This window comes from [Leptolyngbya] sp. PCC 7376 (assembly GCF_000316605.1).
Lineage (GTDB): Bacteria > Cyanobacteriota > Cyanobacteriia > Cyanobacteriales > MRBY01 > MRBY01.
This window is the reverse complement of sequence record NC_019683.1, coordinates 1,384,117-1,441,787: the sequence shown is the minus strand read 5'-3', so window position 1 is coordinate 1,441,787 and position 57,671 is coordinate 1,384,117. Positions and strand designations below refer to the sequence as shown.

At 43.1% G+C, this 57,671-nt stretch carries 47 protein-coding genes and 1 tRNA gene (2 of these 48 only partly in view); 28 read left to right on the top strand and 20 right to left on the bottom strand.

Annotated features, from left to right (window positions below):
* The 8 genes from LEPTO7376_RS06480 to LEPTO7376_RS06445 form a co-directional block, all read right to left on the bottom strand.
* Positions 1-4,306, bottom strand: partial view of an Hsp70 family protein gene (locus LEPTO7376_RS06480; RefSeq protein ID WP_015133413.1) — the 5' portion only. 356 nt of this gene lie to the left of the window's left edge; 4,306 of the gene's 4,662 nt are visible here — the first part of the coding sequence; the start codon lies at positions 4,304-4,306; the stop codon falls past the left edge of the window.
* 319 nt (positions 4,307-4,625) lie between these two features.
* Positions 4,626-5,162 (bottom strand): hypothetical protein, encoded by a 537-nt coding sequence (locus LEPTO7376_RS06475; protein WP_015133412.1) that lies wholly within the window; start codon positions 5,160-5,162, stop codon positions 4,626-4,628.
* Positions 5,163-5,272: 110 nt separating this feature from the next.
* A complete protein-coding gene (locus LEPTO7376_RS06470; protein WP_225901181.1) occupies positions 5,273-6,370 on the bottom strand; it encodes an AraC family transcriptional regulator in 1,098 nt (365 codons plus the stop codon).
* Positions 6,301-7,074, bottom strand: coding sequence for an SDR family oxidoreductase (locus LEPTO7376_RS06465; protein WP_015133410.1), 774 nt, complete (start codon positions 7,072-7,074; stop codon positions 6,301-6,303). Before LEPTO7376_RS06465 ends, LEPTO7376_RS06470 begins: the two co-directional genes overlap by 70 nt.
* Positions 7,075-7,173: 99 nt before the next feature.
* A complete protein-coding gene (locus LEPTO7376_RS06460; RefSeq protein WP_015133409.1) occupies positions 7,174-7,989 on the bottom strand; it encodes an SDR family oxidoreductase in 816 nt (271 codons plus the stop codon).
* A gap of 303 nt (positions 7,990-8,292) precedes the next feature.
* The gene (locus LEPTO7376_RS06455; RefSeq protein WP_015133407.1) at positions 8,293-10,170 is read right to left on the bottom strand and encodes an NACHT domain-containing NTPase; all 1,878 of its coding nucleotides are present in this window, start codon (positions 10,168-10,170) and stop codon (positions 8,293-8,295) included.
* Positions 10,171-10,231: 61 nt separating this feature from the next.
* Complete coding sequence (locus tag LEPTO7376_RS06450; protein WP_015133406.1) at positions 10,232-10,795, bottom strand: Uma2 family endonuclease; 564 nt, start codon at positions 10,793-10,795, stop codon at positions 10,232-10,234.
* A gap of 62 nt (positions 10,796-10,857) precedes the next feature.
* Positions 10,858-11,220 (bottom strand): helix-turn-helix domain-containing protein, encoded by a 363-nt coding sequence (locus tag LEPTO7376_RS06445; protein ID WP_015133405.1) that lies wholly within the window; start codon positions 11,218-11,220, stop codon positions 10,858-10,860.
* Between the two features lie 153 nt (positions 11,221-11,373).
* Here LEPTO7376_RS06445 and LEPTO7376_RS06440 point away from each other — a divergent pair, with 153 nt between their 5' ends.
* Positions 11,374-12,078 carry a glutathione S-transferase family protein gene (locus LEPTO7376_RS06440; protein WP_015133404.1) on the top strand — a complete coding sequence of 235 codons (705 nt, stop codon included), beginning with the start codon at positions 11,374-11,376 and terminating at the stop codon, positions 12,076-12,078.
* Positions 12,079-12,182: 104 nt separating this feature from the next.
* Here LEPTO7376_RS06440 and LEPTO7376_RS06435 read toward each other — a convergent pair whose 3' ends face one another.
* Complete coding sequence (locus tag LEPTO7376_RS06435; protein ID WP_015133403.1) at positions 12,183-12,560, bottom strand: DUF1499 domain-containing protein; 378 nt, start codon at positions 12,558-12,560, stop codon at positions 12,183-12,185.
* Between the two features lie 203 nt (positions 12,561-12,763).
* Between LEPTO7376_RS06435 and LEPTO7376_RS06430 the strand changes: the two genes are divergently transcribed.
* The 11 genes from LEPTO7376_RS06430 to LEPTO7376_RS06380 all read left to right on the top strand — a co-directional run bounded on the left by LEPTO7376_RS06430 (position 12,764) and on the right by LEPTO7376_RS06380 (position 24,253).
* Positions 12,764-13,261: an LptA/OstA family protein gene (locus LEPTO7376_RS06430; RefSeq protein ID WP_015133402.1), complete on the top strand. Its 498-nt coding sequence runs from the start codon at positions 12,764-12,766 to the stop codon at positions 13,259-13,261.
* 61 nt (positions 13,262-13,322) lie between these two features.
* Complete coding sequence (gene lptB, locus LEPTO7376_RS06425; protein WP_015133401.1) at positions 13,323-14,066, top strand: LPS export ABC transporter ATP-binding protein; 744 nt, start codon at positions 13,323-13,325, stop codon at positions 14,064-14,066.
* Between the two features lie 181 nt (positions 14,067-14,247).
* Positions 14,248-14,811 carry a thioredoxin family protein gene (locus LEPTO7376_RS06420; protein WP_015133400.1) on the top strand — a complete coding sequence of 188 codons (564 nt, stop codon included), beginning with the start codon at positions 14,248-14,250 and terminating at the stop codon, positions 14,809-14,811.
* 138 nt (positions 14,812-14,949) lie between these two features.
* Entirely contained in the window at positions 14,950-15,450 is a 501-nt protein-coding gene (locus LEPTO7376_RS06415; RefSeq protein ID WP_015133399.1) for a hypothetical protein, read from the top strand.
* Positions 15,451-15,667: 217 nt separating this feature from the next.
* Entirely contained in the window at positions 15,668-17,899 is a 2,232-nt protein-coding gene (amt, locus tag LEPTO7376_RS06410) for an ammonium transporter (protein ID WP_015133398.1), read from the top strand.
* 206 nt (positions 17,900-18,105) lie between these two features.
* Positions 18,106-19,530, top strand: a complete 1,425-nt coding sequence (locus LEPTO7376_RS06405; protein ID WP_015133397.1) for a glycosyltransferase family 2 protein — start codon at positions 18,106-18,108, stop codon at positions 19,528-19,530.
* A 252-nt stretch (positions 19,531-19,782) separates the two neighbouring features.
* The gene (locus tag LEPTO7376_RS06400; RefSeq protein ID WP_015133396.1) at positions 19,783-20,997 is read left to right on the top strand and encodes an ATP-grasp domain-containing protein; all 1,215 of its coding nucleotides are present in this window, start codon (positions 19,783-19,785) and stop codon (positions 20,995-20,997) included.
* A gap of 21 nt (positions 20,998-21,018) precedes the next feature.
* Entirely contained in the window at positions 21,019-21,954 is a 936-nt protein-coding gene (locus LEPTO7376_RS06395) for a succinate--CoA ligase (protein WP_015133395.1), read from the top strand.
* 87 nt (positions 21,955-22,041) lie between these two features.
* Positions 22,042-22,911 (top strand): bifunctional methylenetetrahydrofolate dehydrogenase/methenyltetrahydrofolate cyclohydrolase FolD, encoded by an 870-nt coding sequence (gene folD / locus LEPTO7376_RS06390; RefSeq protein WP_015133394.1) that lies wholly within the window; start codon positions 22,042-22,044, stop codon positions 22,909-22,911.
* 264 nt (positions 22,912-23,175) lie between these two features.
* Positions 23,176-23,895, top strand: coding sequence for an SPOR domain-containing protein (locus LEPTO7376_RS06385; RefSeq protein ID WP_015133393.1), 720 nt, complete (start codon positions 23,176-23,178; stop codon positions 23,893-23,895).
* 70 nt (positions 23,896-23,965) lie between these two features.
* Positions 23,966-24,253, top strand: coding sequence for a cupin domain-containing protein (locus tag LEPTO7376_RS06380; RefSeq protein WP_015133392.1), 288 nt, complete (start codon positions 23,966-23,968; stop codon positions 24,251-24,253).
* Here LEPTO7376_RS06380 and rsmA read toward each other — a convergent pair.
* From rsmA to LEPTO7376_RS25630, 3 genes are all read right to left on the bottom strand, one after another.
* Entirely contained in the window at positions 24,250-25,068 is an 819-nt protein-coding gene (gene rsmA / locus LEPTO7376_RS06375) for a 16S rRNA (adenine(1518)-N(6)/adenine(1519)-N(6))-dimethyltransferase RsmA (protein WP_015133391.1), read from the bottom strand. The two genes, LEPTO7376_RS06380 and rsmA, sit on opposite strands and share 4 nt — an antisense overlap.
* Before the next feature lie 81 nt (positions 25,069-25,149).
* The gene (locus LEPTO7376_RS06370) at positions 25,150-25,749 is read right to left on the bottom strand and encodes a Uma2 family endonuclease (RefSeq protein WP_015133390.1); all 600 of its coding nucleotides are present in this window, start codon (positions 25,747-25,749) and stop codon (positions 25,150-25,152) included.
* Positions 25,750-25,815: 66 nt separating this feature from the next.
* Positions 25,816-26,031: a tetratricopeptide repeat protein gene (locus tag LEPTO7376_RS25630; RefSeq protein WP_225901254.1), complete on the bottom strand. Its 216-nt coding sequence runs from the start codon at positions 26,029-26,031 to the stop codon at positions 25,816-25,818.
* Between the two features lie 23 nt (positions 26,032-26,054).
* Between LEPTO7376_RS25630 and LEPTO7376_RS06365 the strand changes: the two genes are divergently transcribed.
* Positions 26,055-27,119 carry an MATE family efflux transporter gene (locus tag LEPTO7376_RS06365; RefSeq protein ID WP_051188731.1) on the top strand — a complete coding sequence of 355 codons (1,065 nt, stop codon included), beginning with the start codon at positions 26,055-26,057 and terminating at the stop codon, positions 27,117-27,119.
* Positions 27,120-27,227: 108 nt separating this feature from the next.
* Here the strand turns inward: LEPTO7376_RS06365 and LEPTO7376_RS06360 are convergent, their stop codons facing one another.
* The gene (locus tag LEPTO7376_RS06360; protein WP_015133389.1) at positions 27,228-28,028 is read right to left on the bottom strand and encodes an inositol monophosphatase family protein; all 801 of its coding nucleotides are present in this window, start codon (positions 28,026-28,028) and stop codon (positions 27,228-27,230) included.
* 169 nt (positions 28,029-28,197) lie between these two features.
* Here LEPTO7376_RS06360 and htpG point away from each other — a divergent pair, with 169 nt between their 5' ends.
* Complete coding sequence (gene htpG / locus LEPTO7376_RS06355; protein ID WP_015133388.1) at positions 28,198-30,168, top strand: molecular chaperone HtpG; 1,971 nt, start codon at positions 28,198-28,200, stop codon at positions 30,166-30,168.
* 127 nt (positions 30,169-30,295) lie between these two features.
* Here the strand turns inward: htpG and LEPTO7376_RS06350 are convergent, their stop codons facing one another.
* On the bottom strand, positions 30,296-31,792 hold the full coding sequence (locus LEPTO7376_RS06350) for an ATP-binding protein (RefSeq protein ID WP_015133387.1): 1,497 nt from the start codon (positions 31,790-31,792) through the stop codon (positions 30,296-30,298).
* A gap of 513 nt (positions 31,793-32,305) precedes the next feature.
* On the opposite strand from LEPTO7376_RS06350, the gene LEPTO7376_RS06345 reads away from it, so the two are divergent.
* Positions 32,306-33,061, top strand: a complete 756-nt coding sequence (locus LEPTO7376_RS06345) for an LOG family protein (protein ID WP_015133385.1) — start codon at positions 32,306-32,308, stop codon at positions 33,059-33,061.
* Here LEPTO7376_RS06345 and LEPTO7376_RS06340 read toward each other — a convergent pair.
* Positions 33,058-33,462: a DUF4359 domain-containing protein gene (locus tag LEPTO7376_RS06340; RefSeq protein ID WP_015133384.1), complete on the bottom strand. Its 405-nt coding sequence runs from the start codon at positions 33,460-33,462 to the stop codon at positions 33,058-33,060. The genes LEPTO7376_RS06345 and LEPTO7376_RS06340 overlap by 4 nt on opposite strands.
* A gap of 58 nt (positions 33,463-33,520) precedes the next feature.
* On the opposite strand from LEPTO7376_RS06340, the gene LEPTO7376_RS06335 reads away from it, so the two are divergent.
* Positions 33,521-33,593: transfer RNA gene (locus LEPTO7376_RS06335), tRNA-His, on the top strand.
* A gap of 211 nt (positions 33,594-33,804) precedes the next feature.
* Here the strand turns inward: LEPTO7376_RS06335 and LEPTO7376_RS06330 are convergent.
* Positions 33,805-34,827 (bottom strand): hypothetical protein, encoded by a 1,023-nt coding sequence (locus tag LEPTO7376_RS06330; RefSeq protein ID WP_015133383.1) that lies wholly within the window; start codon positions 34,825-34,827, stop codon positions 33,805-33,807.
* A gap of 198 nt (positions 34,828-35,025) precedes the next feature.
* Between LEPTO7376_RS06330 and LEPTO7376_RS06325 the strand changes: the two genes are divergently transcribed.
* Positions 35,026-35,946 carry a hypothetical protein gene (locus LEPTO7376_RS06325; RefSeq protein WP_015133382.1) on the top strand — a complete coding sequence of 307 codons (921 nt, stop codon included), beginning with the start codon at positions 35,026-35,028 and terminating at the stop codon, positions 35,944-35,946.
* A gap of 98 nt (positions 35,947-36,044) precedes the next feature.
* Here the strand turns inward: LEPTO7376_RS06325 and LEPTO7376_RS06320 are convergent, their stop codons facing one another.
* Positions 36,045-37,808, bottom strand: coding sequence for a vanadium-dependent haloperoxidase (locus LEPTO7376_RS06320; RefSeq protein ID WP_225901180.1), 1,764 nt, complete (start codon positions 37,806-37,808; stop codon positions 36,045-36,047).
* Between the two features lie 342 nt (positions 37,809-38,150).
* Here LEPTO7376_RS06320 and ylqF point away from each other — a divergent pair, with 342 nt between their 5' ends.
* Together ylqF and LEPTO7376_RS06310 are read left to right on the top strand one after the other, a co-directional pair.
* Positions 38,151-38,987: a ribosome biogenesis GTPase YlqF gene (gene ylqF / locus LEPTO7376_RS06315; RefSeq protein ID WP_015133380.1), complete on the top strand. Its 837-nt coding sequence runs from the start codon at positions 38,151-38,153 to the stop codon at positions 38,985-38,987.
* A 67-nt stretch (positions 38,988-39,054) separates the two neighbouring features.
* Positions 39,055-39,312 carry a TIGR03643 family protein gene (locus LEPTO7376_RS06310; RefSeq protein ID WP_015133379.1) on the top strand — a complete coding sequence of 86 codons (258 nt, stop codon included), beginning with the start codon at positions 39,055-39,057 and terminating at the stop codon, positions 39,310-39,312.
* 274 nt (positions 39,313-39,586) lie between these two features.
* Here the strand turns inward: LEPTO7376_RS06310 and LEPTO7376_RS06305 are convergent, their stop codons facing one another.
* Positions 39,587-41,395 (bottom strand): iron uptake porin, encoded by a 1,809-nt coding sequence (locus tag LEPTO7376_RS06305; protein WP_015133378.1) that lies wholly within the window; start codon positions 41,393-41,395, stop codon positions 39,587-39,589.
* Between the two features lie 271 nt (positions 41,396-41,666).
* Here LEPTO7376_RS06305 and LEPTO7376_RS06300 point away from each other — a divergent pair, with 271 nt between their 5' ends.
* The 9 genes from LEPTO7376_RS06300 to lpxB all read left to right on the top strand — a co-directional run bounded on the left by LEPTO7376_RS06300 (position 41,667) and on the right by lpxB (position 54,219).
* Positions 41,667-44,945, top strand: a complete 3,279-nt coding sequence (locus LEPTO7376_RS06300; protein WP_160148394.1) for a type 2 lanthipeptide synthetase LanM family protein — start codon at positions 41,667-41,669, stop codon at positions 44,943-44,945.
* Positions 44,942-47,086 (top strand): peptidase domain-containing ABC transporter, encoded by a 2,145-nt coding sequence (locus tag LEPTO7376_RS06295; RefSeq protein ID WP_015133376.1) that lies wholly within the window; start codon positions 44,942-44,944, stop codon positions 47,084-47,086. Before LEPTO7376_RS06300 ends, LEPTO7376_RS06295 begins: the two co-directional genes overlap by 4 nt.
* A 128-nt stretch (positions 47,087-47,214) precedes the next feature.
* Positions 47,215-47,457, top strand: coding sequence for a mersacidin/lichenicidin family type 2 lantibiotic (locus LEPTO7376_RS06290; protein ID WP_015133375.1), 243 nt, complete (start codon positions 47,215-47,217; stop codon positions 47,455-47,457).
* A gap of 111 nt (positions 47,458-47,568) precedes the next feature.
* The gene (locus LEPTO7376_RS06285) at positions 47,569-49,002 is read left to right on the top strand and encodes an HlyD family secretion protein (protein ID WP_015133374.1); all 1,434 of its coding nucleotides are present in this window, start codon (positions 47,569-47,571) and stop codon (positions 49,000-49,002) included.
* A gap of 383 nt (positions 49,003-49,385) precedes the next feature.
* Positions 49,386-50,417 (top strand): DUF928 domain-containing protein, encoded by a 1,032-nt coding sequence (locus tag LEPTO7376_RS06280; RefSeq protein ID WP_015133373.1) that lies wholly within the window; start codon positions 49,386-49,388, stop codon positions 50,415-50,417.
* A 45-nt stretch (positions 50,418-50,462) separates the two neighbouring features.
* Positions 50,463-51,548, top strand: coding sequence for a DUF928 domain-containing protein (locus LEPTO7376_RS06275; RefSeq protein WP_015133372.1), 1,086 nt, complete (start codon positions 50,463-50,465; stop codon positions 51,546-51,548).
* 146 nt (positions 51,549-51,694) lie between these two features.
* Positions 51,695-52,162 (top strand): 3-hydroxyacyl-ACP dehydratase FabZ, encoded by a 468-nt coding sequence (fabZ, locus tag LEPTO7376_RS06270; protein WP_015133371.1) that lies wholly within the window; start codon positions 51,695-51,697, stop codon positions 52,160-52,162.
* A gap of 50 nt (positions 52,163-52,212) precedes the next feature.
* Complete coding sequence (lpxA, locus tag LEPTO7376_RS06265) at positions 52,213-53,010, top strand: acyl-ACP--UDP-N-acetylglucosamine O-acyltransferase (RefSeq protein ID WP_015133370.1); 798 nt, start codon at positions 52,213-52,215, stop codon at positions 53,008-53,010.
* Positions 53,011-53,013: 3 nt separating this feature from the next.
* The gene (lpxB, locus tag LEPTO7376_RS06260; protein ID WP_015133369.1) at positions 53,014-54,219 is read left to right on the top strand and encodes a lipid-A-disaccharide synthase; all 1,206 of its coding nucleotides are present in this window, start codon (positions 53,014-53,016) and stop codon (positions 54,217-54,219) included.
* Positions 54,220-54,257: 38 nt separating this feature from the next.
* Here the strand turns inward: lpxB and LEPTO7376_RS06255 are convergent, their stop codons facing one another.
* Both LEPTO7376_RS06255 and LEPTO7376_RS06250 read right to left on the bottom strand, forming a co-directional pair.
* Entirely contained in the window at positions 54,258-56,789 is a 2,532-nt protein-coding gene (locus LEPTO7376_RS06255) for a GAF domain-containing protein (protein WP_015133368.1), read from the bottom strand.
* A gap of 223 nt (positions 56,790-57,012) precedes the next feature.
* Positions 57,013-57,671, bottom strand: partial view of an MFS transporter gene (locus LEPTO7376_RS06250; RefSeq protein ID WP_015133367.1) — the 3' portion only. Its footprint extends 523 nt past the window's final position; 659 of the gene's 1,182 nt are visible here — the last part of the coding sequence; its start codon lies off the right edge, out of view; the stop codon is at positions 57,013-57,015.

Below are 57,671 nucleotides of genomic sequence, written 5' to 3'. Positions count from 1 at the left end.
TTAGCGGCGTAGAGTTTGATTGGATTCGTAAAATGACGACATCATCCATTCCCCAGCTAGGCTCATGAATCGATATCACACTTAAAATCTCTTCTTTGGCGATCGCCGTTATCTTTTCTGGTGGGACACAACTGCCAGTTTTTTTATCGATGAGTACATGGCGGTTCGTCGCGATGTGCTGAGAGTCAATGGCGAAACCACTCCCATGAAATGTTTGACCGTCTATATCCACTTTCAGCCAAACGATTGATGAAGAATGGGTTCGGACAGTGTGATTTAGATTTTTAAAGTCTGGGCGATGAATTCCAAGGGTTTCGGTGTGCTCAGATAGCAACTCAAAGTAAGCATCTCGTTGGCGAGTATGAGCGAAAAGTTCTAGACCCAGTTCAATGTGATTAGGTAGCAGCGGTGGTGTTAGCCGTTGAAATTGAGTTAGCGCTTCCGGATAACGTTGCAGGCGCAAAAAATGTTGGGCTAAATCTTCGGGATTGCCCTGTGGATTAATGGGTAAGTTTTCAAGGGTATTCAACCATTTTTGGTAATTAGCCACGATTCTATTTATGTCTGTCTTGGTATCTTGAGTGCGTTGTCGTAGCTGCTTACCCGTTGCAAGTTCATGTTGTACTTGAACCTCAATATCTGTAGACCGCCAATCCATTGAGTCATACTGATCTAGCCAAAGTTGTATACTCCGGCTCAATGTTCCCCATTGATCGAGCAATAGTCTGGTCTTGTCTTCTAATTGGAGGCGATCGCCATAGATGTTGAGAAGAATATTGTTATCCGTTACTGTTGGAGAATAGCGCTCTTGATATTGCTCATAGGTCTGAATGCGATCTTGAAAACGCGCAGATATGTCTGCAAGATTTGCCTTGTCTACTTCATTCAGAATTGCTTTTAGGTCTGCTGCAAGTGTTTCGAGATCAGCCAAAGATTCTTGATAAAGCTGTGATTGCCGGAATCGAGTTTGTAGCGTCGTCGCCTGAGCAGGAGTCAATAGGTGAGAGTCAGTAATGCTAATGCTCTGTTGATTACCAGTCGAGGCATCGCGGGCGGTCACAGTGAGTAAGCAACTGACATCGATATCAAATTTCACATCGATTTGGGGCACACTTGCTTTGGCGATGGGGATGCCTCGCAAGATAAATTCGCCAATCTTGAAGTTCTCGTCGGGAACTGATGATTCCCCTTGAAAAATTTCGATTACAACTCGCGTTTGATCATCTTCAACCGTGCTGTAGCGCTTAGTTTTACAGGTTGGAATAGTTGTGTGTTTAGCAATGACCGAATCAAATCTAAACTCACCTGATGTTTCTTGGCATTTAATACCTAAACTGAATGGCACAGCATCCAATAATATTTTTTCCTGCACATCGCCCATGAGCAATGCGGCCTGCAATGCTGCTCCACGGGCAACCAAGGTTAACGGATCGTAGGCAGAGTTTGGTTCTTGGTTAAAGAGCTCTCGAATACTGCGGTGAACGGCAGGCATTAAGGCACCACCGCCAATGAGCAATATTTTGTTAGGTCGATGTTGAATTCTCTTGCAGGTGCTCTGAATTCGTTTTAACCAGTCAGATGCTAGATGCTCTAATTCTTCTCTCGTTAAGGCTAACTGAATCGTGCGATCGCCGATCAGATAGGGTAGGTCGATTGTCCATTCTGGTTGGGAAGATAGTTCAATTTTCAGCTCTTCGCAAGCCTGACGTAAACGAGTAGCAGCCTGACTATTCCGAGGAATTTCTTGTCCGGTTTCAGATTGAATTTGATTATTAAAGTAGGAGTAGATTAGGTCATCTAAATCCGTACTGCCAAGCGTACTATCGCCCTCAATTTCCAGGACTTCAAAGAAGCCATCGCCTGCCTGGATGATCGAAAGGTCGAAGGTTCCTGCGCCCATATCGGCCACGAGGATGGTCTCAGATTTATTTTCTTGGATACGCTTAGCCAAACAACCCGCTGTTGGTTCATGAATGAGTCTCAAAACATGAACATTCGCCAAAATGCCAGCGGTTTTTGTGGCTTGTTTCTGAGCCTCATTAAAGTATGCAGGTACCGTAATCACGATGTTGTTTAGGGGAATATTCGGGGGATGTTTGCGTAAAAATTCATTTACCCAATCCGTCGGCGGTATCGAACCTATTTCTTTAGCTGCAATGCCTGAGATTTTCGCTGCGATCTTTTGCTGAAGAAATTCCCTGGCAAACTGACGAGCGGTATTGATAATGCGAGCTGAAATTTCTTCTGGACGATAATCTTTTCCGCCGACCCGGAATTTTCTACTCGTGCCCATCTCCCGTTTAGCTTTCGTGATAATGGCACGGGGTGACTTACTCAAAAGTTCTGGGATAGGTATACCCACTAATTCTCGTCCTGTCTGGTCAATCGCGAAAATCGATGGAATTTGTCGTTTTCTTTGCCGCTCAACAACTTCTGGTTTTCCTTGCTGCTTATTGAAGAGACACACCACACTGTTGCTCGTGCCCAGATCTAGTCCAATCGCGTCCGTATAATTGGCCATGACTTGCTGAGTTGCTTTTGGCAACCATGACACAGCTTGCTGCTCAAATCGGTGACGAGTTTCTTCCTCAATTAGAGGTAGTTCCGTCACAATCAAATCTCGCCACTTTTCTCCCAGTAAACCTTGTTCGGTGAGATTTTTGATTCGTCGCCATAAGCGTGTTTTTTGCTCGGCGGATTGTTCTGGCCTGGAGGCTTGGGTTGCACACAGTTCAGCGAGTTTCTCTGTTTGACCAGCTTTAGTGAGTAACTCTTGCCAGCGTTGATCAAATGGGGCTGTCTCTTCGCTGAGTTGATGACGTTGTAATTCTGCTGCCCGCGAAAATTCCGCTGCTCTCTCATAAAGGGCGATCGCCTGATCGATTTCACCCAAGCTTTCATAGAGCGACGCAGCCATAAAAAAGTCACCACCTTGTTCTAGCAACTGCGCTTTTTTCCGAGAATCAACAGCTTCAGGCTCGGCGGATTTTAAAGCGACTAATGCCTGTCCAAATGCTTTCGCTTTCTCAAACAGAATAGAAGCCGCAAAATAGTCTTCAGCTTGTTCGGCTTTCTGTCCAGCTTCGAGATAATTTCCAGCCGCTTCTTCTAATAGACTCCAGCGTTTTAGAAGCTCTTTTGTTGTCTGTCCATCAGATGCGTCTAACTCGTGCTCAAAAGCGGAGCGAGCTGCCCTGACTGCCCCAGATAGAAGATGCTTTATTCGTTCGGCCTCAGCTGTTTGAGATCTGTCTTGCCACGCCTCTTCTATCGATTTTAAGGAGCGAACAGCTGTTAAAAATTCCTGTTGCTCAATCTCGTCTCTGACTTGATTTTCTAGTGTTGTGCGAATTTCCTGAATCCATTCTGGACTGATGTCAGGACGGCATCGAATAGCAGCTTCTAATTCGCCAAGTTGCTGGTGACAATCGCTGCTACGTTGGCGATCGCTTGATTTTTGAAAGTGTTCCAGAGCCTTGGCATAATTTCCTTCTTGCCAGAACTCTCCTGCTACTTTGTGATGTGCTTTAGCAATTTCACTTTCATCACCTAAACGGTTTGCCAATTCCAGGTTATGTAAGGCAATATCCTGACCCGGAAGAGGCATAAGGTAATCAATCGCACTGTGATAATCTCTAGCCGTTTCAGCTAATTTCGCGGCTTCGGCATAGCGATCAAGAACGGCATAAACCTGATGAATTTGTGGTAGTTCATCTGGCCGAAATGGTTTGAAAAAAGCTTTCCATGAATCAGTAAATTGGAATGTATGATTCTCTAGAAAGCGATAGATAATTTGTGATAAAGCTGTTGTGGAGAGAGAGCCTTGATTACGTCGTTCAAGCAATCTGCCTAACAACAAATTACTATCTCCAATTTGCGCGATTTGTAGACAGATTTGTTGTTGGACTTCCAGTATTGAGGCGTTTTTCCCTAATCGTTGAGAGAGTTGCCATGCTGCTTCCAGGTATGGGGTTGTTTGAGGGCGTGCATCTATCAGAAATGAAATTGCCTGACCAACCACCAAACCATCTTGGGCATTTTGTTTAGCTACCAGTGAGTCAAATTGGAGAATGACTTTGGTGAGTTCATCACAGTTACATTTTCTGGCCAGCGATAAAGCTTGAGTATAGGTTTGCCCAATTTTTTCTGGTGTCTGTTGGGTATCTAGTTGTCGTTGGAGCTTGTCGCAAGTCCTATCCAATTGGCGATAGACATTCCCGAATGCTTTTAGCTTGCCGAGAAGCTTGAGCAGTGGACTGCATAAAGCCTGTAATACTTTCCCAATTTTCAAGCGCCATTTTGACATTTGCTTACGGCTCGTTCATATGATGAACCCTCTATCCGTAAATTCTAGAACATGTTTTTTGACGCGAAACTTTAACCTTTATCGCTCTAGATGGATCTGGAGATAGTAGGGCGATCGATTTAAAATAAGGCTACTAGATAGTACGGTGAGCGCTACATTAGGAAAATTATCTCCAGTCATGATTTATCTAAAAAAACTCTCTCAAATCATATTCCAATCAGCTTTGCTCTCAAACAATTGCACTGATTTATTTTACGAAAACTTATGCTTTTAATATCTTTAATTATATTTACTTAGGTGGAATAGATTCATAAATGACCTAGTTATCTTTGTCAGTATCAGATGCTGCTTGTAGTTCATAGAAGAGTTCTTCAATGATTTTATGGAAAGTCAAAAGGTCATCAGTAGTTAATCTGATTCTTCGTTTAGAAATTATAGAAGATTCTACTTTTAAGAGTTTGGCTGCTTTATCTACTTTTTTGATCCATCTGGTCTCTATTAAGCCACCATAGCTATGAATAAGAGCGTTGCGCAGGTCATAAATATGCTTGAAGCTACTCCATCGAGATATTTTGCCAAAATCTATTCTCTTAGCCTGTGATAAATAATCTTGGTGGCGTTTAAGACCATTGCCATTAGATGGGTTGGACGGATTTTTCTTTTCTTCTTCGTTTACTAGTTCCAAAAGAAAAGCTTCGATTAATGCACAAAGACCAATCACAACACAATTGCCTCGATTACTAATACTTAAGCAATGATGAGTCAAGTTTTTGATCTCTTTTATAGGCTTATGCTCTTCTTTTAAATTGATAATTTCAGTTTTGTAAGCATTTAATTCATGCTCGAAAATATTCATGTTGCTAATTCAAAAAAGATTTTCTATTTGAGTTTTTTGATTTATTTAGATTGGGAATTATCTGCTATCAACATATCTCTTAAGATACATTCTATATCTCACTGAGTAGTCTAAGCACGTGACATTTCTCTAACGAGATCGGGAGTTTTGCCAGTCCAGATATTGAATGCTCTAAAGAATGAACTGGGATCGCTGTAACCAAGTAAAAATGAAATTTCAGAGCTGGAATAGGTTGTCGTAACGAGATAATGGTTAGCAAGTTCTGCTCGTAAATCACTTAATTCTTGTTTGAAGCTGCTGTTTTCTGCTTTGAGTCGGCGTTGTAGAGTTCTGGGGCTAACGGCTAATCTCTTTGCCACGTCTGCCATTGAGCATTGTCCACTCGCTAAAATTTCGGCTAAGCAAGCTCGCACGCGATCGCTAAATAAATCATGTTGTTGCAGTTCATGGAGGCGCTGGTTGAGGACAGGTTCAAATATTGACCACATCCCAGCATTGGACGTGAGAAAGGGTTTGGCTACATCGATCGCCGAAAAAATTACGCCATCAGTTTGACCTTTTGTGACGGGGATACCAAAGAATGCTTCGTATTGTTCAAGGGCTGGAATATCGACTGTTGTGTGAACTTGAAGGGGAATCAGGCGATCGCGCGTCGCCATTCTCGCTAAATGGACAAAAAATGCTAATTCCATCGCAATGAGGGATGGAGGCAAGGGGAGTTGGCCAGGAAATTCCCCAAATGAGACTGCTGTGTGACGATCATTTGTTTCGACGACTAAACGCCATGGCCCCACCAATGGTTTATATTGCGCTAATCTTTGCAGGGCGATCGCCAAATTATCGCTACAGATGCAGGCAAACATTGCTGGGCTAAAAAATTCCACCGAGATGGACTGGGCAACGCGCAACGGAAAAGCTGGATCATCCGAGAGTAAACTGGCCAAACTATCCCACAACCGAAAATATTCTGGTGTGCTGAGCATGGGCTTTGCTTGGCTGAATAAGTCGAGGGGTAAATTCGCCTGTCGCAATAAATCCTGTGGGATGATTTTTAAATCATTCAGGAAAACTTGCCAGCCCTGATCCAACAAAAACTTTCTCTGGCTTGTATTCATAGCTGAAAATTCGGCAGGTTGAATTAATGTTTTTCCATAGATTGTTGGGACAATTTGAGCACCATTTTGCGGGGGAGGAATGGAATCACCCATTTCAACAAAAAGGCTAAACGGCCTTCGTTGATTTTCAAGAGATCGCCTCGCATCATTGCGTCATAACCACATTGCGCCACAGATTTTGCAGTTGCTGCGTTGTCCCAAGTTGTTGTGCCTTCAAGGTCTCCCGCTGCCACAAATTCCGTCGCCACCGCCCCCGGACATAATGCCGTCGAAGTGACATTTGTATCAGATAATTCTTGGGCGATCGCCTGGGAGAAAGAATTCACAAAGGCTTTGGTGGCGTAATAAACCGCTTGTAATGGCCCTGGAATAAAGCCCGCTGTGGAAGCCACATGGAGAATTTTGCCGGAGTTGCGTTGCACCATGCCCTGTAGATAAAGATGCGTCAGATTTACGAGGGACACCATATTCACTTGCATCATGGCTTGATCCTTGGCGAGATCCCGTTCATGAAATTTGCCGTGACCCCCAAAACCCGCATTATTAATCAAAATATCGATTTGAATACCTGCTGCTTCCGTCGCTTGGAAAATGTTGTTCGCAGAGTCCGGTTCCGATAAATCGGCGGTAATGACCGTTGCAGTGATGCCATAGGCCTGTTCAAGTTCGGCTTTAAGTTCATTGAGGGCTTGTTCCCGGCGGGCTACTAAAACCACATCTCCTTTTTTCGAGGCATGGATTTTCGCGAGTTCTTTGCCAATACCGCTCGATGCGCCTGTAATTAATGCTGTATTCATGGTGTTTGGTGGAGAGTAAAGGATGGAGAAATAGACGAACCTAGGGCGATCGCCGACCCTCCATCACAACAATTGTAGTGAGATAAATCTCGCTTAAATTTACAAACCAAATTGCTCTTTCAAGCCATTAATAAAGGTTTCATCATCGAGAGCTTTGCGGTTCGCCATAAAGACTTTGGCATCTTCTCCGGCGGTGTAGCGGAGGGTTTTCGTGCCATCAGTGACTGCTGTCCAAATCACTTCTGCAACGACACTGGCAGGGGATGATTGACTGCCAATGGTTTCAAAAGCCCCCAATAATTTATTGGTAATGTCTTGATATTCCGAGAGGGATTCATCGTTAACGAAATCAAAAGATCGTCCCGCAAACTCTGTGGCGATCGCTCCCGGTTCGATAATTTTCACTTTGATGCCGATGGGTTCCAGCTCATAATGCAACGATTCTGAAATGCCTTCCACAGCAAATTTTGTACCGTGGTAAAGACTGAATAACGGAAAAGTCATCTTGCCGCCAACGGACGAAACATTAACGATGGTGCCGGATTTCTGTTGACGAAAATGAGGCAGAACCGCTTGGGTCGTTTCCAGTAAACCAATGACATTCGTATCAAATTGACGACGAATTTTATCTATCGGAAAACCTTCGAGGGCACCAAAAGCGCCGTAACCCGCATTATTTACCAGTGCATCAATTTTGCCGAATTTTTCTAGCCCAGCTTTGATTGCCGACTCGATAGATTCTGAATCTGTCACATCAAGGCGCGTTACCAACACATTCTCTAATTCTGTAAGCTCGGTTTCTTTTTGGGGCGATCGCATGGTTGCAATCACATTCCAGCCTTTTTCCTGAAAATATTTAGCCGTTGCCTTGCCGATGCCACTGCTGGAGCCAGTGATTAAAACTGTATTAGCCATGATGTTTAGTCTGTGATTGTGGAAGGAACATTTGTGATTAACCACATCCTAAAAAACAGAATTAGCTTTGGGTATTACAATTCACGCCAACTTAATTGCATTTCATGCCAACAAATTAAAGTTGATTTTCCTCGACCCAATTTTTTTTTTAAGCCCAGTGCAGTTTTTCCAACTTCCGTAATCTCATACGTCATCGCAATGGGGTGGTAAATGTTCCTTTGGGGAAATGATTATCATTAGTGTCTATTTAAAATTGATATGATTGAAAGATACTCAGAATTCACTCGTTCTTACCTGCTGCAATTATTTAAAAGTTCCACCATCTTGAAGAATAAATTCTGTGATATCTTTTTCTTGTTGATTATGTTTCTCCTCTAGTGATGTCAGTAAACTTCGGAAAAATTTGATAGAGCTATCATAATATCGAAGTAAATTGGCTTCTTCAATAAGTTCTTGAATCTCCGGTGATATTGATTCGAATAATAATGGATGAAAGTTCAACTCAATACTAGATAATAGTTTTTGTTTTGCATCTTTTTCCTGCGTTGAATATGAATATGTCATTTCGCCACAAAAAGAATTCATCTCTTGCTTATATAAATCTTCAAAAAGCATATAGCAATCAGCTATCTTTGAAGGACTTTTGTATGTGAGTCCGATATCAGGAGATGCCTCTGAAATATCAATGTTTTTCATATCAGCCATATCTGAAGCAGAAAAATATTGTAATCCACTAAAAACCAATGAAATATTGTTTAATGTGTTTTCGAATGAAGCATTCTTCGATGAAAATTGTTCAAGAAACCATTTTAATTTTGGTATTATCCATTCTTTCTCTACTAACTCTTGATTTATCTCAAGCGAAATCATAATTACGCTATCAGAACGGTTCGTAAAAGCAACCTTTTCAAAAAGCTCATATTTCTGGCAGCTATTAAAGTTAGTCAGAAAAAGTGCAGTAAAATATTCTTGAAATGAACGATGAGTAAATGTATATTTCAAACCATCTTTTTGTAGTATGCATACACTAAATAACAAATCATTTAATATATTCTCTTCTTCTGCTATTATCTTTGATATTTTTTTTGATGCTTTCAGTAATTCGATCAATTCATCTCTTGAAAAACTATACTTCTCCTGAGAGTAACTTAATAGAGAAAATGTCGATAGTAATTTAGCAAAATCGTCAATAGATAAACCAGTATATGTTTTCCTTCTATATGAGCTTTTGAAGGCATCATGCTTATGAAAAAGTGTTGAAAATGCTTCGTGATAAAATAAGTGGATTTTTTCTGGTATTTCTGCTATCTGCTCGTAAGTTAATAGCATCATAGTTAGCAGTAGTGGGTTACTTGCAAAACTTTTATGCTTATCATATAAGTTTGCATCAAGAGCCTTGATAAAGTTGGATTTTATAGTTGCATCAAACCTCATTTTTCTGATTAAGTTTAATGCTTTAACTTTATCTAAAGGGAGTACTTGATAAGTATGAAATTCTTCCCATGAGATAAATCTGTCATCGGGTCGCGTAGAACAAACTAAAAGAACATTCTCATAGTGTCCAGCAATTTCAATAATTTCTCTCTCTACAACTTCTTTCCTATCTCTATTGACTTCATCAAAACCATCTAGAATCAGGATTATCTTACCTTTCTTCAACGCATAATCAAGTTGATCACCGGCAAAACTCGACTTAAACTTTTTTAATTCATTAATGAGATACTCTAAAATACTTAATTCTTTCTCAGAGTTAAGCTGTCTCAATTCTAAAAATAGAGGTATGATTTCATTGTGAGTTTCAATCAAGTCTAGAAAAATACTTTTACAGAATGTCGATTTTCCAGATCCTGCTGTTCCTGAAATAATTATTCTTTGTTCACTTTTGATGATATCTAGAAACTCATTTTCTGTAATTGTCTGCCCTAAAAAATGACCTTTTCTCTGTAAGTCAGTTCTTACATAAAAGTCTTTGAGATTTACTGGCTGATCTCTATATAGGATTGTTTTAGTCTTAGAACATTTATTGAAATTTCTTTTTAGATATTCAGTAAAACAAAAGTTGAAGTCTACCTCTAATTGTCCAACTTTCTTGAGACCTTGATTTTGTAAAGATTTAAAAACAGGCTTTGAAACCCCACTGACAATTTTAGGGATTACAGAAAAGATCTCTGATTCTTGCATTTTTCAGTTATCGACATGGATTTTATTTATTTTAACTGTCCCATAAGAAATGCAGCTCTAATTATGGATTCATATTTAGCCAACTAAATACTTGATTAGCAGTGAGCTTTAACTCTATTTTTGGAAGACTTGTTACTACTTGTTCCCCTTCAAATAAGGTTGGTTGCTGTGATGGCGATAAACACAAAATACTGAGGTCATCGGGATCAATAAACCAGCCGAGATGGCTACCATTTTCGAGACAATAAAGGATATTTCCCAAGACTTTGTTGGGCCGTTGTTCAGGGGAAAGAATTTCGATTGTCCAGTCTGGCGCTAATGGAAAATTGTCTGGGACATCACCTTCTGACGTAAAAGGAATACGCTCCCATGTAAAAACAGCGAGATCTGGAACTACAGAGCGATCGCCAAAACTACAGCGCAATTCTGGAAAGGCATAGGCTATTTTTGATTCTTCAGCGACTTGGTTGATTGCACTACAGAGCTTTCCTTGTAAACGACTATGCCGTCCTTTTGGCATGGGCTTTTGAATGACTTCTCCATTAATAAACTCACTAGCTGGCTTTGTTTCTGGCAGTAGCAAAAAATCTTGTAGCGTTAGGATTTTGGGGACAGCTTGCACCATGTTTAGTGACCTAAAACTCTGTGAGCATATTGCCATTCTAAAGCAATCAAATCGAGAAGAAACTAGAGCTGATTACTTTCCACCCAATTTTTGACTTCCTCTAAAAAGCCCAGCGCAGTTCTCCCAAATTCTGTAATCTCATAAGTCACCGCAATAGGGCGATCGCAGAGAACTTTGCGTTCCACCAAATTAGCTTCTTCCATTTCCCGTAGCCTTTGACTCACCATCTTTTTACTGGCTCCACCTAATTGACGCGCCAAATCATTGAAACGTACTGGCCCATCCTTCAGGTGCCAAAGAATTGACCCCTTCCATTTGCCGCCCAAAATCCTCATACCCCGTTCGATAGGACAAGGCTCTAAACAAGGGGCGATCGCCTCTTTTTGACCATTGGCGTTAGTGACTATTTCTACAGAATCGCTCATACATCCCACTAGGTTACTAAAAGTATACTGATTGATTCTAGTGACCAGTCTGACTATCTTGAATCGTAACTACCCATAGCGCAATTTATTTCTTCATCTTTAGAAGAGCTGAATCGCACAGCAACAGACAGATTGATAGTCAGGAATTTTGTTATGACAACCCCAGATATCCATCTCTATACCGCCTCCACGATGAACGGTTGGAAACCCGTCATTTTCTTAGAAGAAGCAGAGATCGAGTACGAGCTAACTTACATAGACTTTGGGAAGAAAGAGCAAAAATCTGATTGGTATATGAAGCTCAATCCCAATGGCCGTATCCCCACAATTGTTGATCGTAGCAACAATGATTTTGCGGTCTTTGAATCCGGCGCAATCCTTTGGTATCTCGCGGAGAAATACAACAAGTTTTTGCCTGCTGGCGAAAAAGCACGATCAGAAGCGTTGCAATGGATGATGTTTCAGATGAGTGGCATTGGCCCAATGATGGGGCAGGCGATGTTTTTCCAACGGATTGCCGCACCAAAAGGTATTGAAGATCAATATGCCATTGATCGCTATGTAGCAGAATCCAGAAGACTTTTAGAAGTACTAGACCGACAGCTAGAAGGAAAGGAGTATTTGTTAGGAAAAGAATTCACTATCGTCGATATGGCGATGTATCCTTGGGCGCGTTCTTACCCTTGGGCAAAGGTCTCTATCGATGGATTAGAGAATTTGCAAACATGGTTTGACCGTATCGATGCTCGCCCGAAAACCCAAAAGGCTCTTACGATTCCAAAACCATTCCCTGCGTTTTTCGGGAAAGGTGAGATTGCTAGTTCCGAGTCAGAGAATGCATCTCGGTTTGATGCGTAAGATCAAAGATGAAGAATCGACATAAATTAATGATCGCCTTCTCCTCGTGATAGGAAAAGGCGATCGCCGCTAACTAATTTTTAATAGTTGGGAAAGGTAGAGACTTACATGAACTGGATTGCAGAGCGAATCATCTCAACTCGCTCACGATTCGCACCAAGATCGGATTTCCCGAGGCGAGAAGCAGAACGCACTTGAATCGCCTGACCATCATGGAAAAATTCCACATCGTCAACAAAGCCCATCAACTTACTCTTAAACTCTGCGTAGAGATAATTGTCAGTTTGTTTGATGATCGTTGTCCGTTCTAAACCTTCAATCACTTGGCGTAACTGATCGAGAGAAACCGCAGGTAAAGCCTCGATTTTTTCTTGGGGGCGATCGCTCTGACTACAGACACAGTTAGGCGTACCCGGACAAGCATTTAATTTGCCGTCTGTCACACCGAGATTTTCGGGACGCTTACCAGAAAAATTAAACATAATGCACACACTCCTCGCACCAACCCCAACCGAGATTGGCTTAAAACACTGTTACATTGGTCATGATATCCGGATTTTCTTGAGAAAGCGCAGCGATGATCTGAATCTAAGCTTTGATCATGGGACAATGCTTAGCAACTCAGCGCATGATTTTGCGTCACATAAACTATCGTAGGATTTTTTGACTTATTAGGTTAAACAGTATGGCTCCAAGGTTTCAGGGCTTCGGTAAACACATTTCTCTCTTTTCTGGTGGTCTGTTGGCGGCGATCGCCAGCACAGCTCTACTAACCCTGACCAACCCAGTCCAAGCCCCAGTCCAAGCCCAGAATGCTGGTGCTCTCACCGTTCAATCTGATATCCAAGAAGCCAACACTGAAACAGGCGTAATCACTGCACGGGGTAATGTTCGGATTAATTATCCTGCCCGTAATATTCAAGGCACAGCTGCCCAAGCCCAATACTTTTCTACCGAGCGTACCCTTGTTCTGAGCGGTAACGTTTATGTACTTCAAGATGGCAATAGTATGCGCGCTGAACGGATGACCTATAACATTGACGAAGGTCGGTTTGTCGCAACCCCAGCTCCCAGCGAACAAGTTGAAGCCATTTATCTTGTCCCTGAAGAAGAAACTGCCCCCGCTGACTCTAATACAGCGCCAGCCCAACCCGACCCTGAACCGACGATTAACCTACCGTAAAAAAGTTTTCAGCAGATCAACTGCCGCAAATTTTTTTCTCTGACTCTTTATCCGCAGCATTGTGACTATCCTCCTCGACAACATCCGCAAAGTTTACGGCAAACGTGTCATCGTTAATCGCGTTAATCTCAAGGTCAATCGTGGCGAAATTGTCGGGTTACTCGGCCCGAATGGTGCAGGGAAGACCACGACTTTTTACATCACCACTGGGTTGATTAAACCGAACGAAGGTCAAGTTTGGATGAATCAAAGAGATGTTACTTCGCTAAGTATCGACCAGCGCGCAAAACTTGGAATTGGCTATCTGACGCAACAGCCCAGCATTTTTCGGAATTTATCAGTTAAAGAAAATATTCAGTTAGTTTTAGAGCAATCTCCCCTTTCGCCACGACAACAGCGCCAACGGTTGCAGGGACTCCTTGAAGAATTTCGCCTGACCAAAATCATGAATACGAAAGGCAAATTAATCTCAGGTGGAGAACGTCGCCGAACAGAGTTAGCCCGTGCCCTTGCAGTAGAAGGAAGAGGCCCTAAATTTCTCTTACTTGATGAGCCGTTTGCTGGAGTTGACCCGATTGCTGTGGCAGAAATTCAAGCGATTGTCGCGCAGCTTCGTGAACGGGATATGGGGATTCTAATCACCGACCATAATGTTCGAGAAACGTTGGCTATTACTGACCGAGCCTACATTATGCGAGAAGGTGAAATTTTAGCGGCAGGCACACCGGAAGAACTTTATAACAATCCTTTAGTGCGAGAATATTATCTCGGTGAAAACTTTGAGCGGGGTGTTAATTACCCTTAAAGTTGCACTCAAAAAATGACTCTTACAATTCGGATTTAGGACTTGAATTTCGGAATACTGATGACTGCGTGAAAATGTTTCGTTTCGCAGGGATTTTGCTGTTAATAAAGAAATCCGATGATATCTATGCTTACAATGCTTTTTACGGTTTAGATTTTTAGTTAAGCATAAGGTTTAGGTCATGAGTGAAACACAGACACCAAGCAACAATCAGGGAAAATGGCAGCGATTAATTGTTGGTTTTGTGGCGATCGCCCTAGGGGTTGCCCTTGCTATGGGAATAAAAACTCAACCACCTGCCGTTACTTTAGAAGCTCAAGCTGAGGCTGCGGTTTCTTTGGATGTAGCGTTAGCTAATGAAAAACCGACCCTTGTGGAGTTTTATGCGGACTGGTGTACGAGTTGTCAGGCAATGGCAGAGGATTTGCGCCAGATCAAAGGGAATTATGATGATCGCCTCAATTTTGTAATGCTCAATGTCGATAACGGCAAATGGTTACCCGAGGTGCTGAAATATCGCGTTGATGGTATTCCTCACTTCGTATTTTTGGATGAAACCAGTGAGGCGATCGCCGAAACGATTGGTGAACAACCCCGCACTGTTTTAGAAGCAGATCTCGATGCGTTAATTGCCCATACTGATTTGCCCTACACCTATAAGCAAGGCCAAATCTCTAAGCTTAAAGATGCTCCGAAAACGACCCAAAGCGATCCCCGTAGCCACGGTGCTCAAGTCGAAACATAGAAGGTTGCCACACCGTCAATCCGAAAAAATTCATTCAGTATAATGTGTAAGCATTAATTGAGGCGATCGCCAGACGTGGAGCCTCTCTGCATGAATTTTGCTTTCCCACTTCTTTGACCTCTATCCACTCCTATCACCATGACTATCAAACAAGCCGTACTCTTTGCCTTCACTCCTCTCAGTCTGATGGTCGGCGCGAAAGTTGCCACCGCCCACGCTATCCAAACTGATTACCAACTGCACTTTGATGCCCTCGAAATTCAAGCAACCTTTGGCGATGGCGAAAGTTTTCCCGGTGCTCCTGTCATGATTTACTCTCCCGAAAATCCTGACGAGCCTGTTCTGATGGGACGTACTGACAGCGAAGGTAAGTTTAGCTTCCAGCCAGATCAAGCTGTTCAAGGAGAATGGGCAGTCGAAATTGGTGATGCAGAAAGTAGCCACTGGGATTACCTTGTTGTGCCTGTGAATGAAGCTGGTGTCGAACTAGAAGCCATTAGCCAGAGTCTTCCTGCCGAAACCCAAGAGCCCCATCGCCATGATGTCTTTGCCTATTCTTTTGCACTCATTTTGATTACCCTTGGTGCCATTGCAGGACTTCGTTTTTTAAGCACTTCCTCCACTAAATCGGTACTGTAAATCGCAAATATTTATCTAAATTGCTCTACTAAGCATGGGACAGATTAGTAGGTGGTCAGCTACAGGTAGTTGGCTAATGGTTACTGCCGTCTACTCGCAAGGCGATCGCCCATCCTGGTTTGTCCATTGTTTTTTCATGATCACTCTAATTCTAAAATTCAGAAAAACATCCTTAATAGACGATCTAATCATCTATTAAAAAGGTCGTGCCTTTCATATGGACTCCAGCCTAAATATCCTCTGGGTAATCTTTTGCGCAATACTGGTCAGCACAATGCAGGCGGGATTTTGTTGCCTAGAGAGTGGGTTAGTCCGAGCAAAAAATAGCATTAACGTCGCTATTAAAAATCTCGTTGATTTCTGTGTGGCGTCCCTACTTTTTTCGATGATCGGTTGCGCCCTTATGTTTGGCGAGAGTCACTATGGCTTGGTCGGTGGAAGCATTCCACCAGTTTCCGAATGGACAGGCGAAGACTACAGCTTATTTCTTTTTTTTGTCACATTTTGTGGCACAGCTACAACCATTGTTTCTGGTGCTGTCGCAGAACGCATGAGTTTTTTCGGCTACTTCATTGTGGCCGTAATTCTTTCTACTTTGGTTTATCCAGTCACTGGCCATTGGGTTTGGGGTGGGCAGCTATTTCAGCCCACAGATGGCTGGCTGGGTCGTTTGCAATTTCATGATTTTGCTGGGTCTACAGTCGTGCATTCGGTGGGAGGCTGGATGGCACTCGCCGCAATCTTGATTATTGGTCCTCGGATTGGACGCTTTACACCGAAGCTGAAAAATATTGACGGCGATAATTTACCAACAGCAGTACTCGGTGTGTTTCTGTTGTGGTTTGGGTGGTTTGGCTTTAATGGTGGCAGTACTTTGGCATTTACTGGTCTAGTGCCACAGATTTTGGTAAATACGGCACAAGGGGGAGCTGCGGGTGGACTAACAGCTCTTTTTACCACTTGGTATTTTGATCGCAAACCAAAGGTGCCTCTCGTTATGAATGGAGTGGTTGCTGGTTTAGTGTCTGTAACAGCGGGCTGTGATGTGATGTCGTTGTTGGGGGCGATTTGTGCAGGAGCCATCGGCGGAGTGCTCTGTACTATTGCTGCACGGGTTTTGGTTTGGTATCGCCTGGATGATCCGGTGGGGGTTGTATCTGCCCATTTGATTTGTGGGATATGGGGGACACTGGCTGTGCCATTATTCCGAGATCCGACTCTATGGGATGTGGAATATAGTTTGTGGCGATTGCTTGGGATCCAAATTCTTGGTGTGATAACGGTTGCTTTTTATTCATTTAGCGTCAGTTATCTACTGTTGAAACTGATCAATCATTTTGTGCCGTTACGGGTAACTGCCAACGAGGAAAGAATGGGCCTTAATGTTGCTGAGCATGGTGCAGGGACAGCTACCCAAGATTTGATCAAGGGTATGAATGAGCATTTGTTATTGGAGAATTTTACGCAGCCGATTTTTATGGAGCCAGAAACAGATATGGCTCTTATTGCCAGTCATTACAATCGTGTTTTGGCAAAGATGAATCAAATTCGCTCAGAACTTAATGCCAGCCATGATCAGCTTTTAAGGGTTTTAAATTCACCAGCATTTCCCGTCGTTATTAGCGATCGCACGACGAGTGTCATTTTATTCATTAACCAGCAGGCCGCTGAATTATTTGGGTTCTCATTGCAGGAAGTTGGGCGATATCACGAATTAGATTTTTGGTATACATCGAGCGAGCGCCGCGATTTTCTGAACCAAATCCAACAAGACGGACAGATTGAAAGTTTTGAGGCGAGATTTTGTCGTGTTAATCAGGAGACGTTTTGGTCACTGATTTCAGGTTTAGAAATTATTTACGATGGCTACCAATGTGTACTGTTTTCGTTTAGTGATATTTCTGTACACATTCAGCGGGAACGGCAATTACATTTCCTTGCGATGCGGGATGAACTGACCGGACTTTATAACCGTCGTGCTTTTTTTGAGGAAGCCAAAGAGGCGATCGCCCATGACCAAATCGAATCAGGATCCTCCGCTTTGATGATGTTGGACGTGGATTATTTCAAACGTGTTAACGACCAGTTTGGCCATGGCATGGGAGATCTTGTGCTGAAGGAGATTGCCCAGCAGTGCCGTCGTTTAGTTGAACAGAATGGTTTTATGGGTCGGCTAGAGGGTGAAGAATTTGCGATTATGTTGCTGCAAGCTCCCTTAGAAGAAGCTTTGGCGATCGCCGAAGAACTGCGCCAAACAGTCGAAAATAGCAGAATTCCAGGGAATAACGAGACGATTTCTGTGACGATTAGTATTGGTCTCACCATGGTTCAAGAAGCTGTGCCTCTCGATACTTTACTAATGAGAGCGGACAAAGCCCTTTATCGAGCTAAAACTGGAGGCCGGAATCGTGTTGAACAATATTTTTCTATCCATAATGAACCTATCTAAACGCGACAGAATTCTAAAGAAATACATTTGTTAGATCAATGATTGGAGTGTTCGGACAGTCTTTTTATTGCGGTGTCCGCACAATTGCTCTGCTTAGGGGATGACATTAACAGCAAAGTTGTCTAGGTAATCGACTATCATAAATGTCAAGCTTCGTAACAATATTGACGAACCGTTGGTGTTTGGCACAGGAGAGTAAATCGACGATGGCAAATCAGCCTTGGCAAGAAGAAGACAACATTGATCCCTTTGAAACGCTCCTCAATGAGTTTACCGATCCCGAGGAGGCAGAAGAGGAGTTTCGAGAAGACTTTTTCCAAGGCCTGGGGGGACGGCGCAAAAAATCGGCGTTTATGTTGACCTGTATTTGGGCGATCGCCTTTGTGTTGCACATCATGAGCTGGGGATCGACTGCAGTTATTGGCGCTACAGGTTTGTTGTTTATTCAAGCTATTCGTCTCGTCAGTCAAAAACCTGACGAATCACCCATTCCTCTCACCGACGATCAGCTTGCAGATGTACCCACTGTTTCATTAGTTGTGTCAGCAAAAAATGAAGAAGCAGTAATTTCCCGCCTCGTCAAAAATCTTTGTCAGCTCGATTACCCTGTCGATAAATATGATGTGTGGCTAATTGATGATGCGAGCACTGATAAAACAGGACAAATCTTAGATCAGTTAGCAACAGAGTTTTCACAATTAAAAGTCGTGCACCGTCCTCCCAATGCTGGTGGCGGTAAGTCTGGCGCTCTTAATCAAGTTTTAGCGGATACCCAAGGCGATCTTGTGGCAGTTTTTGATGCTGATGCTGTGGCACCAAAGGATTTGCTACGCCATGTGGTGCCAATGTTTAACGATCAAAAGATGGGCGCTATTCAAGTTCGGAAGGCGATCGCCAATGAATCCCTCAATTTTTGGACAAGGGGGCAGGCGACTGAAATGATCCTTGATGGCTATTTTCAGCAACAACGTATTGCCCTTGGTGGTATTGGTGAGCTGCGCGGAAATGGCCAATTTGTGCGACGGACAGCCTTGGATCAATGTGGTGGCTGGAATGAAGAAACTATTACCGATGATCTCGATCTAACAATCCGGTTACATCTCGACGATTGGAAGATTGGATTTTTATTAGAGCCCGCTGTACAAGAAGAAGGCGTCACTAAAGCTGTTTCCCTGTGGCACCAACGCAGTCGCTGGGCTGAAGGCGGTTACCAACGTTACTTAGATTATTGGCGTTATTTCTCTAATCAACGACTCGGTTTTGGGAAGAAAATCGATCTGTTTTCATTCATTTTGATGCAGTATTTGTTGCCCACAGCGGCGATCCCAGATTTTGTCTTTGCGATCGCCACCGGGCATTTACCGATTCTATTCCCGATGACTATCCTCGCCACTGTGCTCACTTCTTGGGCGATGCTCGAAGGAACGTTGCGGGTCTACAAACATGAACCTTGGTCTTGGCAAAAACTGAAAAAGATTACTGGCAATTGCTTAGTGACGTCGGTATATATGTTGCATTGGCTAGTGGTGATGCCCATTACCACGGCAAGAATGTCTGTCCGTCGGAAACGCCTCAAATGGGTTAAAACGGTGCACCAAGGCGAACAAGAAACCCTTGTTTCTCAGTCTTAAACATTGGTACTAGACTCAATCAATAATCCAATTAAATTGATGTTAGGTAGAGGTTTGGTTAATCAGGCCTCTACCTTTTTTAATGTCGTGAAATATTTATAGTAATGACGACTCAGACAACCTAACTTAAATGCTAAGATCGCCACCTTCGCCACAATGAAATGAGTTGCAATTCGCTATATTGTGGACAATGAAGGTGAAGACACTAAATCGCTACATTTCTATTTGTCTGCATAGGTTATATCTACTGTTATGGAATTGCTCGAATATCAAGCAAAACAACTCTTTCGTCAGGTGGGTATTCCGACGCTACCGTCACAGGTGATTTCCGATGCGCGCGAGTTGAAACAGTTGCAAATTCCCTATCCTGTTGTGTTAAAGTCTCAGGTTTCTAGTGGGGGACGGGGCAAGGTTGGTGGCATTAAATCAGTGCAGAATACGATTGATGCGATCGCCGCGGCCCGCAATATTTTTAATTTGGCGATCGCTGGACAATACCCTGAGGTGATTTTAGCTGAAGCCCAATATCGAAGCGAACAGGAAATCTTTTTAGCGGTGGTGTTGGACTATGAATTGCAACGACCAGTCTTAATTGGCTCTGCCTTTGGCGATACAAATGTCGATGTCAATACTCTTCTGGCAAATTTACATCAGGTGGTCATCGAAGGATCATTTTCACCCTTTTATGCCCGTCATCTCCTCCATAAAATGGGCGTATCGGGAGAACTGGTGATCAGCCTGAGTCAGATTATTCAGAAAATGTATGAGCTATTGCTCGCGAAAGATCTCGAACTGATTGAAATTAATCCCCTCGGCATTGGTCAAAATGGTGAACTGATGGCCCTCGGCGGCAAGGTTCTCGCCCACAATACAGCCTTGCGTAAACATGCAGACATTGCGAAGTTTGGCGATCGCTCAATGTCTGATAGCCCTCGCAAAATGACCGCAACAGGCCCCTTATTTTGGAAACACGATGTCACCGGTGGAAAAATTGGCATTATTTGTGTGGGGGTGGGTGCGGCAGCACTTATCTGGGACACGATCCATGATCAAAAAGGTCACCCCGCTTGTTGCTGGATTTTAGGCCCCTATGATCAAAGTTCAATGTTCGTACCCCAAGAGCTCGAAACACAGATGATGGCAATTTTAGAGCAAGTAAAATCGTTGCCGCAGGTGGATGTTTTATTGCTAAATTTGGTTGCTGATGATGAGATAAATCAACAAATTTTGCAACATCTGGCGACCTACATAAAGCAACCGAGTCCTGTGATTAATCGGGCACCTATGGGACATCAGACGACCGTTACAATACCCACTGTGTCAGAATCGACATTTCCAGAAGTGGTGGTGCGATGTTTACCTACCATTGAAAATACCTTTGATAGTTCGCTCTATTGGGAAACTGAGCTCAGCGATGCTATTAGTCGGGCGATCGCCTTGAGTAAACAAAGAAATGTTCGTGCGTAGGTTGGGATCATTAGAGCATCTATGATTAATTGGGAAACAAACAAAAATATTTTGGTGCAGGGGATCGACACGCCGCTGGCCCAATATTATGTGCCACGGATGTTGGCCTATGGCACGCAGATTGTTGCGGGGGTTAGTGCGGGACGCGGCGGCAAAACTATTGATAATATTCCTGTTTTTGACCTCGTGACCACGGCGAATAGTGAACTGGGTAAGATGACCACAAGCTTGATTTTTGTGGATACTTTTGAGGTTTTAGATGCGGCTTCTGAGGCGATCGCCGCGGGGATCAAACAATTGGTCATTGTCTCTGAAGATGTACCGCCATTGGATATGGTGCGTCTATTCCGTAAAGCAAAAAAATACGATGTGCGTATTCTCGGCCCTGGTAGTAGTGGCTTTGTTTTACCGGGAGCATTATGGTTGGGAACAGGTTTTGTAGATCATTTTATGGCGGGGGAAGTGGCTCTACTGAGTCGATTTCATAGCTTGGCTCAAGAGGCAGCCATTGCGTTAAATAAAGCTGGGTTCGGGCAGTCTTGTGTAATCGATGTGGGTAATGCTGAGTTGCCAGGTTCGACTCTGACGCAATGGCTGAATATCCTTGATGCCGACCCGAAAACTAAGGCGATCGCCCTACTGGGACGGTATGGTTCTCGTGAGGAAGTGCAGGCTATTCCTTTCATCCGTGAACAACTTTCAACTCCTGTGGTGACTTACCTTTGTGGTAGTCATGCTCCCCTCGACCGCAGTTGTCATAATGCAGGCACAATCATTGCGAATCAACTGTCTTATTGCCTCAGTGAAAACTACAGTGAAACTGAAATGGCAGCTCTCTTTAAGCGAGAAAAATTATCCTTTGCCCGTTCGCTCAGCGATTTACCAAAATTGATTCAGAAGGCGATCGCCTCACCAAAATCCCATCGTCAACGTAAATCGAAAAGTTCAGCAAAATAGGATAACGTTAAGCCTGATTACTATTTATCTCTGCACAGAATAGGCGTCGCCCACTACATTTTTTATTCCAGAACCGAGGTCACATCAATGGCTCAAATCCTTGACGGCAAAGGCTTTGCCAAGAAAATCAAAGCTACTCTCAAAGAAAAAGTTGCCCAACTTGAACCGCAGATGGGTCGTCCACCAGGGTTGGCTGTGTTGATGGTGGGAGATAATCCCGCAAGTGCCGCTTATGTGCGTAATAAAGAACGTTCCTGTGAGCGAGTAGGCATTGCTTCTTTCGGTAAACATTTTCCAACCGATGTCACCCAAGCTGAACTAGAAGCCGTGATCCAAGAGCTAAACGCTGATGACCGTGTCGATGGCATCCTTGTGCAATTGCCGTTACCTGATCACCTTGATTCTGTTGGTTTGCTATTAACCATTGACCCAGAAAAAGACGCCGATGGCCTTCACCCGCTCAATTTGGGACATTTGGTTCGGTCTGAACCAGGTTTACGAAGCTGTACACCCTATGGCGTGATGGAATTGCTGAAGGAATATGATATTCCCATCGCCGGAAAAAAAGCCGTTGTCGTGGGTCGCAGTATTCTCGTTGGGAAACCGATTGCTCTGATGTTGCTCGAAGCTAATGCCACAGTGACGATTGCCCATTCCCGCACTGAGGATTTGGCGGCAGTTACTCGTGAGGCCGATATTCTCGTGGCGGCTGTGGGGCGATCAGAATTTATTACAGCTGACATGATTAAGCCTGGGGCGATCGCCATTGATGTTGGTATTAACCGGGTCGAAAATCCTGAAACTGGTAAAGCTCGATTGGTCGGAGATATCGCGTTTGAGGCTGCCGAAAAAGTGGCATCTTATATTACCCCTGTGCCCGGCGGCATCGGCCCGATGACGGTGGCGATGCTCTTACAAAATACGTTTAATAGCTATGAAGCAAAGGCAAAAACCTAATTCGATAGCGATATTAGAGGGGATAGACACCGATACTTTGGTGATTTTTAGATGTTTGTGGGTATATTTTGGATGCAAAATCCGCTGATTTTGCTTTTACAGTGATTAATAAATCCAATGAATTTTAAAATTTATCGTTAATTTGTCGTGAAAAATTAACAGATGTGAGTTAATTTTAAGCGTGAGATTATCTATCTCTAGGGATTTTGGCCTATCGCAATCTGCTTTATGGGTGAATCGCAGGATATGTTCTGGAGAGACGCAATGCAACAAACAACAAAACGTCATGTGGTCAAAGCTTTTGCCGGCTTTGGGCTATTAGGTTACCTCTCCATAGGGGCGATCGCCACAGCACAGGTTACGGTATTTCAAGGTTTGCCGCCTGTACCACCGGATATTCCCTCATTGCGGGAAACCCCTGAAGATGAGGATGTGAGAGAAGTTGTCCCCATTGCGCAGCCCCCTGCTCTTAGCGAATTTAACTTTGAAGCACCAAAGGCTACTACTAGCCCAAGGACTATCACGAACTTTACAGATGGTTACCGCGTCGAAGTCCCAAAAAATGATGCTTTAACCCTCGCTGCGGTTCAGCGGGTTCAGCCCGATGCCTTTTTGAGAGGCGATCGCATTCAGGCAGGCCTCTTTTCTGAGAAAGACAATGCCCGTAACTTACAGGCTGATTTACGGGAGCAAGGCATCTCCGCAAAAGTCGTCAAAGTGGACGAAGATGATATCGTTGCTGTTGGGTCTAGTGTTGATAATGCGGGCTATTTTGTCGCAATTCCGACCCGTGGTGATTCTTTCAGTACAATCCAAAGTCGCTTATTGAGTGCTGGAATTAGTTCTGGCTTGATGCAAGAAAAAGATTCTCCCCGTGGCGACCATATCGCCATTGGCCCTTTCCTGAGCCGCCAGGAAGCCGAAGTGGTGAATACCCAAGTTCGTGCCGAATCTTTGGATAGTCGCTTATATTTCCGAGACTAGTAATCTTTTCTGAGCCTGATTTTCGGTGTGGAGCCGCTATAAATTTAGGTAGATTTTTTTAATTGCAACAATGACTAATACAACCGCAACAATCTCCGTCGATCACAACCCTAGCCCAAACAAACTAAAAGAGTTAGGAGTTTTTGAGTGGAGCATCTGGACAAAGGAAGCGTCAACTTTTCCTTGGGAATATGACATCAGAGAGACGTGTTATTTTCTTGAAGGGGAAGTGATTGTGACGCCCGATGGCGGTGAACCTGTCTCCATGGGTAAGGGAGATTTAGTCACCTTTGCCTCTGGCTTAAGCTGCACTTGGGAAATTAAGCAGGACGTGAAAAAGCATTATTTTTTCGGTTAATCGTCTAGGGCATTGAGGCGATCACTGAGGGCTATCCATTGCATTAGATCAACTTCTTCGCCCCGAGCTTTTTGGCTAATATCTAGCTCTGCAAAAATTGGATCAAGGATCTCTGTTTTGTACAGTCCCTTGAGATTATTGCGGAGCATTTTTCGTTTGCTCATAAACCCAACTTTTATGAGGGTTTCAAGGAGTTTCGGATTTTGGGCAGGTTTCCCAAGTGGACGCGGTTTAAGGCGAACAACCACAGAATCGACCTTGGGCTTCGGACGGAATGATTTTGGTGGCACAAGGCAAATGGTTTCGCATTCTGCCAAATACTGCACCCGCAAGGTTAACGCGCCAAATGCTCTGGTGTGGGGCACGGCAATGAGGCGATCGCCCACTTCTTTTTGGATGAGCAGCACGATAGACTCAAAAGGGTTGGGATTTGGGTTGGCGATACGTCCGAGGAGTTTTTCGATGATCGGGCCAGTGATGTTGTAGGGAATATTCGCGACCACTTTGCGGGGGTTCTGAAACTTCGGGAAATCGTTTAAAAATTCGTCGATATTGCTCTTAAGATAATCGGCTTCAAGCAACAAAAAGTTATCGCGATCGCCGTAGTTTTGCACCATATATTTGCAGAGATCTCGGTCAATTTCTACAGAAAGTAACGCCTCTGCATTGGGTAACAGTCGTCGCGTTAATGCCCCTTTCCCCGGTCCAATCTCTAGGAGGCGATCGCCCTGTTGTAAGTCTGCTGCTGCCACAATCTGGTCGAGGATACTATCGTCAGTGAGCCAATGTTGACCAAATTGTTTTCGGGCGCGCATAGTTTTTTGTGCTAATGAAAGGAATCTCTTATTCTACAAGCCTAAGTGTGCTCATCATGGGCAGACTCTAAGAGCATTTTTCTAGCGAGTCGAACGTTTTAGCCAGCCAAATAAATCTTTTGCGTAAAGTTGCCAATCCTCTAAACCATCGAGCATGGGTAGGGCAAGATCCTGGGTGTCGGGCAATGGTGTACTCAAATGTAATGTGGGTGCTTGATCTTTTTTGAAAACGGTCACGCTTTCGACATAGGGATCAATCAACCAACCGAGCATCGTCCCATGCTGGAGACAGAATAGAATTTTTTCCATCACAAGATGTTGGGGTTGTTGGGGTGAGAGGATTTCGATTACCCAGTCGGGACATTGCTCAAAACGATCACCAATGGTCTCATCTTCGTCCCACGGTAAGTTTTCCCAACGGATAACGGCAATATCTGGCACCAGTGAACGTCCACCGAAGGTACAGCGTAACTCTGTGAGGGCTAAGGCGATCTCAGACTCTTCTGTTCTCTGATCTATTTCTCGCGCAAGACGACTTTGCAGACGGCTATGTTTTCCTGTAGGCATTGGTTTCTGCGTCAGATTGCCATAAAAAAATTCGGTGGCAGGTTTTGTCTCTTGTTGCTGGAGAAATTCTTCGAGGGATAAAGTTTGTGGCTGTTGATCGGTCGTAGTCACCATCGGCACACAGGCTCACTGAATCACTATCGTTATTGTAATCGGGTAATCATGAAGTTGTTAAAAGTTTTAGTCTTCTAATACAGCTTGCTGAACTAGATCGAGCCATTCTTGTGTTGTTTGGGTGAGGGGATGGTCATCGCCTAAAATTTTCTGGCGAATTTCTAACCCATGGGATGATAACTTTTTTGCTTCGGTCAATTTGTCCTGCTGATAGTACATTGACCCCAGATTATTGAGGTTATAGGCAACAGAGGGATAGTCTGCCTCTAACTGTTTTTCGATAATGGAGGGCGATCGCCGGGGTGATGTTGCTATTCCAATATCCGATCCATAAATTTGGATTTGCGCTGCTGTCTGGCTCCTCGGAGATGGAGATGGCTGGGCTGGATTATTTTAATGTCCGCATTTGGGGTGCACCTGCCGTCCTCCTAAATTTTGTGGTGATTGGCTGGTTCCTTGGCCGCGAGATGAATTGGATTGTGTTGCTCATTTCTTTTATTGGCAATGGCAGTAATGTGCTCTTTGACTACTGGATAATTTTGCAGTGGGGCTGGGAAAGTACCGGAGCAGGTCTAGCCACTGCAATTAGTCAATATTTAGCGTTGTTTGTCGGTTTGGTGGCGATCACCTTCACCGCGAAATGGCAATTTCTCCGAGACGCTTGGTCACGGATGTTGAAAGGGGCAGATTTATCCCAAACCCTCTCGCTAAAAGGGAATATGCTCGTCCGGTACTTCAGTTGGATTTCTGCCTATTCGATTTTTACCAATCTCAGCGCCACCTTTGGTACAGAGCTATTGGCAGAGAATGGTTTGCTATTGCAGATTGCCCTCCTCAGCCAATTTACGGTACAAGGAGTCGGCATGACTTCCCAGACGCTCATCGGTAATTTTAAAGGGCAAAAACAAACACAGAAAATTCTATCTGTCCTAAAAGTTGCACTCTTTACTGGCTTGGCGATCGCCCTCAGTTTTGCGTTAGTAACTGTCTTTTTCCCACAGACTATCTTCAAAATTTTGACTAACCATGCTGATGTCACCGAAATGATTCAACGCTCGGCGATGTGGCTTATCCCTTTACTTGGCTTGAATGCGATCGCCTTTATGTTGGAGAGCTACTTTAGCGGCATTAAAGACGGTGTCACTCTCCGCAATAGTGCCTTGTTCGGGTTTGTGTTTGGCTTTAGTCCATTCGTGTTGCTCGCCACCCATTTCCAGAGCGAAAACTTATTATGGGCAGCCTTAACGAGCTACATGGGAACGGTTTGTCTATACCTCGCCTATCGTCTCCTACGCGTCTATAAATTCCCGATTTTGATGATGGGTCAAGGAGAAACCGAGGTTGTCAAAAAAGTCCAAATCTCAGCATAAACGCCTCCAATTATCAATGGTAGGATGTGTGAAGACGGCAAATAATTATGACATCACCGCAAACCTCACATCCGTCATAACGCATCTTTTTCGGGCGATCTGGAATGATTAGTTAATCAGCAAATAGCCCCGATAGACCTCTTTTACAACGAGTTTATTCGCACTTGCAACATAGCGAAAATTGTAGGTACGTAGTCGATCTAATCCACCTAAAATCTCAAAGATATCAACACATTCAGTGAAATCTGTCCCTGTCCCATCGATCAAAGCACCACCTTTTTGTCTCAGAAAGGCGATCGCCCCGCACACATCCCAAAGCGACCCTTTACCCATCAAAGCAAAATCGAGTCGCGCCCGTTGACGGTTTTGAGAATCGCAACACCACAGAAGAATTGGAACAGCAGCACCCAACTGACGACGCTTGAGCACTAGCCCGTCAAACTGAACATTTTCAAAAGTACTATCGATGCCATAAAACTGAGCTTCAGATAGTTTTTTTAGTGGCTTCGCTAAAGGCTCAACATCGCCGCTATAAAAAACTTCTGCCGTATAAGGCAAAGCAATAAGACCTTCTTCGATCACACCATCTTTAATAAACCCAATCGAAATCGCCCATAACGGTATTCCAGCTTTGAAATTTGCCGTACCGTCTAAAGGATCAACAGCAAACCAAGTGCCATCTTTGGAAAGCTTATCTTCACCAACTTCTTCCGCCACAATGCCTGATTGAGGAAAATATTGCTCGATTGCTTGAAGAATTTTCTTTTGAGATCGTTTATCGACTTCAGAAACAAAGTCAAATTTATCGGCTTTCGTTTGGAAAGTAACATTGCGATCGCCAAATGCCTGCCTTTGATATTCGGCAACTTCCTCAATAGTTGGAATCAAGACATCAATCATATTGGGCATGTTGGTTTCATTTATCTCGATAAACGTTTACTGACGATTCAGATCTTGATCGAGATTGCCATTAGGTAGGGTAATCCACATCCAATTATGACGGCGATCGCCTCCTTTCGTTGAGTCAAGATTCCGGCAAAATGGTTAACACACTTAGCGCATATGTAATTTAAGACCTATGGCTGTCCTCGAAAAAGGCAACATTTCGATCCATACCGAGAATATTTTTCCGATTATCAAAAAATCTCTCTACACGGACCATGAGATCTTTTTGCGGGAGCTAATCTCCAACGCAGTCGATGCCATTAGTAAAAGAAAAATGGCAAAGCTCTCTGGCGAAAGTAGTGTTGAAGTGCCCGATGGCAAAATCATTCTCAGTGTCGATAAAGAGGCAAAAACCCTCTCTCTTACCGATAACGGCATTGGCATGACTGCCGAGGAAGTGAAAAAGTACATTAACCAAGTGGCTTTTTCCAGCGCCGAAGAATTTATCGAGAAATACGGCAGCGATGCAGATGCCCTCATTGGTCACTTCGGTTTAGGTTTCTACTCCGCATTTATGGTGGCAACCAAAGTCGAAATCGAAACTCTTTCGTGCAAGGATGGCTCCGAGGCAGTGCATTGGTCTTGCGACGGCTCCCCCGAATTTGAACTGAGTGCCAGCGAAAAAGACACCATTGGTACAACCATTACTCTCACCGTGATGGATGATGAGACTGAGTACCTTGAAGACGAGCGAATTAAGCAACTCGTCAAAACTTATTCGGACTTTATGCCCGTTTCGATCAAGTTCAATGATGAACAGATCAACAAACAACGCGCTATCTGGAAAGAATCTCCTCAAAATCTCACGGATGAAGATTACCTAGAGTTTTATCGCTATCTTTACCCCTTCCAAGAAGAGCCACTTCTCTGGGTACACCTCAACACTGACTATCCATTCATGTTGAATGGCATTTTGTATTTCCCTAAACTTCGTCCCGATGTGGACGTGACTAAGGGTCAAATCAAACTATTCTGTAACCAAGTTTTCGTGAGTGATCACTGTGAAGAGGTTATCCCCGAATTCTTGATGCCATTACGCGGCGTTGTGGATAGCACTGATATTCCTCTCAACGTTTCCCGTAGTGCTTTAACCAATCACCGTACCGTTCGTCGCATTTCTGATTACATCGCGAAGAAAGTGGGCGATCGCCTCAAGACTTTGTATCGTGACGACTATGCAGCATATGTGAAAGGCTGGGAAGACATCGGCACTTTCGTGAAATATGGCAGTATCCGCGACGAGAAATTCAAGAAGCAAGTCGAAGATATCCTCATCTATCGCACCACTTTCGAGGCAGATGATGCAAAACCCGAAGAGCCAAAGGTTGAAGTCCAGAGCGGCGACAGTGATGTTTGGGATGATGTGAATAAGGATGGCAAACTTTCCACCGAACCTCATACAACCCTTAAGGATTACCTCGAACGCAATAAAGAAAAGCACGAAAATCGCGTCTTCTATTGCACCGAGGTCAGTACCCAAGCCACTTACATCGAGCTTTATAAGAACCAAGGTGTAGAAGTTCTTTATATGGACTCCTTCATCGATACCAACTACTTCATTCCGTTTCTAGAGCGTGAATTTAGTGACGTAAAATTCTCTCGTGTTGACTCCGAGCTTGATGACAGCCTTGTCGATAACGACAAAGCGAGCGAGATTGTTGATCCTAGCACCAACAAAACCCGCGCTGATGTGATTAAAGAGGTATTTGAGAAGGCGATCGCCAAAGAAAAAGTTAACATCAAAACCCAATCTCTCAAAGGAGCTGAGAGTCAAGCGACACCGCCCGCAATGATTCTTCTCCCCGAAGCGATGCGTCGTTTACAGGAAATGACCGCGATGATGCAACAAAGTATCATGCAGTTCCCAGAAGAGCATGTTTTGATGATCAACACCGCTCACCCACTTATCGAAAATATCTATAACCTCAGCCAAGGCTCAATCATTCAAGCTGATGGCACATCTTCCAATCAAGCCACCGTCGATATGCTCTGTCAGCATGTTTACGACCTCGCATTGATTGCACAAAAAGGTTTCGATGCAGATGGCATGAAATCCTTTGTTGAGCGCTCTAACCAAGTCCTCACCAAACTCAGTGAAAAATAAAACCTAGCCAAAACCCTTGGCATAAACTTTATTGGTTCAGATAAATTCGAGGACGACAATCTTTTGAATTTATCTGAATCGTTTTTTATTTGTGGCTATGCAGCGTCAAATTTTTCATGCCAACAACCTACACATTAACTGGTAGATCCACAATAATATGAGCCCCTTCATTCGGTTGAGACAGACATCGCAAATCGCCTTGATGACTATCCACAATAATTTGACGACTAATCGACAATCCTAAACCTGTACCATCTCCCGGCATCTTTGTTGTGAAAAAAGGCTCAAACATATGTTGCATCGTCTCTTGGGTGATCCCCATACCATTATCCCCAACGGTTACTCGAACAAACGCTGGACGGGATTGAGAAGCGATGAGTTGGGTGCTAATGGTAATTTGGCCAGTCCGCTCAGTTTTGTGAATGGCATCGATCGCGTTATTTAAAATATTTAGAAAAACCTGATTAATTTGGCTAGTATGGCAAGGAATTTTTTGGAGTGCAGCATCATAGCGCTTAATCACTTGAATGGGCTGTTGCTCATGCAATCGATGTTGCAAAATAACAAGACTGCTATCTAAAGTTGCGTGGAGATCAGAGAAAACTTTTTTGTCTGGATCCTGGCGTGCCAACTTCTGCAAGTCGATTACAAGATCACGGATCCGCTCAGAACCATGCAACATCGATTCCATCACTTGCGGCAAGTCTTGACGAAGATAGTCCAGTTCGAGGGTTTCGCTTACAGCAGTAATTTTTGGATCTAGCTCGATTGTTTTTAAGACATCGAGAAAGGCCATTAAATCTTCGACATGTTCTTTGGCATGGGCAATATTCCCATAGATAAAGTTAAGAGGATTATTAATTTCATGGGCAAGACCAGCACTGAGATAACCAAGGGTTGAAAGTTTTTCAGACTGGACTAATTGTTTTTGGGTGCTCTTCAGCTTTTTCACAGTACGTTTCAGTTCTTGCGCTCGTTCTTCGGCGATCGCCTGGGCATCGAGACTAGATTGATAGAGCTGAGCTTGATAAATATCAATTGCAAAATCAGCATTTTCTTTTTCTTTTTGATACTGACTAACCGCCGCATCTAAAGCACTTAATAAAGGTTCAGACGCTGCATTGAGAATACGTTGAAGATAAACATTTTCTGTCGTTAATTCTGATGTCGAACAAGCTAATAACATTCGCCCGGCTTCGATATAATCACAAACCTGTTGATCAAGTTGGTACGGCGACTGGTAGTAAATCTTAGAAATTTCAGCAGATTGAGAACACGCCAATTTAAGGTGAGTATCCCCATGCAATAGACCTTGATGGGACTTTGCCATCAAATCCAAAATTTCTGACAATTGCTGACGTAATTCCTCCTGCAATTCTGGCGGCGCAACGACTAATCGCATACTGTACAAAGCAACCTTTTGCGACAGCATCCGTTGACGACCACTGATATTAATAACCGCAGCATTAGTTTCCCGCATTTGCTCCAATTCACCACTATAGGCGTGGTAAATCGATGCCACAGCCAAATTAACGAGGAGAGAGAGGCGAGGTTTCAGCATGTCAGCACGCGGATCATGCAAAGGATATAACAGCGGTATTTTTAGCTGAGATAGAGCAAACATGGACGTATTTTATAGGGCAGACATTTTGTAAAGGTAGATACAAAAACTGGCTTGTCTATCAAAAGAACAACATCAATCATCAAATGATTTTAAAGTATCCAACCAATACATTGAAGTATCAGAGAATACGAAAGTAATAGAGCTATGTTATGGACGCATTATTTAAATATTTTTCATTGTAATCAAGAAATTTTAATCGATAGTCAATATTATTTTCACACAAAAAAAACATCAATACTTTTCTGTGCTTTTCATCATTTTTGATATCAAAAATCAAGATAACGGTAGATTCAAAAAAATCCCAAAAATCAGTCATCAAAAAACAGATTTTAGACCTATTTTCTAACGATAGAGAAGTCAAATAGAGGCGATCGCCTCTTTCGTTTTTTTATCACTCTCTAACAAGCCAACATAATCACAAATCAATAAACTCAAATGTTATGATTTAGCAACAAGTCAAAGTTTGGCTAATTTTTATCTAGTCAAGCGATAAGCCTGACTTATTTGGCGAACATGCAAAATAATTTCCGTAATAATGCTGTTAATCCATCTGCAAACCTCAACCAACAGCAGATGAGCTACGAAATCGTTCAAGAAGCAGTGCTCTCCCTCTGGCAAGTTGTTAATGGTCTAAGTAGTATTCAGCCACCGCAACGAGACCGTTACCGCGTCACAATTTTTGGCTCTGCGAGACTGACAAAAGACGAAGCAATTTATCAGGATGTCAAACGTCTTGCGAGTGAACTGACCGACCTCGGTTGTGACATTGTTACGGGAGGTGGCCCTGGCTTAATGGAAGCGGCCAATGAAGGAAGTGTGGTCGCTGATGAAAATAATCAAACGCAATCAATCGGAATTCATATCGATTTAGAGTTTGAACAAGACATCAATCCTTTTGTGGAAGAAGTGTTTCGGCACCGTACTTTTTTCTCGCGACTGCATCATTTCGCCTTGGTCTCTGATGCGTTTGTAGTAGTACCCGGTGGCATTGGTACAACCCTTGAAGCATTTATGATTTGGCAACTGCTCCAAGTTCGTTCAATTCATTCTGTGCCCTTCATTATGGTCGGGGAGATGTGGCAAGAGCTCATTAGTTGGGCGGAGCATTCAATGGTGCCCCATATGGTTGATGCTGAAGATATCAATATTCCGGTTTGTGTCCCGACAGTGGATGAGGCGATCGCCCTCTTGAAAAATGCCCATCATACTTGGCAAAGCAATAATCACAATGGCAATAATGCTGCAATCAAAACAGAAAGAGGGACTTAGCTTTTTTCGGCGCGGTAGGTCAAAAAATGATTAAATACCCCAATTGTCTCAAAAGAGTAATGGGGAAACGGCTCTGGTAAATCAATTTCAGTTTGATAAATTCCGAAGAAAAAATAATTTTGGTAGCTTGTTTGTTTGCCGATCAGTTCTCCGAGTTGGGGCTGACTCGCATCAACGAGAGTTTTGCAATAATTTTTTAGAGCTTGGCTACTAAAGCGCCCCAAGTCAATCGGTAAATTTTCACTGGAATTTTGGCAGACATTATCTTTCAGATACTCTGCAATTTGTTCACCTGAATAGGTTTCATAGCGGGTCGGTGAAGGATTACTAAAAAAGGCGATCGCCCCCAAACCGATAACAGAGGCACCGCTGACCATCCCCAGAATTTGTGAAATTTTCATGGATTACTAGACAAAAATAAAATCTGTGGTTAACATAGATAACTGTGTCAAGGACATGGCGAGCGTAGCCAAGTGGTTAAGGCAGCGGTTTGTGGTACCGCCATTCGGGGGTTCAAGTCCCCTCGTTCGCCCTCTAATTTAATAAAATCAAAAGCAAGTTTCGCTCAGCAAAATATCCGTTTCTATTCCGGGATCAGCGGGGTTCTTTTTTGGTATTCATGCGAGATTTACACCCTAGAGAGTTAGCAATTAGTTAGCCTCTAAGATAACGAAAAAAGAATATTTGTTCCTGTATCTTTTGTTTTTATTTAAACTAGCTTTAAATAGCTGAAATAGAGATTTTCAGGCTAGTTCTCCTTCATGCCAACTGGAACGCCATGCTGCTTCTGCCTCGGCAATCGTCAAATCTTTTTTCGTCTTTTTATAATATTTTTTTAGCTGTTTCACCTTAGCCAACTGTTCTCGAATCCGGCTACGCTGGGCGATCACTTGCGGATCTCCGAATTCAAGTTCAGCAAGTTTTAGATCAATTGCAGTAACTTTGATACGGCGCTTTTTCTTCTCACCAATATCCGCTTCGATAATCAAATTTACGAGGTTATTTATTTTGGCATTGCTATTGGATGGACGCTCATTTTGTAACGCCATATCAAAGACTTTTTGAGGAATATGTTTGGGCAAAACGCCTGTTTCTTGAAAGAGGGAATTTGCTTTTTTAGAGTTGCGGCGTAATGTCTTGCGCACACGATTTTCGAACTGATGATATTCCTCAAGGAGAGCTTCAGGACTATTTTCATCGATGGGCTCTGCTTCGGGTTCGCTCTGCATCATCTCTGAAATACTCGCGGCAATACGTTCTGCTAATTGAGACAATTCAGCGCGGCGTTGAGAATCATCTTCCGTTGATTCGGATTTAGCCTGAGGGTCGTTTTGGTTGGCAACATCTGTATCAGTGTCGGCGATCGCCTCATCAATACTTTCAAAGACTTCTAATAATTCCTGTTCAACATTCTCTCCATCAGTGGCGATAATTGTTTCGCTGATGAGAATATCTTCTTCTGGTTCTTCGTCCTCTAGCTGTTCTGGTTCGGTGAGGATGCGACATAGATCTTCGTGAGTCTGTTTCGCAATCAGCCTCAAATCCTGTTGCATTTGCTGCCGTTGGTCATAGGACAGGGTAAGCAAATTGTCGGGATAAACATGGGTACAGAGCTGAAAACTCGCCAACACAAGCTGTTGTTCGATGCTCGTGCCAAGGGTTTCAAGGTAGTCTGCATAAACGCCATCGAGCTTTTGCCGCACGATGGTGACTTTGTCAGTCAGGATATTGAGATCTCGACGAATTTGCTCGATTGCTTTGACCATGCACTTTAATGTTTTGACTGGGTACTTGTGTTTGCGTGGTGAGATCGCAAGTTTATTGACTTTATTCTCTTATAGGGATGATAGAAAATGAAGGGAGGATGTTTCACCCTCAGGGTGGCGATCGCCCCACTTCTCAAAATTTTTTGACACAACTTCTCACTGTAGACCACTAACTAAACCTTTCAGGCAGAACATTTTATGGTGCTCTCACGCAAAACCAGCTCATCATCACAACCCGAGCAGAAACGTCGTTGGCAAAGATGGTTGATCGGTCTTGGCGCTGGCTCAATTATGTTAGGCGTTGGGGCGATCATTGGCTTAAAAAGTTTACAGCCTACATTAACCGAAGATTGGCAGCCAATTTATGAAGGTGTGGATTTGTTGGTGACGAAAATCCCAACAAATTTCGGCAAAGGAAAAATGATGGCAGTGCGTATCAAATGGGACACGCCGGGTCTGGAGATGAAACACCGCACGCCAGATTTTCCTTTACCTGACAATGCTTGGGAAAAATCATCGGGCGATCGCCTCTTTAAACTCGAAATCGCAGACTGGGCATTACGGCGTCATAATCCGTCAATTTTCGTCAATACGACTCGGTATACCCCGCATCAAATTTGGCGATCTTTTCCCGGTAATAGCGTTACGACCCTTGAAAGTCTCGTGATTGATGGACAAGCGAGTCACCAACATCAACATAGTTATTTACTGTGGTGGGATCAGTCTGGCAATGCCCACATGGAAATGAGTAAACCGCCAACACCCGGAATCCTCCAGTCGGCGGTTTTAGGCATTGGCGTGCAAGGTGTTTCAATTTATGGGGGACGAGCACGACCAGGTGCCATGAGTGGTTTTGCAGATCCCATTCCCCGTACTTTTATGGGGATTGATAACGAAAAAAAAGAGCTTTATTTGATTGCTTTTGAAGAAATTACTGATGCTGGCATGGTCGAAATGGCGATCGCCGCGGGTGTGCAAGATGGCGCAATGGTTGATAGCGGCGATGCAACCCACCTGCTCATCGGCAAAAACGCAAAAAATATTGCGCCCCATACCGGCATCCGAAATCGACGTCCCCTGGCAGGCTACCTGATGATTTTCGCGGAACCCACCCAATAAAAAACCGCTATCTCTCCTAAGTAAATAGAGAGAAAATAGCGGTTTCAGTTCAGTTTAGTTTTTCAGACAATGATTTGGCGATCGCCTAGTGATGAAAACTAGATGCGAATCGAACCACCATCAAAAAGCGGCACAGTCATCGAGAAGTTTTCACCATAGGTCAACTTTTGCTCCTCAAGAATTCCGATCGCAATCTGCTCGCCCATGCGAATCGACTCGATGTAATCAGAGAAGTAGTGAACACCAGCCCAATCACGACCAATCGAAATATTCGACGCAAGTTTGTTGAGTTCACCCTCCACTGTTAACTGCCCATCAACAGAAACCTTGGTCAAACAAGAACCATCTTCCGTCGGAACAAAAGCAGTGTGATCATTACCGGCGATCGTCAAAGGATGCTTGTGATCAAAGAAAGCTTTGAGAATCGTGACACAAGCGCCAGCAACAGTGGCATGACCTGCACCATAGGATGGGTGCATTGGAGATCCTTCAGCAAATGCCATAGGTAGGAGATAGTTTCTATCCCCAAGCACAGGATCAACAGTGCCATTCTTTTCAGCAACCCAGCCCAGGATTTTAGCGAGAGCAGGATCTTGAGCCATTTCCTTAACTTCAGCAACATTCAACTGTTCACAACGTGCTAAACGGGCAGCCAAAGCCTCGGGACGTAAACGACGGTGCACATTAAACTTCTGGAAGCGAACCGCTTTCAGAGCGCGAGTTGCGACTTCAGTTACCAACGACAGAATGTGAGGGCCGCCAAAATGAGCAAAGCCTTGCTGATGATCAATAAAGTCACTGCGTTGGAAAGGAATGCCGGGGTCAAACGGAATCCCATCTGCCAACAAAATTAGGCATGCATTTAGATAGGCCTCATACAGAGCATCGTAATGAACATAGGTTGCCAAATCGCGGGGGGTCGTAATGAAACGACGGGCAGGGCCTTCCACATAAGATTCTTGGCCACGGAGATCAGCGCCTTCTTGAACATCAAGCCACTCATACCATGTAGTCATGAAATCCTTATTAGGAGTTGCAAATCGTACTCGTTGGTCGATATTCACTGCTCCATAAGTGATTAAACCTTTTGCTGGTTCGCGCTCGTTGTCATTACCGTTAATACCAGAATTTCCTGCAAGTAAAAACTGGGAAATGTAAGGGCCGACATTGTCACCAGGAGTGATACCACGGAAGACTGTTTGACCAGTGAAAGAACCGCGTTTGCGACTCTTTTCAGCATCGGTTAAACATTCACAATCCTGCGATTTGAACCACTCTAGTTTATTGAGCGTTCTCAGAATTCTTTTCACGGAAGTGTCAACGCCTTGATCACCAGAACAATCATTGTGGTCAAGATCGACGGTGCCACTTTCATCCACAATTTTTGTGAAAGGGACATCGCGTAATAAAGCTTGGGCATAAACTTCGGCCATTTCTGCGGTCAGCTCAGCACTCCCCACAGCTGGAGCGGGAGGCATCGTAACAGCCTGGGCATCTGGCCCTTCTAAATCGAAGGTATTACCTGCACCTTGGCTTTCCCATGCACGGACTTTGGCATTAGCTGCACTGACTGAGCGCCAGCCACAGCCTTGACCATTTTCTTCGGTATAGCCTTTAGGGCCTAGTGGTGTGTCTTGGAAGTCACGTGGGTCGCCACTATCGATCGCCTTTACAAATTGCTGGAAATCATCAGGATTACGAATGAGTCCTGTTGTGTTGTCATGGGGCAAGCCTTTGGTATAGCTGGCAAGATAGCTGGGTTTATTACTGTCTTCTGAAACCTGTACTCGAAATTTCTGTTCATCGTCGTTAGCGATGTGGCGCGGATGAGGACGAGCTGCCGCCAATTTTGCAGCCGTCACACGAACGTTTTCTGCGTCTTGTCTTCTATATGAATTCACGAAATGTAGCCTCGTTAGAAAGAAAGTTGTCCATATTGTTCGGTAATCATAGTGTTATCGAACGTATTGTTTACTTCACCCTTACTTCAACTACATTCCGGAAATATACGCAGATTTTTTCGGCATTTCAGATTCGATTCAAATTTATTACTTAAGTAATTGCTCTTCTAGAGAACTATTTTTTCTCTCAATGACAAGACTTTGCGGCGATCACCTCCAGACTCTCAGTAGAACAATGTATCCCTCGAAAATATTGCATCAACTGACAGGTTAGACTGTAGAGTGCCGTAATTTTCTAGACCCATGCCCCAGCCGATCCAGTGGTATCCCGGACATATTGCCAAAGCCGAACGCCAACTTAAAGAACAGCTCAATCGCGTGGATGTGGTCTTAGAAGTACTCGATGCTCGTATTCCCTACGCGTCTCACCACCCTCAGTTTGATGAATGGGTACAGGATAAACCTCGTGTAATTGTTGTCAATCGACGGGACATGATTCCTAGTGAGACCCTCACCCAATGGCGAGATTGGTATCAATCGCAAAAATTACAGCCTGTTTTTACCGATGCGCAGAAAGGAAAAGGCGTAAAAGGTGTGATTAAAGCGGCTCAGATTGCAGGCAAAGCAATGAACGATCGCCGCATTTCCCGTGGCATGAAACCGCGTCCAGTTCGGGCAGTGGTCATGGGTTTACCGAATGTGGGCAAGTCTGCACTGATTAATCGTCTCGTCGGCAAAAAAGTAGTGGCTAGTGCGAGGAAAGCAGGTATCACTAAACAATTACGGTGGGTCAGAATTTCCGATCAGATCGAAATGCTCGATGCCCCCGGTGTCATTCCGTGGAAATTAGACAATCAGGAAAATGCAATAAAACTCGCCATTTGCGAAGATATCGGCGCAGCATCCTATGACAATGAATTAGTTGCCCAAGCCCTTGTGAAACTCCTAGTAGATTTAAATCTAAATCAAGTTTTAGGCGATCGCTACGAACTAGAAACAGGTGAAATGTCCGGCGAAGATTACATTATTGCCCTGGGTGAACATCGCTTTCAAAATGACAAAGAACGGGCAGCTGTGGCTTTACTCAATGATTTTCGTAAGGGAAACCTTGGTCTACTACCTTTAGAATTGCCCACCTAACCTCAGAAAAGATTTTGCGTTAGGTTAACCATTATGAAATCAGAAGTAGTGATTAGTTTTAGCAACAATGGATTTGAAGACTTTAGATAGTGCCACTATTAATCGTGTGCTCGAAATGGCATGGGAAGATCGGACAACTTTCGATGCGATTGAAATGCAGTTTGGCTTTAAAGAACAAGAAACAATTGAAATCATGCGGCGTTATATGAAGCGCTCTAGTTTTAAAATGTGGCGCAAACGAGTCACCGGTCGCAAAACAAAACATGCGAAAAAACGTGATTTTGTGAAAGGTCGTTTTCGTTGCCCAGAGCAGAAGGGTTCTTAGAGAAATAATCAAATAGCCTCGCAAAACTGGTTCAATCTTGAGGACAAACCAATGAATGAATACAACGTACTGCAAAGTTTTTGCAGTACGTTGTGGTCCTCTAAAGTTCCATTTAGTTCCCTTAACTGGATCAAAATCAACTTCTAAGACAGTTCAAAAATAGTTGCTATTAATTGGTATTTGAATCGTTTAAAACTGCTTATTTTCTGATCGCTTTCTTGGAAAATCAGGTAATGTTTGGGTCGATAAATCAAGAACTAGCAACTTGAGTTACCTAGAAAGAGAAAGTTAGTCTAAGTGTGCCAACTACTACATCAGGATTTTGAGAAGACTGATTAGGTGCAGTTAACCAAATAACACCAGGAGTTAAAGAAATATTGTCTGTCATTTGGTGGCGATAAAATGCCTCAATATGCCAAGGAATAGAATTTCCGGCAATTAAATCAGTATAATCATCTCCCAAATCTGACCCAAACCAATTACCGCCAGTGCGAAAAGGTTCAGGAACTCTTGCTTCAGTTGCGTAGGGAGATGCCCCCACTACAACACCGCCTAAGTTACCTTCTTTGAGCAAGTCAGGAAAGGCCAAAGAAATTCCGTAAGTTAAGACGTCTGCAGTACTACTACTATAGTCACCCAAACCAAAGGGTGCTGTACCACTTGAAGTATTAATCTGATTGTAGGCAAACCAAGCATTTACAGCAAACTTAGGACTTAATTCCCATAAAGTCTGCAAACCATAGGAATTAACTGAAACTTCTTGAGTCGGAACAACAGGGAAATTTGCTAAATTTGTCCCTTGATCATTGAAGAAAATAGGTAAGCTATTAAATGGAGTTTCTACGGGATGGAAACTATGGCTGTAGGTTAAACCAAAGGAAAAATTATCGGTCGGTTTAATAGTTAATTGTGCTAGAGCTGAGTATCTACCATCAAATAACCCTCCGGCAAAAGGATTACCTATATCTGGACTGCTAGGATTACTGGCATAAGTAGCTAGATAACCCGCACTAATGTTAATGCTGTCGTTGAAGTCATAGTTTAACCCGATACCTGATCCTGCAAAGTTATAAATTGCACTACGTTGTCCGAAAACGGAAAGAGAACCTGTACCTCCATTATCATCATCCCAACTACTAAATGTGCTGGGTACATAGTCGTGGTGTTCTCCTCCTGTAGCCATAATTGTTACTTCAGCTTTGTCACCGATAGGAAATTCATAGCTTAATTCGGTTATTCCGACTGAATTATCACCAGGTAAATCTGCAATATCGTTAAAGGTTTGTTGACCTTCAGAGGAAAAAGCTAAACCTCCTTGATACCCCCGTAAAGGATTAGGTGCATATTGAAATCCTCCGGGACGATTGGGATGGGGAAAATTACCGCTGGTGAGACGAGCTTTAAGTAAATCCTGACCGGTGAAACTGGTAAGAAAATCTAAACGAACTCGATTGGCAAAAACTGTTTGTTGACTGGGATTTTCTATATCAATATTGCCAGTAGGGCTAAAAATCGAGGGAAAAGTTGAGGTTGTGCTATCTCCTGTTAAAACGTCTGTTAAAGCAAAAACAACTTCTCCTTTCAGCTTGGTTGTAATGGAAAACTGGTTGTCTTCGAGGAATTCAACGCGACCTCCAACGTCGTCAACGCGTGCACTGAGGGTGCCCAATTCTGCTTCAAATTCTTGCACTAGTGCCTGTAAACGAGTGATATCTGCGGTATCAACATCAGAACCACCGCCAACAATTAAGCGTTCAATCTGTTGTACACAAGCGTTCAGACCAGCTGCAAATTCGTAACGGCTGAGGGGGCGATCACCTCGGAATGTGCTGTCAGGGTAACCAGCAATGCAGTTATATTTTTCGACAAGGTTGCGGAGTGCGTCGAAGGCCCAGTCGGAAGGGGCGATATCACGCAGTTGGAAGACGCTGTTTACTTGGCCAAGGGAGTTTTGTTGGGAGAGTAGACTGTCCTGCATTTCTAGAAAATTGGTCGGTGCGGCGCTCGCCTCTGCGTAGGGCAAAATCCCTAGGATTGATACAGTCACTGATGTTGCAATAACTTTATTAAACATTTCGGTCATGAAGATTTCCTTACACCTTAAAGTCAGTCTAGTCATTCTATAGTTAAAATGATAATCATTATCATTCCTGGAGAAAGCTTAACTGACTATGTTTGGCTAAGGCGACTAGACCCTCTGTATCGTGGTGCAGCTCTCTTTCAGCACTTAACTCTGAAAGGTATCTAAACTAAATGATCGTAGAAATGCACAAAGATTTTGGTTTTAAAAACTATTTGACAACACAGGCGATTTTCCTTCCACAATCCAGGGAAATCAAGGCCTGAGAGCGCCCTTGAAAATCACTTTGATTCTGGGATGCCACATAATTTTTTTGCTAACCAATAATGATTACGACAATCATTCTCATATATTTTTTAAACCAATGATTAAATTCGCTCAATGGTATAGAGGACTTCCTTTACAGGAAAGATTGACTCGACTGGAAAAAATCCGTACAACCAATCCCGACTTAGCGGATCGTCGTCTCCAACGTTGGCGATCGCAAAAACCTTTAGTAAATGAGCATTGTTATGCTCAGAAATTATCCCAAGAAGGATTAACAGAAAATGAATTTCTGAAGATTTTGGGCGAATCAGATGACTCTTTAGCGCAACGCTGTACCGATCCGGATTGGTTAGAAACCTTAATTAAAGACTTTGAAGTTGAAGAAATTTCTAAGGTGAAGATTGCACCAGTTGAAACCCTAACCGATGAGCGACTCAGTATAGGTTTTTTGCATTTAGTGAAACCATTATTAGATCAGGCCTTAATTCGTTTAGAGATAGGCATAGAAAAATTAGGCAACAATATTCTCTTTGGAACAGAAAATATTAAGGGAATTTTATCAGCGAAAGTTCCAGAGCAATTGCTAGCAATACTGAGTCAAACGATGGTCTTAGAGTTGAATGTAGCAAGATTAGAAGAAAGACTATTAGGAAAAACTCCGAGGGAGCGTTTAATCAGTTTTCTACACAATTTAGAGAACAAAGATGATGCTCTAGAGATACTTCAAGAATATCCGGTCTTAGCGCGACAAGTAATAATTTATCTCAAACAATGGGTAGACATAAGTTTAGAATTTTTACAACGTCTTTATCAGGATTGGGATGTCATTTGCGAGCATTTTAATCATCACTCCTCTCCCGGTACGTTAGTAAAAATACAAACAGGCGCAGGAGATACTCATAGAAAAGGACGATCAGTTTTTATTTTAGAATTTAGTTCTGGATTAAAACTGGTTTATAAACCAAGGTCTTTAGGAATAGATGAACATTTACAAGAATTGTTGCTCTGGTTAAATCAGCAAGAATTAGAGTTACCATTGCCGCTCTTAAAGATACTCAATCGAGGTGAATATGGCTGGGTAGAATTTGTAGAAGCCAAAGGTTGTAGCTGTGCAGCTGAAGTTGAGCGATTTTATCAACGCATGGGCAGTTATTTAGCCTTGATGTCAGCTTTAGAAGCAACGGATTTTCACCTCGAAAATATTATTGCCAATGGAGAAAATCCTATTCTCATTGACCTAGAAACTTTATTTCGTCCTGAATGTCTCGATCCTAATTCTCCAGAGTCTCGTTTAATAGCAAATCGCAAAATGGGTCAATCTGTTATGGGAGTAGGATTATTACCACAAAGAATAGCGGACAGAGATCACTCAGGAGGTTTTGATTCGAGCGGGTTAGGTGCAGTAGGGAGTCAAGTTTTACCTACCCGTACTCCTGAATTAGCCGGGAAAGGAACAGATAAAATGCAAGTAGAGCGGAAATTTGCGACTCTTTCTGGAAGTAAAAATGTTCCTTATTTACAGGGAAAAGAACCAGAAGTTTGGACTCATAAAGAAAATATTGAAAAAGGATTTATTGAAACTTATCGTTTATTACTTAAGCATCGAGATTTATTCCTAAACCTTTGGCTACCTAAATTTGCTAATGATGAAATCAGGGTTGTTTTGAGAGATACTAGATTATATGGATTATTGTTACAAGAAAGCTTTCACCCAGATGCTTTAAGAAATGCTCTCGACCGCGATCACCTTTTTGATCGCCTTTGGATTGATGTTCCTAATCACCCCAGTTTAAAACATGTAATTCGGTTAGAAAAAAAAGCCCTTTGGCAAGGTGATATACCTTTCTTTTATACTCAGATAAATTGTAGAGATATTTGCGGAGAAGAGGAAAAACTCAGTGATTTTTTTGACACATCAGGATTAGACCGAGTAAAACAACGATTTAAACGTTTAAGCGAAAATGATTTAGAAGAACAGCTCTGGTTTATCAGAACATCCCTAAGCAGTTTAGCCATGTCAGTGGAAACTAAACAAACAAAAGCGATAGATAAGGAGCAAGAATTTGAAAAAATTGAGAATTGGAAACAACTTCAAGATCGATTATTAGAAACAGCCGAGAAGATTGCCTCTCGCCTAGAATCATTAGCCATTCGAGATAAAAATCAAGCAAGTTGGATTGGTTTAAATTCAGCAGGAGAAAGACATTGGACAGTTAAACCTTTAGCTTGGGATTTATTTGGAGGACTTCCCGGAATCGCTCTATTTTTTGCCTATTTAGGAGAAATCACTCAAAAACAAAAATATACAAAACTGGCTAAAGATACTTTAGAAACTATCTTAATTCAAATTGACTTCGATCAAGACTTAATCGCTTCTGTCGGTGGTTTTGATGGTTGGGGTGGAATTATTCATACAATCACTCATTTAGGGACTTTATGGCAACAACCAGAATTAGATAATCGTGCTTTAGAATGGCTCAAAAAATTGCCTCCTCTCATTGCAAAAGATGAACAATTAGATATTGTCGCTGGTTCTAGTGGCTGCATTTTAGCCCTCATTAATCTCTATGATTGGGTTCAAGATGAAAATATTAAGACTGTGGCAATACAGTGTGGCGATCGCCTTTTAGAAAAAGCCATTTCCATGAAAGAAGGCATTGGATGGTCAACAATTCCCAGTCAAAGACCCTTAAGTGGTTTTTCCCATGGAGCTGCAGGAATTTCCCTAGCCTTATTAAAACTAGCTGCTTTTACAGGAGATCAACGTTATCAAGAAATAGCTTTGGAAGGATGGAAATATGAACGAAGTCTTTTTTCTGCTACCAAAAAAAATTGGCACAATAGTGAAAAAGACCAAGAAAACTTGGCAGTTACTTGGAGTTATGGTGCAACAGGAATTGGTTTAGCTCGTTTAAGTAGTCTTTCTCAGCTAAAAACCGCACAAATCAACTCGGAAATTAATATAGCAATGGAAACCACCATGGCACTAGGTTTTGGTAATAACCATTCCATATGTAGTGGTGATTTAGGTAGTTTAGAACTACTCCTACAAGGAATAAATACCTTATCTCACAAAGAACTTACCAACACTTATTATCAAAAAATCAGCCAAGTACTTAATAGCATTGAAAGACAAGGTTACGACTGTGGTGTCCCCTTAGGAGTAGAAACTTTAGGATTAATGACAGGCTTAGCTGGTATGGGTTATGAATTAATTCGTTTAGCTTTTTGCGATCGTATTCCTTCTGTATTGTTACTTGAATCTCCTGTCAATATTAAAATATGAAATACCAGGTTATCCTTCAACATAATGAAGAAGACTGTGGTGCTGCTTGTTTAGCCACTTGTGCCAAATATTACGGTCAATTTTTTTCCCTCCATCGAGTTCGGGAAGTAGCAGGAACAGGAGCGTTAGGCACTACTTTATTAAATCTTAAACAGGGAGCAAAAACCCTTTTATTTGATGCTAAGGGAGTGAAAGTTCCCCTAGAGTTAATCGATCAAGACGTCATTCCATTACCCGGTATTATTCACTGGCAAGGTGTCCACTGGGTTGTTTTATACGGCAAAAAAGGACATAAATACATCGTCGCAGATCCAGCTGTAGGTTTACGTTATTTATCCAAAGCAGAATTATTGAAAGGTTGGACTAATGGGGCGATGTTATTACTCGAACCTCGTCCTGAATTTCATCACCAACTTGACGATCGCCGTAAGATCAATAATTACCAACGTTTTTTAGCTTATTTTTCAAAAAAAAAGCGCCTTTTAGGGCAAGTTCTGTTACTTAATTTGATGATTGGGATTTTAGCTTTAACTTCACCATTTCTATTGCAAATTCTCACAGATGAAGTCTTGGTTACTCAAGATATAACACTCCTTAATGGCGTAATTATTGCTGTTTTCATCTCCAACCTATTTAGAAGTAGTTTTAGATTTATCCAGTCTTATTTAGTAACCCATTTTTCGCAAGGCTTAGAACTTAGTTTAGTGATAGAGTTCTGTCGTTCAATTTTATCCTTGCCCTTAGCCTATTATGAATCCCACCGTAGTGGGGAAGTAGCTAGCCGTTTACGAGATATTCAAGCAGTCAATCAACTTGTTTCTCAAGCTTTAATTCTGTTACCTAGTCAATTATTTATTGCTTTGATTTCTCTAATTTTAATTTTTTTATATAGCTATAACCTTCTTTTTATCACCTTTATTATTGGCATAGTTATGTGTTTGTCCACTTTGATTTTTTGGACTCAAATCAAAAGGAAAACACAAAAACTTTTAGCGTTAACAGCCGAAAATCAAGGGGTTTTGGTAGAAACTTTCAAGGGGGCACTAATCATGAAAACTAAAAATGCTACCTCCCAATTTTTAGATGAATTTCAAGCGAGATTTGGTCGGCAAGCCAAAGTTAACTTTCAACGATCACAGATTGCTATTTTTAATTCCACTTTCTCAGGCTTTATTTTACGGACTGGGGAAGCAATTCTACTTTGGTTCGGTAGTCGACTCGTTTTTCAAGGCAATTTAACTATCGGTCAATTAGTTGCCTGTAATATCATGAGCAAAAACGCCTTGAGTTTTATCACTTTAACTATTGATTTTGTTAATCAGTTGGTTTTTGTCCAATCAGCCTTAGAACGTCTTAGTGATGTTATTGATGCTACCCCTGAAGTTCAACCAAATCAAATCAAACCTAAGGTTAAATTATTGCCTGACAGTGATCTGATTTGCCATGATTTGACCTTTCATCATCCCGGTAGAGTAGAACTACTTCATAATTTTAATCTCTCTCTTTCTGGAGGGAAAGCGATCGCCTTAATCGGGGAATCCGGTTGTGGTAAAAGTACCCTCGCTAAATTAATCGCAGGTTTATATTTTCCTCAAACAGGACAAATCCGCATCGGTGATTATAACCTCAATGATTTAGCCATTGATTCCATTCGAGAGCAAATTGTTTTAATACCCCAAGAGACTCACTTTTGGAGTCGCTCCATTATTGAAAATCTTAGCCTAGGCAACTCAGCTATCGATTTTTCGACAATAGTTCAAGCTTGTAAAATTGCCCAAGCAGATGAATTTATTAGTAAACTTCCCAATCAATATCAAACTATCTTAGGAGAATTTGGAGCCAATCTTTCTGGGGGGCAAAGACAACGACTTGCCCTAGCATTAGGCATTGTTAGCAACTCGCCAATTTTGATCCTTGACGAATCTACAGCTAATCTCGATCCAGTTTGTGAAACTGAAGTGATCACTCGTCTTCTTAACCATCGTCAAGGTAAAACGACAATTTTGATTAGTCATCGTCCTCAAGTTATTACCCGTGCAGATTGGATCGTTTTCTTGGAAAGGGGAACAGTCAAACGACAAGGAACACCACAGGAACTCTTTGCCCAAACCGGTTCTCATCTTCATTTTTTGACTCCGTAACCCACTGGATAGGGAATTTCACGCCATTTTGTTACAGAAAACTTGAAAATGATAATCATTCTCAAAAAAGCGGTATGATATTTTGCAGACTGAATAAGTCGTCCTAACTAAAAAATACAGAGGTCAAAATGTCTAATTTTGATATCGTTCGTGCTTGGAAAGATGAAGATTACCGAGCCAGTTTAAGTCAAGAACAGTTAAGCCTGTTACCAGAAAATCCCGCAGGTTTAATCGAATTGAATGATGAAGACATGTCTTCACTTTCGGGAGGTTGTACTACCTGTACTGGTGGAACTGGATTTACCCATACCTGTAACTGGTCTTGCAAATCTGGCTCGCTTGAAGCTAGTGAAGAGTTGACCATTGCCTAAGGAAAAATTCATCTAGGGAAAATAAGAGGATTGGTCGAATTTAATTACTTTCCCTAGATAAATCTCAGGAGACCTAGAGTTTATCTCTGGGTCTTTACCCTAAATATAATTATGGTGAGCCTAGATTTATCAATGGTCCATTCCAATGAAGAAGCTGTTTTACCAACTATTTCTGAGCAAGAATTTTTACCCCCAATTAGTCCTTGGCTAAGTTTGGGAGGACTAGCCTTAGCGACGACAATGGTTTCAGCTTTTATTTTGGCAGCTGTGACTAAATATAAGGTGACAGTTGAGGCGAGCACTACGATTCGTCCTGAAGGAGAAATACAAATTGTAGAATCTACCGAAGAAGGAACTGTTAAAACCATTAAGGTTAAAGAAAATCAATTTGTTCAAGCTGGAGAAACAATAGCTCTTCTTGATGATTCTCAATTACAGCTTGAACAAATACAGTTACAGGGTTCTTTGGAAAAGTTAGCCCAACAACAACGACAGATTAATCAACAAATGATTGCTTTAGATCGTCAGTTGATAGCAGAAACAGAGAGATATAATCGTATTATTCTTTCCCTAGAAGCTCAATTAGCTGGTCAGAAACGAGAATATCAGGATCGTCAATCTACCACAGAAAAAGATCTAGAAGAAACCCAAGCTGATATAAAACGAGAAGAAGCAGAATTAAAGATATCCTTTGCTCATTTAGATGCGGCAAAAGCTGAGTTAGAAGCTGAACAAGAAAAATTCAAACGATATGCTCCCCTCACCGAAACAGGAGCAATCTCTCAAGAACTATTAAAGGAAATTCAGCTTGGTGTGGAACAAAAAAAGCAGAATGTTTTGGTACAAATTCAAGAGATTGAAACTGGTAAACAAACGCTTCAAATTGCCCAAGGAAGATGGGAAAAAGCTAAAATTGCTTTAAATCCTAGCGACTCTGAAGTAAAAATTACACAACAAGCTATTGCAAGAGAAAAAGCTGCCTTTATGGCTATACAAGCTGATCTTAAAAGGGAAAAGAATTTATTGCTCGGCCAAAGTATTGAGCTGCAAAAACAAGGTGATCGCGAAGAAATAGCATTAAAACAAGTTGAGAAGCAGATACAACGAGGGGTTATTACTGCTCCCACTAGTGGTACTGTTCTTAAACTTTTATTGCGTAACTCAAGTCAAAGGGTGCAACCCGGTACAGAAATTGCTCAAATTTCACCCCAGAATGCTCCTTTAACTATTAATGCTCTAATTTCGGCTGCTGATATTCATAATCTTGAAATAGGACAAACAGCACAAATTAGAATTTCAGCGTGTCCTTATCCTGATTATGGGACTCTTTCGGGGGTGCTGAAAGAAATATCGACAGATACTTTTATCAGTAATAACCAATCTTTTTATAAAGCTATCATCACACCACAAAGTAATACTTTTGGTGATATCTACTCTTCCTGCACTTTACAAGCTGGGATGGAGGGGAATGTTTCTATTGTGACGAAAGAAGAGACTTTTTTAGCATTTCTGTTACGGAAAGCACGATTAGCTACAGATTTTTGAGTGTGTTTAAAAATCTGTAGCTAATCGTGCTTTGCGAAACGAATAGAATGCGGTTTCTCACAAATTCCTGTAGACGATCATGCATAATTCAAAAAAGCGATCGCCGCACTGAGTAACGCATCAGATTCCCAACTCACAGTACTGTTACTGAATTTCAAGCACCGGAAGGTGATCGCCGTAATTTATAAGCTATTTTTGTACGCTTTTAGGCGGATGTCAGTTCACAAAATACTTAGGGGTCTCTCGACGATCTTGTTAGGATCTTTAAGCAACACTTGCAAGGACAATATAAAAAAAGCAGAGTGGAGATTTACGATGGATTTACGCAGAATTATAAATATGCGATCGCCTGCCCTCCCCAAAATTAAGCTTTGAGACCCACAATGAACAGACAGCATTTCTTATTTCAATCTGTAGCGATATTGGTCAGTCTCTGCTCTATCTCCACTGTGGCGATCGCCGAACCATTACCCGCTGCTGTCGCAACCTCTTCCGTATCGGAGATCAAAAGAAGTATCGCCCTACCCAGTCCAAGCATTGAGAGTATCGCAAACTTTGGTGAAGGGATGTCCAGATGCAAAGGCAAGATTTTTCTAAACAGAGCATCCCAAAACTATTTTAGTGCTCTCCTACCGGCAGATTACGTTGCGGAAACAGCCTCGACAGGCGCAACAAACCTCTGGTTTTATATTCCAGAAAACCGCATGGCAAAAGCAGAATTCAGCTTGGGCGCAAATGATGATGCGAGTGGCGCAATAATGCATTTCCAAGAACTCAATAATGTCGATGGAAAAAACGGTTTACTGAAAATCACCATACCTCCAAATACAATTCGTCCCAATACATCCTATTGGTGGGATTTAGCCTTAGTTCTGGATGATGTAGACCGTAGTGCAGATGTCTATATGTTTGGTTCCATTAATCAGCAGAGTCTTGAACAGGTTTCTTTAGATAAAAGTCCAGCGGCATTAGCGCTCTTGACGGATGTATTAAGCAACCCAACATCCATTCTTTCCTTAGATGAATCTAAAGCTCAAGCGCTAGCAACAGCACTCCAAACAAGCCTAGATTCAGAAACTATCAGCATGGCCGAAAGCCAATTGCGTGAATATTTCATCTCGCGCCACGATGACTATGGACAGCTAACCCAAGTTATTGCGGAACTCGCCCAAGACTCTCGGACTAATGCAGCAGAACTCGAAGAGTTTGAACAGAAGCACAGTCAAATGCTCTTAGAGTTGGCTCAGGTATCCGCCTTTTTTGAACTCTGGGGCGATACAGCAAATTATTTAGCGATGGCTCGTGCAACACATCCAGAGGAATGGCAATCCTTACTTGAAGTGTTATTTCTAGAGAAGCAGGGCGCAGATGCAGAGGGAATGATTAGTGTATTGACAACGGCACAAGATTTCTAGGCTAGGGGCGATCGCCTCTCCCTTGACACGGAGCAAAATAAACAGATGAACAAATATCTATTTTTCGTGGGCGCAACAGCATTCTTCTTAGGATTGGGCACAATACCATCGGCGGCGATCGCCACAACCCCTCCTCAATATCAATCTTTATCCTCCACTAATAATAATCTTCTCGTCACACTTCCCATTCCACCGAGTACCACTAGTGAACCAACCTTTGGCACTGGACACCGAGGGGGCGGAAAACGATGTGGCAAAAAAATGGATTGGGACTTATTTCGGGTTTTGCTGCCCACAGGTGAGATCGTTGAAACCTTAATTTCAGAGCCAAGCTTATGGTTTTACCTTCCTACACCTGTGAAAAATCCTTTGTATGAAAAAGTCGAATTGAGTATTTTTCGTAACATAGAAGAGACTGAAGATTCTGAACTTGTTTATTCTCAAACTATTCCAACCCCATCAGATTCAAGTGGCCTACTTCAGGTTCAGCTTCCTCAAAATCTCTTAAAAGAAGAGGAAGATTATTGGTGGGATATTACCGTACAAATCGATCCCTTTGATCGCAGTGGAGATTCCTATATCTATGGCATGTTGCGTTTACAAACAATGGATCAAATTTCATTATCCAAAGACGTAAAAACCCTAGAGAGTTTAACCGAAGCATTGGAAGGTGAAGGTTCATATTTATCTTTGGATCAAGAACGTGCCTTAAAATTGGCCACAGTCCTCAAAAACAACCCTAAACCAAAGGCGATCGCCAAAGTTGAAAAAGAATTACGCCAGCATTTTACGCAAATCCATGATGAATATGAGCAGCTCAATGCACTGGTCTCAGCGTCATCAAATGCCTCTGATTTTTCCTCTATTGGCTTTCCATTTATCGATATTGTTCAACGCCAAAGAATGTTGGAGTTAGCCCAGTTATCAGCTTTCTTCAACATTTGGGGAGACACCATGAATTTTGCAGCACTTAACCGCGAAGCATATCCAGAACTATGGGAAATGTCCCTAGAAAAAATTTTTCGTGACCATGAGTTAACTGCGGAGACCAATCAACCGGAAACGATTGAGAAAATTGTGGCCGTGTTTAGTGAGGCATCAAATTATCCGAGTGCTACAAACAATCACTAACTCAGCTTACTTATTGCGACTATCAAGGCTGATCGCCCCATAATGACTCTGGAATCTAACGCAAATCAAAGGATAGAGCATGAATTGTTAACAATCTGTAGTAATCTAAATTAGCCCTTTGGGGCTGACGTTTACGCTCGGCTGCTATGACCACAGAAAATACCGGAACTTTATCCCAGCCCATTCCCGTCGAAGAAATTCAGAAGCTATTACCGCACCGCTATCCTTTTTCCCTTGTAGATCGCATCCTGGAGTATGTTCCTGGTGAAAAGGCAGTTGGTCTCAAAAATATCACGTTTAATGAGCCTCATTTCCAAGGCCATATCCCTAATCACCCGATTATGCCTGGTGTATTGATGGTGGAAGCGATGGCCCAGGTTGGCGGATTTATTTTGACTCAAATGCCTGGTATGGACAATACTTTTTTTGGTTTTGCAGGGATTGATGGTGTGCGGTTTCGTCGCCCTGTAGTGCCGGGTGATCAACTCATTATGACCGTTGAACTGATTACAGTGAAAGCCCAACGTATCGCCAAAATGAAGGGTAAAGGCACGGTGGATGGCAAGCTTGCTGTGTCCGGCGAAATGCTCTTTTCCCGCCTTGATTTTGAATAAATAGGCTATAAATCTCACTAAACTACTATGGAGCAAGCTGGAGAATTCCGTTGAGTACTCTGATTCATCCCACGGCAGTGGTACATCCAAAAGCCGAGATTCATCCGTCCGTCAAGATTGGTCCCTATGCAGTCATTGGTGAGCACGTCAATATTGGCGCAGATAGTATTGTTGACGCCCATGTGGTGATCGACGGTCATACCAGCATTGGTGAAGGTAATCATTTTTATCCAGGAGCGGCAATTGGTCTAGCCCCCCAAGATCTGAAATACACTGGCGCTGCAAGTTTAGTTGAAATCGGTAATCACAATACATTCCGGGAATATGTGACGGTCAATCGGGCGACAAGTGAGGGAGACAAAACAAGCATTGGGTCAAACAATCTCTTGATGGCTTATGTCCATGTCGCTCACAATTGTGTTTTGGCAGACAACATCATTATTGCCAATAGTGTGGCGATCGCCGGCCATGTGGAAATTGAATCCCGGGCAGTAATTGGTGGGATGCTGGGCATCCATCAATTTGTCCATATTGGCAAAATGGCCATGTTGGGCGGCATGAGTCGCATTGATCGGGATGTGCCACCCTTTATGCTCGTTGAGGGAAATCCTTCCAAGGTGCGATCGCTAAATTTAGTTGGCTTAAAGCGTAGTGGTTTAAATCTAGACGAAATGAAACTGCTAAAAAAGGCATTTCGGACACTCTACCGCTCGGATCTCAAAACGGCTGAGGCTGTCAGTAAACTCCCAGAACTGGGTGAGCATGAGCATCTTCACCACTTACACACCTTTCTTGAACAAGCGCTTAGTCCACAACGGCGTGGTCTAACACCAGTCAAACGGAGCTAAGTCATGCATATTTTTATTAGCACTGGGGAAGTATCCGGTGATTTACAAGGAAGTCTTTTAGTAGAGGCTCTCTTTCGGCAAGCGCGCCGACTCAATATTGATCTTAAAATTACAGCCCTTGGTGGCGATCGCATGGCAGCAGCTGGCGCAACATTATTGGGGAATACGACTCGTATTGGCTCTATCGGTTTAGTCGAATCATTGCCCTATATCATCCCCACGCTAAAGGTCCAGCACCAAGCAAAACAGTATCTCAAGCAAAATCCCCCCGACAAAATAATTTTGATCGATTACGTTGGCCCCAACATTAGCATTGGCAATTTTGTCCGCCGTAATCTCCCAAATATCCCCATTTTCTATTACATTGCCCCGCAAGCTTGGGTGTGGTCTTTTAATGATCGCAATACCAAGGCGATCGCCCGCATTACAGATCGCATTCTCGCTATTTTCCCTGAGGAAGCGCGATATTTTGCCGACTATGGCATCGATGTCAATTATGTGGGCCATCCCTTAGTTGCAAAGATGGCAAGCTCCCCGAATAAACTCACTGCCCGCGATCAATTAGGGTTAAATCGAGAGCAAACCATTGTGACTCTCCTACCAGCATCTCGTCGTCAAGAATTAAAATATCTCTTACCCGATATCATCGGCGCGGCAAAAATCCTCCAGCAACAGATTCCCAACTTGAAATTTCTCGTCCCCGTTGCTTTGCCTAACTATCGTATGGCCATTGAAAGGGCAGTGAATGAAGCAGGTCTTAATGCCATTCTGATCGATGACCCAAATGAAACATCATTGGCGATCGCCGCTGCGGATTTAGCGATTGCCAAGTCTGGCACCGTTAACCTTGAAATCGCCTTACTTGATGTGCCTCAAGTTGTTCTGTACAAAATACATCCTTTGACAGCTTGGATTGCAAAGTGGATCATTAGATTTTCAATCCCCTTTATGTCAGCCGTTAATTTAATGCTCATGCGTCGTATCGTGCCAGAGCTTTGGCAGGATGAGGCTTCAGCAGAGGGGATCGCCAAGGAAGCTTTCGCCTTACTCATGCCAGGCGATCGCCGCGACCAAATGTTTGCGGACTATGCAGAAGTGCGAGCAGCCATGGGAGACGGTACAGCCTGCGACGTTGCTGCCCAAGATATTCTCACCTCAACCCTCAAATCTCAGCTACCACGCAAAGAAGTTTTGAGCCTCAATGCCTAAACTTAACGACTAAAGTCTTTGGTTAGGATAATCACCGGCTATTTCGTTTGCATTGTATAGATGCCATCCCAGTTTTTACCGGGAGGATTACTAAAGAATCGCTGTGCCCGTCGCAGATGAATCACCGTTGCTTGGTCATCCTTTCTAATTTTATGAGCCTTTTTGAATGCGGTGATTGCCCGCTGGAAATCCTTATCCATATATGCGGCTCGACCCCGATGATACAAATCGAGAAATTCGTGGTGATTATCCTCTAGCTGCTGCTCCTTCTCGGTAATAACCTCATAAATTTTCGTCGCCTTGCTCTTACCTTTCACTCGAATCTTATCCAGCTCCCGGACCCACAGGCGATCATCACAGAGCGCGAGAGTATTTTCGCTGATGATAATGTCGCAGAGATACTGCTTTGTCAGACTTTCTAAACGCGCACTAACGTTGATGCCATCCCCAATCACTGTATAATCCATCCGTTTTTGGGAGCCAATATTTCCAGAAACCACCTCACCCGAACTAATTCCGATACCAAATTGGATTTGCGGCTGATTATCCACCACACGGCGATGATTAAATTCATCTAAGCGGCGACGCATATCCAATGCAGATTTAATGGACATCCAGGCATGATCATCGAGCGGTAACGGCGCACCAAACACCGCCATCAACGCATCACCAATAAATTTATCCAAGGTGCCATGGTAGTCAAAAACGGACTCCACCATCGTTTCAAAATACTGATTTAGCAGCGAGACGACTTCCGTTGCTTCAAGGTTTTCTGTTAGCGTCGTATAGCCCCGAATATCAGAAAAGAGAATCGTCACATCCCGACGTTCTCCTACCATCAAATTCTCATCACCTAAGGCCATTACTTGTTCGGCCACACCGGGAGTCATGTACCGATATAACGTCGACTTCATCCGCTTCTCTTGGCTGATGTCCTCAATAACAACGAGTCCACCACGCACCTGCCCATCACCATTCGTAAGGGGATTAACGCTAAGGTTAATATTGCGATCAATCGGTTGTAAAAATTCTGGATCAGCTGGCTCATCCTCATTCCAAATGAAATATTCACCCGGCGAAAAGAGACGTGGCACAGCCAAGAGACAACTCCGATCCGGTGGACAGTAAGAGCCTAGATGTAGCTCCTGCTCTGGCACATAGGATTTCGCACCATATTGCAAACTATCCTCTAGGCGTGCTTGTAAATTTTCAATGGGCACGACTTCCCATACTTGGCGATCAACTAATTTACATTCCCAGAGTTGCCGTAGCGTTTCATTATGGTGTTCTTCTTTCGGAAACCCTAAAAGCTCTAAAGCCGCATCATTAATGGTGACGATCCGTCCTTGTAAATCCGTCGAGATTACTGCATCAGAGAGACTTTCGAGAATATCTTTTTGATATTGCTTTTCCGTTAAAACATTTTCAAATAATTTGGCATTTTCTAGGGCAATACCCGCTTGGATATTAAACGCCTGCATAAATTCTTCGTCAGAGGCACTAAAGCTACCTTGTTCTTTGTTGATTAGTTGGGTAACAGCAATCAACTCACTACTGGAGTTAAACACTGGCATACAAAGAATGGTGCGGGTATTGTAACCAGTGCGGCGATCGGTGGAGGGATCAAAGCGTGGATCGGAATAGGCATCGGAGATGTTAAGTACTTGGCCTGTAGAGGCAACAAATCCGACAATGCCGCGATTAGACGGAATCCGAATTTCCATCTTTTGGGAGTGATCAGCGCTATCGACTTTACTCCAGAGCTCACCGGTTTCTCGGCTCAACATAAAGAGGGTACTGCGATCTGCCTGCATTAGCTTGCGGGCTTGCTCCATTACGGCTTGTAGGGTTGCTTCTAGGTCTAAGCTCTGACCCAGACTAGAAGTTGCCTTCAGAAGAGCGGAGGCACCACGCTGATTTCTCGCAGCAACATAAAAAGATTGGCACGTTTCGAGAATAATGCCGATGGATGAGGCAAATTCAGAAAATCGTTCTTCGTCCTGGTCATCGAAGCAGGTATCACCACCTTTTTTATTAACGAGCTGAACCACAGCAACGACTTTGCCAGAGCTGCTACAGATCGGCATACACAGCAGTGTTTTGGTTTGGATACCAGGCCGCTCATCGATATCTTTTTTGAACAGGGGATGTTCGTAGGCGTTGTCGATATTTAGGGTTTCGGAAGTGGCAGCCACATGGCCTGCAATACCAATTTTGAGAGGGATACGGAGGTTGCGGGGGCCATTTTTACGGCCGCGATCAATTTTTGACCAGAGTTGTTGTTGTTCTTCGTCGACGAGAAAAATGGTGGTGCGTTCTGCCTGAAGAATTTGGCCGATCTTGAACGTAAAGGCTTCCATGATCTGATCGAGCATTGTCTCTAATGCTTCGTTATTGATCATGTCGAGGGCGCGGAGGAATTGCTGGAATTCAGCGGTAATGAAGTCTAGGAGGCAGACAAATTCGTTAATCGAAATATCTTGTACTCGGTCGGTCAGCGCGTTGGATCGGTTGAATTGGGTGAACTGGCTTAATGTTGCCAGAATGCTACCGGCGTTCGAAAAAGTCATAGCGGGGGAGTACAAGGGGTAAACGCTAATGTGACTAGGGTAAACTTTTCAGCGGAGTTGGGACTCTCTTTGCCAAAGCTTTTGAGCTTCTCTGCTTACACATATTTAGCGTATTTTTTATCCCAGTCTATCCTTTTTTCCTTGGGGAGGGATGCCTTCAGGAAAGTTCCTGTGATGTTTTGGTGTTGGTCACGATCACGCTAAGGATAAAATTTGCTGAGGATTATGGACGAGCGTTTAGGGTTGGTTTGATTTGCCAGTAAGCGTAGAAGGCGATCGCCCCCAATACGATACCGGAAAACATCAGGCTCAGATCAAAGTTACTCAGATGGCTCACAAGTCCAAGCAAGGGCGCAAAGGCAAAGAAAATAAGGCGAAAAAGAAAGCTATTAACCGAAATTAGGGTGGCGCGAAGATTTGAGGGGATGTGGTCATTGAGATAGCTCAATACGAGAGGGGAGAGCAGGCCACGCACAACGTAAATCGCTGTGATAAATAGAATGCCCCACAGGCTATGGATCAAGCCGAGGGCAATATAGGCGATCGCCAGCAATATTGGTAGCAGAGCAAAGACGAGTGGGTAATATCGAGGAGAAATTTTGGCGGCATTACCGGAGGCGATCGCCAGTGCACAGTGGAGAATCAACCAAGCCCAACCGAGTTGTGCAAGGGCGAGGCCATTTTGGACGAGATATTCTTGGGATAGCCACACAATCAGAAACGTACCGCAGGACAAGGTTGCTGAAAATAGCAGCAGCCAGCGTAGAAACGGTCGTTTTGTAAAAATAGCTTGGATCGAAGGGAGAAGTGATCGCCACTGGGGGGTTTCTTGCGTGCGGTGAGCTGTGGGTTCGCGGAGGGTGAGGGCAAGCAATACATACA

Excerpts from the sequence above, each read along its gene's own strand:
- LEPTO7376_RS06475 (WP_015133412.1), bottom strand. The coding sequence starts at position 5,162 with ATGAATATTTTCGAGCATGAATTAAATGCTTACAAAACTGAAATTATC.
- LEPTO7376_RS06470 (WP_225901181.1), bottom strand. The coding sequence starts at position 6,370 with ATGGGTGATTCCATTCCTCCCCCGCAAAATGGTGCTCAAATTGTCCCA.
- LEPTO7376_RS06465 (WP_015133410.1), bottom strand. The coding sequence starts at position 7,074 with ATGAATACAGCATTAATTACAGGCGCATCGAGCGGTATTGGCAAAGAA.
- LEPTO7376_RS06460 (WP_015133409.1), bottom strand. The coding sequence starts at position 7,989 with ATGGCTAATACAGTTTTAATCACTGGCTCCAGCAGTGGCATCGGCAAG.
- LEPTO7376_RS06455 (WP_015133407.1), bottom strand. The coding sequence starts at position 10,170 with ATGCAAGAATCAGAGATCTTTTCTGTAATCCCTAAAATTGTCAGTGGG.
- LEPTO7376_RS06450 (WP_015133406.1), bottom strand. The coding sequence starts at position 10,795 with ATGGTGCAAGCTGTCCCCAAAATCCTAACGCTACAAGATTTTTTGCTA.
- LEPTO7376_RS06445 (WP_015133405.1), bottom strand. The coding sequence starts at position 11,220 with ATGAGCGATTCTGTAGAAATAGTCACTAACGCCAATGGTCAAAAAGAG.
- LEPTO7376_RS06440 (WP_015133404.1), top strand. The coding sequence starts at position 11,374 with ATGACAACCCCAGATATCCATCTCTATACCGCCTCCACGATGAACGGT.
- LEPTO7376_RS06435 (WP_015133403.1), bottom strand. The coding sequence starts at position 12,560 with ATGTTTAATTTTTCTGGTAAGCGTCCCGAAAATCTCGGTGTGACAGAC.
- LEPTO7376_RS06430 (WP_015133402.1), top strand. The coding sequence starts at position 12,764 with ATGGCTCCAAGGTTTCAGGGCTTCGGTAAACACATTTCTCTCTTTTCT.
- LEPTO7376_RS06420 (WP_015133400.1), top strand. The coding sequence starts at position 14,248 with ATGAGTGAAACACAGACACCAAGCAACAATCAGGGAAAATGGCAGCGA.
- LEPTO7376_RS06415 (WP_015133399.1), top strand. The coding sequence starts at position 14,950 with ATGACTATCAAACAAGCCGTACTCTTTGCCTTCACTCCTCTCAGTCTG.
- amt (WP_015133398.1), top strand. The coding sequence starts at position 15,668 with ATGGACTCCAGCCTAAATATCCTCTGGGTAATCTTTTGCGCAATACTG.
- LEPTO7376_RS06405 (WP_015133397.1), top strand. The coding sequence starts at position 18,106 with ATGGCAAATCAGCCTTGGCAAGAAGAAGACAACATTGATCCCTTTGAA.
- LEPTO7376_RS06400 (WP_015133396.1), top strand. The coding sequence starts at position 19,783 with ATGGAATTGCTCGAATATCAAGCAAAACAACTCTTTCGTCAGGTGGGT.
- LEPTO7376_RS06395 (WP_015133395.1), top strand. The coding sequence starts at position 21,019 with ATGATTAATTGGGAAACAAACAAAAATATTTTGGTGCAGGGGATCGAC.
- folD (WP_015133394.1), top strand. The coding sequence starts at position 22,042 with ATGGCTCAAATCCTTGACGGCAAAGGCTTTGCCAAGAAAATCAAAGCT.
- LEPTO7376_RS06385 (WP_015133393.1), top strand. The coding sequence starts at position 23,176 with ATGCAACAAACAACAAAACGTCATGTGGTCAAAGCTTTTGCCGGCTTT.
- LEPTO7376_RS06380 (WP_015133392.1), top strand. The coding sequence starts at position 23,966 with ATGACTAATACAACCGCAACAATCTCCGTCGATCACAACCCTAGCCCA.
- rsmA (WP_015133391.1), bottom strand. The coding sequence starts at position 25,068 with ATGCGCGCCCGAAAACAATTTGGTCAACATTGGCTCACTGACGATAGT.
- LEPTO7376_RS06370 (WP_015133390.1), bottom strand. The coding sequence starts at position 25,749 with ATGGTGACTACGACCGATCAACAGCCACAAACTTTATCCCTCGAAGAA.
- LEPTO7376_RS06365 (WP_051188731.1), top strand. The coding sequence starts at position 26,055 with ATGTTGCTATTCCAATATCCGATCCATAAATTTGGATTTGCGCTGCTG.
- LEPTO7376_RS06360 (WP_015133389.1), bottom strand. The coding sequence starts at position 28,028 with ATGCCCAATATGATTGATGTCTTGATTCCAACTATTGAGGAAGTTGCC.
- htpG (WP_015133388.1), top strand. The coding sequence starts at position 28,198 with ATGGCTGTCCTCGAAAAAGGCAACATTTCGATCCATACCGAGAATATT.
- LEPTO7376_RS06350 (WP_015133387.1), bottom strand. The coding sequence starts at position 31,792 with ATGTTTGCTCTATCTCAGCTAAAAATACCGCTGTTATATCCTTTGCAT.
- LEPTO7376_RS06345 (WP_015133385.1), top strand. The coding sequence starts at position 32,306 with ATGCAAAATAATTTCCGTAATAATGCTGTTAATCCATCTGCAAACCTC.
- LEPTO7376_RS06340 (WP_015133384.1), bottom strand. The coding sequence starts at position 33,462 with ATGAAAATTTCACAAATTCTGGGGATGGTCAGCGGTGCCTCTGTTATC.
- LEPTO7376_RS06330 (WP_015133383.1), bottom strand. The coding sequence starts at position 34,827 with ATGGTCAAAGCAATCGAGCAAATTCGTCGAGATCTCAATATCCTGACT.
- LEPTO7376_RS06325 (WP_015133382.1), top strand. The coding sequence starts at position 35,026 with ATGGTGCTCTCACGCAAAACCAGCTCATCATCACAACCCGAGCAGAAA.
- ylqF (WP_015133380.1), top strand. The coding sequence starts at position 38,151 with ATGCCCCAGCCGATCCAGTGGTATCCCGGACATATTGCCAAAGCCGAA.
- LEPTO7376_RS06310 (WP_015133379.1), top strand. The coding sequence starts at position 39,055 with ATGGATTTGAAGACTTTAGATAGTGCCACTATTAATCGTGTGCTCGAA.
- LEPTO7376_RS06305 (WP_015133378.1), bottom strand. The coding sequence starts at position 41,395 with ATGACCGAAATGTTTAATAAAGTTATTGCAACATCAGTGACTGTATCA.
- LEPTO7376_RS06295 (WP_015133376.1), top strand. The coding sequence starts at position 44,942 with ATGAAATACCAGGTTATCCTTCAACATAATGAAGAAGACTGTGGTGCT.
- LEPTO7376_RS06290 (WP_015133375.1), top strand. The coding sequence starts at position 47,215 with ATGTCTAATTTTGATATCGTTCGTGCTTGGAAAGATGAAGATTACCGA.
- LEPTO7376_RS06285 (WP_015133374.1), top strand. The coding sequence starts at position 47,569 with ATGGTGAGCCTAGATTTATCAATGGTCCATTCCAATGAAGAAGCTGTT.
- LEPTO7376_RS06280 (WP_015133373.1), top strand. The coding sequence starts at position 49,386 with ATGAACAGACAGCATTTCTTATTTCAATCTGTAGCGATATTGGTCAGT.
- LEPTO7376_RS06275 (WP_015133372.1), top strand. The coding sequence starts at position 50,463 with ATGAACAAATATCTATTTTTCGTGGGCGCAACAGCATTCTTCTTAGGA.
- fabZ (WP_015133371.1), top strand. The coding sequence starts at position 51,695 with ATGACCACAGAAAATACCGGAACTTTATCCCAGCCCATTCCCGTCGAA.
- lpxB (WP_015133369.1), top strand. The coding sequence starts at position 53,014 with ATGCATATTTTTATTAGCACTGGGGAAGTATCCGGTGATTTACAAGGA.
- LEPTO7376_RS06255 (WP_015133368.1), bottom strand. The coding sequence starts at position 56,789 with ATGACTTTTTCGAACGCCGGTAGCATTCTGGCAACATTAAGCCAGTTC.